The sequence below is a fragment of the Rodentibacter rarus genome, from assembly GCF_001998965.1.
Lineage (GTDB): Bacteria > Pseudomonadota > Gammaproteobacteria > Enterobacterales > Pasteurellaceae > Rodentibacter > Rodentibacter rarus.
Genome location: NZ_MLHJ01000008.1, coordinates 1 through 46,950 on the forward strand (window position 1 = coordinate 1; position 46,950 = coordinate 46,950).

Annotated in this window: 46 protein-coding genes and 2 pseudogenes; 36 read left to right on the top strand and 12 right to left on the bottom strand. The window is 41.0% G+C overall.

The genetic code is table 11. The features are described 5' to 3' along the window. Positions 1 to 318 (top strand): annotated as a pseudogene (locus BKK50_RS00820) (GTPase family protein); the annotation flags it as partial. 331 nt (positions 319 to 649) lie between these two features. Here the strand turns inward: BKK50_RS00820 and BKK50_RS00825 are convergent. Continuing rightward, positions 650 to 1,078, bottom strand: a complete 429-nt coding sequence (locus tag BKK50_RS00825) for an Lrp/AsnC family transcriptional regulator (RefSeq protein WP_179108362.1) — start codon at positions 1,076 to 1,078, stop codon at positions 650 to 652. A gap of 141 nt (positions 1,079 to 1,219) precedes the next feature. Here BKK50_RS00825 and BKK50_RS00830 point away from each other — a divergent pair, with 141 nt between their 5' ends. Both BKK50_RS00830 and nhaC read left to right on the top strand, forming a co-directional pair. Then, complete coding sequence (locus BKK50_RS00830; protein WP_077414409.1) at positions 1,220 to 2,278, top strand: ornithine cyclodeaminase; 1,059 nt, start codon at positions 1,220 to 1,222, stop codon at positions 2,276 to 2,278. 122 nt (positions 2,279 to 2,400) lie between these two features. Next, positions 2,401 to 3,801, top strand: coding sequence for a Na+/H+ antiporter NhaC (nhaC, locus tag BKK50_RS00835; protein WP_077414411.1), 1,401 nt, complete (start codon positions 2,401 to 2,403; stop codon positions 3,799 to 3,801). 201 nt (positions 3,802 to 4,002) lie between these two features. Here nhaC and BKK50_RS00840 read toward each other — a convergent pair whose 3' ends face one another. Next, positions 4,003 to 5,067, bottom strand: coding sequence for a TrmH family RNA methyltransferase (locus BKK50_RS00840; RefSeq protein WP_077414413.1), 1,065 nt, complete (start codon positions 5,065 to 5,067; stop codon positions 4,003 to 4,005). Positions 5,068 to 5,214: 147 nt separating this feature from the next. On the opposite strand from BKK50_RS00840, the gene pssA reads away from it, so the two are divergent. The 5 genes from pssA (at position 5,215) to BKK50_RS13165 (ending at position 9,920) form a co-directional block, all read left to right on the top strand. Then, positions 5,215 to 6,582: a CDP-diacylglycerol--serine O-phosphatidyltransferase gene (pssA, locus tag BKK50_RS00845; RefSeq protein ID WP_077414415.1), complete on the top strand. Its 1,368-nt coding sequence runs from the start codon at positions 5,215 to 5,217 to the stop codon at positions 6,580 to 6,582. Positions 6,583 to 6,673: 91 nt separating this feature from the next. Further along, the gene (gene queA, locus BKK50_RS00850; RefSeq protein ID WP_077414417.1) at positions 6,674 to 7,765 is read left to right on the top strand and encodes a tRNA preQ1(34) S-adenosylmethionine ribosyltransferase-isomerase QueA; all 1,092 of its coding nucleotides are present in this window, start codon (positions 6,674 to 6,676) and stop codon (positions 7,763 to 7,765) included. Between the two features lie 343 nt (positions 7,766 to 8,108). Further along, positions 8,109 to 9,269 (top strand): tRNA guanosine(34) transglycosylase Tgt, encoded by a 1,161-nt coding sequence (gene tgt, locus BKK50_RS00855; protein ID WP_077414419.1) that lies wholly within the window; start codon positions 8,109 to 8,111, stop codon positions 9,267 to 9,269. A gap of 282 nt (positions 9,270 to 9,551) precedes the next feature. Further along, entirely contained in the window at positions 9,552 to 9,806 is a 255-nt protein-coding gene (locus tag BKK50_RS12205; RefSeq protein ID WP_143529717.1) for a hypothetical protein, read from the top strand. Positions 9,807 to 9,824: 18 nt separating this feature from the next. Continuing rightward, positions 9,825 to 9,920, top strand: a complete 96-nt coding sequence (locus tag BKK50_RS13165; RefSeq protein ID WP_143529719.1) for an IS3 family transposase — start codon at positions 9,825 to 9,827, stop codon at positions 9,918 to 9,920. Positions 9,921 to 9,988: 68 nt separating this feature from the next. On the opposite strand, the gene smpB is transcribed toward BKK50_RS13165, so the two are convergent. Together smpB and BKK50_RS00870 are read right to left on the bottom strand one after the other, a co-directional pair. Continuing rightward, on the bottom strand, positions 9,989 to 10,471 hold the full coding sequence (gene smpB / locus BKK50_RS00865) for an SsrA-binding protein SmpB (protein WP_077414421.1): 483 nt from the start codon (positions 10,469 to 10,471) through the stop codon (positions 9,989 to 9,991). 141 nt (positions 10,472 to 10,612) lie between these two features. After that, positions 10,613 to 10,954 carry a helix-turn-helix domain-containing protein gene (locus tag BKK50_RS00870; RefSeq protein WP_077414423.1) on the bottom strand — a complete coding sequence of 114 codons (342 nt, stop codon included), beginning with the start codon at positions 10,952 to 10,954 and terminating at the stop codon, positions 10,613 to 10,615. A 152-nt stretch (positions 10,955 to 11,106) separates the two neighbouring features. On the opposite strand from BKK50_RS00870, the gene BKK50_RS00875 reads away from it, so the two are divergent. After that, positions 11,107 to 11,709, top strand: coding sequence for a factor H binding protein domain-containing protein (locus BKK50_RS00875; RefSeq protein ID WP_077414425.1), 603 nt, complete (start codon positions 11,107 to 11,109; stop codon positions 11,707 to 11,709). A 49-nt stretch (positions 11,710 to 11,758) separates the two neighbouring features. Continuing rightward, positions 11,759 to 13,048: a surface lipoprotein assembly modifier gene (locus BKK50_RS00880; protein WP_077414427.1), complete on the top strand. Its 1,290-nt coding sequence runs from the start codon at positions 11,759 to 11,761 to the stop codon at positions 13,046 to 13,048. Positions 13,049 to 13,121: 73 nt separating this feature from the next. Here BKK50_RS00880 and arcA read toward each other — a convergent pair whose 3' ends face one another. Continuing rightward, positions 13,122 to 13,835, bottom strand: a complete 714-nt coding sequence (gene arcA / locus BKK50_RS00885; protein ID WP_077414429.1) for a two-component system response regulator ArcA — start codon at positions 13,833 to 13,835, stop codon at positions 13,122 to 13,124. Between the two features lie 181 nt (positions 13,836 to 14,016). Here arcA and BKK50_RS00890 point away from each other — a divergent pair, with 181 nt between their 5' ends. The 10 genes from BKK50_RS00890 to BKK50_RS00945 all read left to right on the top strand — a co-directional run bounded on the left by BKK50_RS00890 (position 14,017) and on the right by BKK50_RS00945 (position 27,599). Then, positions 14,017 to 15,744: a protein-disulfide reductase DsbD gene (locus BKK50_RS00890; protein WP_077414493.1), complete on the top strand. Its 1,728-nt coding sequence runs from the start codon at positions 14,017 to 14,019 to the stop codon at positions 15,742 to 15,744. A gap of 112 nt (positions 15,745 to 15,856) precedes the next feature. Beyond that, on the top strand, positions 15,857 to 16,258 hold the full coding sequence (locus BKK50_RS00895; RefSeq protein WP_077414431.1) for a DoxX family protein: 402 nt from the start codon (positions 15,857 to 15,859) through the stop codon (positions 16,256 to 16,258). Between the two features lie 182 nt (positions 16,259 to 16,440). After that, positions 16,441 to 18,039 carry a bifunctional phosphoribosylaminoimidazolecarboxamide formyltransferase/IMP cyclohydrolase gene (purH, locus tag BKK50_RS00900; RefSeq protein ID WP_077414433.1) on the top strand — a complete coding sequence of 533 codons (1,599 nt, stop codon included), beginning with the start codon at positions 16,441 to 16,443 and terminating at the stop codon, positions 18,037 to 18,039. A gap of 114 nt (positions 18,040 to 18,153) precedes the next feature. After that, the gene (purD, locus tag BKK50_RS00905; RefSeq protein WP_077414435.1) at positions 18,154 to 19,446 is read left to right on the top strand and encodes a phosphoribosylamine--glycine ligase; all 1,293 of its coding nucleotides are present in this window, start codon (positions 18,154 to 18,156) and stop codon (positions 19,444 to 19,446) included. A 92-nt stretch (positions 19,447 to 19,538) separates the two neighbouring features. Beyond that, entirely contained in the window at positions 19,539 to 21,113 is a 1,575-nt protein-coding gene (locus BKK50_RS00910; RefSeq protein ID WP_077414437.1) for a phosphoethanolamine transferase, read from the top strand. Between the two features lie 119 nt (positions 21,114 to 21,232). Continuing rightward, on the top strand, positions 21,233 to 22,498 hold the full coding sequence (gene glyA / locus BKK50_RS00915) for a serine hydroxymethyltransferase (RefSeq protein WP_077414439.1): 1,266 nt from the start codon (positions 21,233 to 21,235) through the stop codon (positions 22,496 to 22,498). A 192-nt stretch (positions 22,499 to 22,690) separates the two neighbouring features. Further along, positions 22,691 to 23,707 (top strand): Fe(3+) ABC transporter substrate-binding protein, encoded by a 1,017-nt coding sequence (locus BKK50_RS00920; protein WP_077414441.1) that lies wholly within the window; start codon positions 22,691 to 22,693, stop codon positions 23,705 to 23,707. A 180-nt stretch (positions 23,708 to 23,887) separates the two neighbouring features. Next, positions 23,888 to 25,537, top strand: a complete 1,650-nt coding sequence (locus BKK50_RS00925; RefSeq protein ID WP_077414443.1) for an ABC transporter permease — start codon at positions 23,888 to 23,890, stop codon at positions 25,535 to 25,537. After that, positions 25,538 to 26,566, top strand: a complete 1,029-nt coding sequence (locus BKK50_RS00930) for an ABC transporter ATP-binding protein (protein WP_077414445.1) — start codon at positions 25,538 to 25,540, stop codon at positions 26,564 to 26,566. A gap of 481 nt (positions 26,567 to 27,047) precedes the next feature. Next, complete coding sequence (locus BKK50_RS00945) at positions 27,048 to 27,599, top strand: hypothetical protein (RefSeq protein WP_077414451.1); 552 nt, start codon at positions 27,048 to 27,050, stop codon at positions 27,597 to 27,599. A 1-nt stretch (position 27,600) separates the two neighbouring features. On the opposite strand, the gene BKK50_RS12405 is transcribed toward BKK50_RS00945, so the two are convergent. After that, positions 27,601 to 27,801 (bottom strand): hypothetical protein, encoded by a 201-nt coding sequence (locus BKK50_RS12405; RefSeq protein WP_158074646.1) that lies wholly within the window; start codon positions 27,799 to 27,801, stop codon positions 27,601 to 27,603. A gap of 26 nt (positions 27,802 to 27,827) precedes the next feature. Here BKK50_RS12405 and BKK50_RS00950 point away from each other — a divergent pair, with 26 nt between their 5' ends. The 3 genes from BKK50_RS00950 to BKK50_RS00960 are packed head-to-tail and all read left to right on the top strand — an operon-like array spanning position 27,828 to position 30,434. Next, positions 27,828 to 28,547, top strand: coding sequence for a hypothetical protein (locus tag BKK50_RS00950; protein WP_158074647.1), 720 nt, complete (start codon positions 27,828 to 27,830; stop codon positions 28,545 to 28,547). Positions 28,548 to 28,605: 58 nt separating this feature from the next. Continuing rightward, positions 28,606 to 28,959 carry a hypothetical protein gene (locus BKK50_RS00955; protein ID WP_077414455.1) on the top strand — a complete coding sequence of 118 codons (354 nt, stop codon included), beginning with the start codon at positions 28,606 to 28,608 and terminating at the stop codon, positions 28,957 to 28,959. A 41-nt stretch (positions 28,960 to 29,000) separates the two neighbouring features. Further along, a complete protein-coding gene (locus BKK50_RS00960; RefSeq protein WP_077414457.1) occupies positions 29,001 to 30,434 on the top strand; it encodes a surface lipoprotein assembly modifier in 1,434 nt (477 codons plus the stop codon). Positions 30,435 to 30,483: 49 nt separating this feature from the next. On the opposite strand, the gene BKK50_RS00965 is transcribed toward BKK50_RS00960, so the two are convergent. Further along, positions 30,484 to 30,636, bottom strand: a complete 153-nt coding sequence (locus BKK50_RS00965; protein ID WP_077414495.1) for a DUF1232 domain-containing protein — start codon at positions 30,634 to 30,636, stop codon at positions 30,484 to 30,486. 15 nt (positions 30,637 to 30,651) lie between these two features. Continuing rightward, positions 30,652 to 30,918 carry a YfhL family 4Fe-4S dicluster ferredoxin gene (locus BKK50_RS00970; RefSeq protein ID WP_077414459.1) on the bottom strand — a complete coding sequence of 89 codons (267 nt, stop codon included), beginning with the start codon at positions 30,916 to 30,918 and terminating at the stop codon, positions 30,652 to 30,654. A gap of 80 nt (positions 30,919 to 30,998) precedes the next feature. On the opposite strand from BKK50_RS00970, the gene BKK50_RS00975 reads away from it, so the two are divergent. The 5 genes from BKK50_RS00975 to BKK50_RS00995 all read left to right on the top strand — a co-directional run bounded on the left by BKK50_RS00975 (position 30,999) and on the right by BKK50_RS00995 (position 36,510). After that, positions 30,999 to 31,721 (top strand): ribonuclease T2 family protein, encoded by a 723-nt coding sequence (locus BKK50_RS00975; protein ID WP_077414461.1) that lies wholly within the window; start codon positions 30,999 to 31,001, stop codon positions 31,719 to 31,721. A gap of 96 nt (positions 31,722 to 31,817) precedes the next feature. Further along, positions 31,818 to 32,981: a phosphoglycerate kinase gene (gene pgk / locus BKK50_RS00980; protein ID WP_077414463.1), complete on the top strand. Its 1,164-nt coding sequence runs from the start codon at positions 31,818 to 31,820 to the stop codon at positions 32,979 to 32,981. A gap of 81 nt (positions 32,982 to 33,062) precedes the next feature. Beyond that, positions 33,063 to 34,139, top strand: coding sequence for a class II fructose-bisphosphate aldolase (gene fbaA / locus BKK50_RS00985; RefSeq protein ID WP_077414465.1), 1,077 nt, complete (start codon positions 33,063 to 33,065; stop codon positions 34,137 to 34,139). Positions 34,140 to 34,333: 194 nt separating this feature from the next. Beyond that, positions 34,334 to 35,476, top strand: a complete 1,143-nt coding sequence (locus BKK50_RS00990) for an O-antigen ligase family protein (RefSeq protein WP_244149399.1) — start codon at positions 34,334 to 34,336, stop codon at positions 35,474 to 35,476. Further along, positions 35,476 to 36,510, top strand: a complete 1,035-nt coding sequence (locus tag BKK50_RS00995) for a glycosyltransferase family 9 protein (RefSeq protein ID WP_077414468.1) — start codon at positions 35,476 to 35,478, stop codon at positions 36,508 to 36,510. The genes BKK50_RS00990 and BKK50_RS00995 overlap by 1 nt, the downstream gene beginning before the upstream one ends. Here BKK50_RS00995 and yczE read toward each other — a convergent pair. Next, a complete protein-coding gene (gene yczE, locus BKK50_RS01000) occupies positions 36,460 to 37,125 on the bottom strand; it encodes a membrane protein YczE (protein ID WP_077414470.1) in 666 nt (221 codons plus the stop codon). The genes BKK50_RS00995 and yczE overlap by 51 nt on opposite strands. A gap of 193 nt (positions 37,126 to 37,318) precedes the next feature. Here yczE and BKK50_RS01005 point away from each other — a divergent pair, with 193 nt between their 5' ends. Then, entirely contained in the window at positions 37,319 to 38,857 is a 1,539-nt protein-coding gene (locus BKK50_RS01005; RefSeq protein ID WP_077414472.1) for a YjjI family glycine radical enzyme, read from the top strand. A gap of 33 nt (positions 38,858 to 38,890) precedes the next feature. On the opposite strand, the gene BKK50_RS01010 is transcribed toward BKK50_RS01005, so the two are convergent. The 3 genes from BKK50_RS01010 to BKK50_RS01020 all read right to left on the bottom strand — a co-directional run bounded on the left by BKK50_RS01010 (position 38,891) and on the right by BKK50_RS01020 (position 41,695). Beyond that, a complete protein-coding gene (locus BKK50_RS01010) occupies positions 38,891 to 39,220 on the bottom strand; it encodes a DMT family transporter (protein WP_077414474.1) in 330 nt (109 codons plus the stop codon). Positions 39,221 to 39,289: 69 nt separating this feature from the next. Then, entirely contained in the window at positions 39,290 to 40,948 is a 1,659-nt protein-coding gene (locus BKK50_RS01015; RefSeq protein ID WP_077414476.1) for a phospho-sugar mutase, read from the bottom strand. Between the two features lie 180 nt (positions 40,949 to 41,128). Then, positions 41,129 to 41,695 (bottom strand): DUF5358 domain-containing protein, encoded by a 567-nt coding sequence (locus BKK50_RS01020; protein ID WP_077414478.1) that lies wholly within the window; start codon positions 41,693 to 41,695, stop codon positions 41,129 to 41,131. Between the two features lie 145 nt (positions 41,696 to 41,840). Here BKK50_RS01020 and menB point away from each other — a divergent pair, with 145 nt between their 5' ends. From menB to BKK50_RS13105, 7 genes and pseudogenes are all read left to right on the top strand, one after another. Beyond that, entirely contained in the window at positions 41,841 to 42,698 is an 858-nt protein-coding gene (menB, locus tag BKK50_RS01025) for a 1,4-dihydroxy-2-naphthoyl-CoA synthase (RefSeq protein ID WP_077414480.1), read from the top strand. A 54-nt stretch (positions 42,699 to 42,752) separates the two neighbouring features. After that, positions 42,753 to 43,745: an o-succinylbenzoate synthase gene (gene menC, locus BKK50_RS01030; RefSeq protein ID WP_077414482.1), complete on the top strand. Its 993-nt coding sequence runs from the start codon at positions 42,753 to 42,755 to the stop codon at positions 43,743 to 43,745. 57 nt (positions 43,746 to 43,802) lie between these two features. After that, positions 43,803 to 44,255, top strand: coding sequence for a type II 3-dehydroquinate dehydratase (gene aroQ / locus BKK50_RS01035; RefSeq protein WP_077414485.1), 453 nt, complete (start codon positions 43,803 to 43,805; stop codon positions 44,253 to 44,255). A gap of 177 nt (positions 44,256 to 44,432) precedes the next feature. After that, entirely contained in the window at positions 44,433 to 44,912 is a 480-nt protein-coding gene (gene accB, locus BKK50_RS01040) for an acetyl-CoA carboxylase biotin carboxyl carrier protein (protein ID WP_077414487.1), read from the top strand. Between the two features lie 59 nt (positions 44,913 to 44,971). Next, positions 44,972 to 46,318, top strand: coding sequence for an acetyl-CoA carboxylase biotin carboxylase subunit (accC, locus tag BKK50_RS01045; protein ID WP_077414489.1), 1,347 nt, complete (start codon positions 44,972 to 44,974; stop codon positions 46,316 to 46,318). Between the two features lie 124 nt (positions 46,319 to 46,442). Further along, positions 46,443 to 46,805, top strand: a pseudogene (locus tag BKK50_RS01050) (transposase); the annotation flags it as partial. 63 nt (positions 46,806 to 46,868) lie between these two features. Beyond that, on the top strand, positions 46,869 to 46,950 hold an 82-nt coding region (locus BKK50_RS13105), incomplete at its 3' end, for a hypothetical protein (RefSeq protein WP_425272384.1).

Consider the following 46,950-nt stretch of genomic DNA (forward strand, 5'->3'; position numbering starts at 1 on the left):
TATCTAGTACAGCCCCAAACTTTAGAACAAGTTGTTTTACGATGTATTGAACCTCATCGGGTGATTGTTGCGATTAACCAAGCAGATATGGCGATGAAAGGCAGAAATTGGGATGATGTAAATCATTGCCCTAGACCTGAATTACTTCACTTTCTAAATGATAAAGCAAATTCTATCCGTCATCGCATCAAAGAAACGACAGGGTTAACAATGACGACTCCAATTTATTATAGTGCCGAAAAACAATGGAACTTAGATAAATTAATGGATCACATTATTGAACATATACCTTATGAACGCCGCAAGATAGATGCATAAAGCCCATATCTGCACTGGCGGAACAAAATAGTGAAATAGCGGTATTTGAATGTGTTATCTCAGAGGCATTATACAAAATGATGGTATAGGCGCAAAATAAACAAAATTCTCGATATTATGTAGTAATGCACAATTTTCATTCTTCACTTCCTACGATTCGTAGGGTGTTAGTTTATCTGAGCCACTTTATGCGCTATAGGTCGGATAGGGGTAGGATTAATTAATTTTGCACACCTTGTAAAGGTGAAAATTTATTTGTGCAACGGCTATATAATATCGAAAATTTTGACCGCACTTTATAAATTATCGGCACCGTTGGTGCCGATTTTTTTTAAACATAGCGTTTTAAATGAATATAGGTTTCTGAAGAAGTAATCGCTTTAATTGAGCGGATTCGTTCCAATGCTTGTCCGAGTTCTTCCAATGAGGGAGCGATAAGTTCAATAAGGATATCCCAACGTCCGTTGGTATCGTAAATCGCATTGATACAGGGTTCGCCTCGCAGGATTTGGATGACCTCTGCGGTTGCGCCACCATCGACAATAATGGTTGTCCAAGCCTTAATGCCGTTAGATTCTTCCGTAGAGTGAAGTTCCACCCGATAGCCTAAAATAATGCCTTCCTTTTCAAGCCGGGCAATGCGGTTTGCGACTGTCGCTCGAGATACTTTTAATTTTTTGGCTAAAAATGCAATGGAGTATCTCGCATTTTCTCGTAATAGACTCAATAATTTTTGGTTGGTTTCGTCCAAAATTGACATAATGCAAGTTCTCCCTAACACAATGATTAAATTTTGCTAAAACATTAGCATATTTCACGCTTTTAATTAATAGAAAAATCTTGCACACTAGCATTGCTATAACAATTCATTAATATTTTATTAACTAACGGGAGAAAAGCTATGCCATATCCATCCACGATAACAGGAAGTTTGCCAACCATTATCATTAGCCCGCAAGATGTTGCCAATATTATCCAACGCCAAGGTATCAAAGAAACTTTAGAGGGAATGAAGAGCTATATCTTAGAGGATTATCTTCATTGGGATTCTTTTGATAAAACTCCCCGAATTTCCAATCACGTTTCTGATGGGGTATTAGAATTAATGCCTATCGCCAACCAACGGCAATACAGTTTTAAATATGTAAATTGTCATCCTAAAAATCCCAATAAAGGACTTTCTACTATTTTAGCCTTTGGTGCGTTGATAAGTAACGATACGGGGCAGCCCGATGTTATTAGCGAATTTACCCTGACTACAGCGTTACGTACTGCCGCAACTTCAGTACTTGCCGCTCAATATCTTGCCCGTCCAAATAGTAAACGAATGGCAATAATTGGAAACGGTTGTCAAAGTGAGTTTCAAGCGCTAGCGTTTTATCATTTACTGGGGATTGAGGAATTGGCTCTGTTTGATATTGATCGAAAAGCGAGTGAAAAATTGGCGAGAAATTTATCAAATACCTCATTAAAAATTGAGATTTTTGATACCGTGGCGCAAGCTGTCAAAAATGCAGATATTGTGACAACGGTAACTGCCGAATATTCAAAAGCGAATATTATTACGCCGGAAATGATTGAAGCAGGAATGCATATTAATGCGGTAGGAGGCGACAATATCAATAAAACGGAATTGCACGCAGATGTTGTAAAAAATGCGCGTGTATTTGTCGAATTTGAACCCCAAACACGGATTGAGGGAGAATTGCAAAATATGCCTGACGATTTCCCCGTTACACCATTATTTGACATTTTCCAAAAGGGAGAATCTGCCCGTTATTCTGAGGAAGAAATCACCTTATTTGATTCTGTAGGGTTTGCAATTGAAGATTTTTCAGCCATTCGATATATGAATGATACCGCCGTAACATTGGGTTTGGCACGTCCGTTGTCGCTTACTCCGGATTTGAAAGATCCGAAAGATTTATTTGGTTACCTCACAGATTATGCAAATCTTTAATCATTCTAAAAATGTCAGTGAGATAATGAGGATAGTGCAATGATGTATTAAGCACAGTTACATTTTTCATCAAAAAAGTACAATTTTCCCACTTGAATTGTACCTCTCAGGAGGAGATACGTATGTCAAATACAAAATTTCAAATATCAAACCAACAAATTGATATTCCTTTCCTGTATGCATTATTGCCGGTTCTTGTGATGGTTGCTGCAATGGCTGTTTCCATTATTAAATTTGAGGCATCCCCCCATATTCCTTTAATTATTGGTGCAATTACGGCAACATTGGTTGCAATGAAATTTGGGTATCGCTGGGAGAGCATTGAACAAGGCATTTACCGAGGCATTAAAATGGCACTCCCCGCTATTGTTATCATCATAATGATTGGATTGACAATCGGTGCTTGGTTAGGCGGTGGGATTGTCGCAACAATGATTTATTATGGGCTAAAATTGATTTCACCGTCATTATTTTTGTTCACTATTTGTATTATTTGTGGGATCGTCACACTTTCTATAGGAAGCTCTTGGTCAACAATGGGAACAATCGGTGTCGCTGCGATTGGCATTGGTTTAAGTATTGGGATCCCAACCCCAATGGTTGCCGGAGCGGTTATTTCAGGGGCGTATTTTGGCGACAAGATATCACCACTTTCTGATACCACGAACCTTGCCTCAGGGATTACCGGTACCGATTTATTTGAGCATATTAAACATATGCTAACGGCAACATTACCGGCTTATCTTATTGCGTTAGGCTTTTATTGGTATATGGGGATGCAATTTGATACCTCGCACACAAATCTTTCTCATATACAAAATGTGATGGAAAACATTAACCAACATTTTGTTGTTAGCCCTTGGTTACTACTTGTACCGGTGATGGTGGTATTGCTAGTGATGAAAAAAGTTCCAGCAATCCCGGCATTAACGATTGGAATATTACTTGGTACGCTCTGCCACATTATTGTACAGGGGGCTGATGTGGGGACTGCAATCAAAACGTTACACGATGGATTTAAAATTCAAAGCGGACAAGAGATAATAGACACCTTGTTCAATCGTGGTGGGATTGAGTCAATGATGTACACCATCTCACTCACCATTGTCGCCATGAGCTTTGGCGGAATCGCTGAACAGACCGGAATGCTGAAATCGGTGGTTTCAACGATTTTACATTTTGCCCGCAATGCCAGTATGCTAATTATTGCCACCATTTTTTCTTCGGTCGTCACAAATTGTACGACTTCTGAACAATATATTTCCATTTTATTACCCGGCAGAATGTATGTTACTGCCTATAAAGAACGGAAATTACACACCAAAAACCTCTCGCGTGCCTTAGAAGACGGCGGTACAGTCACATCTGTACTTGTCCCTTGGAATACTTGTGGCGTTTATGCTTATTCAATGCTTCAAGTCAATGCATTTGAATATGCACCTTATGCCATTTTTAATTACACCGTTCCTTTACTGGCAATTATGTTCGCCCTATTTAATATTAAAATTGAACGGATTGAATAAAGCACACAAGCCCCAAAGCATATTTCATTTTTTGGGGCTTGCGCTGAAGAATCGCCATTTCACTTGCTTTCGCTGTTTTCCCTTCAAATTTATATCACAATATTTCTCATCCTTTATTAGAAATATTGACTTCATTATCCAAAATAAAAGCCGACAATTTGTCGGCGTTGAAAAACATCGGGAAAAACAACCGCACTTTCCCTATCTTGTGAAATACCACTTCGCAAGCAAAATGCCGCTATTTACCGCAATATTCAGCCCATTTTTGAGTGGGTTACTTAAGGATAAGCGAACGCTGAGATCTTGTTTTTCGTATAAATCATCAGTGTGACTTTCGCTCAGTAAAAAGACGATTTTCTGATGAAATTGCACCTTATCTAGCGGGATGCCTTCTTTGCCTTGTGCGATGTGTACCACTTGATAACCGGCTTGACGAAGTTGTTGCAACGCAGATTCACTATCCAAACATTCCAATAAACGGAGATGTTCTGCCCCGCCTTCTGCAACACGCATTGCAGCCGAAGAATAGATTGTTTCGGGATGGGCAGTAATCAGATTTTTTACCCCATAAAAGGCACAGGTACGCAATACCCCCCCGATATTTTGAGCATTATTGACCTTATCCAACAACACTAAAACATCTTCCTGATGGGGAATCGCCAAATAGCCCGCTAAGGTGAAAGGACGTGGTTTTTTCACCAACATACAAATGCTGCCGTGATGTTCTGTGCCGCTTACCAGCGATAATTCTTCATTATCTACAATATGATAAACCTTTTTATTTGTGGCTAAATAACGCAATATTTCGCCGATCTTATGGGACATTTGCACCGTCGCCCAAACTCGCACAATGCTTTCCGGACGCTGTGCAAACAATTCCAAACAGGTATTTTCGCCACAGACTTTCATTTCTTCCGCACGATTTTTCTTAATTTTTTCCGGTGCGCGTGGCGAAAGGGCACCGATTTTCTTTTCTTTAGGTTTATAGGCTAAGCCTGTGCTTTTCACGACTACTTTTACACTGCCTTGCGCCCCACCACTTTTATTTAAACAAAGCTCAGCAATCTGCGCTTCACGAACTTCTCTTTGAAAATGAGGTTCGCTTTTTTGATGATCACATTTTTTATCAAAGTGCGGTCGATTTTGAGGGCGTTTTTCATCGTTTCGGTGATCTTCTGCACGGTGAGATTGCGCTCGTTTAGGATTCCCTTCTTGAAGAAATTTGCCGGAATGGAGTTGAAAAGTGGGTTTGCGAGAATGGTTCATATTGCGTTACTCAAGAAAAATTGGATAATAATTCGCCAAAAAAGGCAAAAATTTGTGAGCATTATAACGAAAAAAAACCTTTTTTCTATTAATCCCTAAAGGAAATATTGTAAACTAGCCCAACCCTAGAAATTGCAGAGACAGATTATGTTAATCAATAAAGTAAAACGTGCAGAGCAAACGCTTCAAAATTTGCCTTTTTTACCCTTAGAAAAAGCACAAGTTGAGTTTTTGTTTAGCCCGATTGAATTTAAAGCACAAATAATTGAATTAATTAGAAATTCTAAAAAACGCATTTATGTCACCGCACTTTACTGGCAAAAAGATGAAGCCGGACAAGAAATTCTTGATGAAATTTATCGCATAAAACAAGAGCACCCTGAATTGGATGTGAAAATTCTTGTGGATTGGCATCGTGGTCAGCGCAATTTATTGGGGGCGGAAAAATCGGCAACCAATGCCGATTGGTATGTGGAACAGCGTCAGACTTACCAACTTTCAGAGGATCCGAATATGTTTTTTGGGGTACCGATTAATACCCGTGAAGTGTTCGGCGTTTTACATATCAAAGGATTTATTTTTGATGATACAGTGCTTTATAGCGGTGCGAGTATCAACAACGTTTATTTACAACAAGGTGATAAATACCGCTACGATCGCTACCAAAAAATCACCAATCAGGCTTTAGCCGATGCCATGGTGAATTTTATTAATGATTATTTATTGGACTTGAATGCGGTTCATCCCCTTGATGTGGCAAATCGTCCTCGCACAAAAGAAATTCGCACTGCGATTCGTGCTTATCGCAAAAATTTAGCGAATCACGCAGAATACAGCTTAGAAAGTGCAGTGGGTTTTTCCGATGTTTTAAGCGTTTCGCCTTTATTTGGTTTGGGCGCATCAGGAAATGAGTTAAACCAAATTATCGAAGAGCTATTTTTACAGGCGCAAGAAAATCTCGTCATTTGCACCCCTTATTTTAATTTTCCCCGACCCCTGCAAAATAAAATTGCGACACTCTTGGAAACTGGGAAAAAGATCGAAATTATCGTTGGCGACAAAGTAGCAAACGATTTTTATATTCCACCGGAACAACCTTTCAAAATGGCGGGCGCTCTGCCTTATTTATATGAAAGCAATCTCCGCCATTTTTGTGAAAAATTCCAACAAGACATTGAACAGGGGCGATTAACAATTCGCTTGTGGAAAGACGGTGATAACACTTATCACTTAAAAGGTGTATGGGTGGATAACCGTTATATTTTATTGACCGGTAATAATTTAAACCCACGGGCTTGGCGTTTAGATGCGGAAAATGGTCTATTAATTCACGATCCGAAGCAAGAATTGCGGGATCAGGTTGAAAAAGAGTTAAATTATATTCGTCAGCGCACCACTGTATTGAGCCATTATTCCGAATTGGAAGAATTGTCTCAATATCCCGAACCGGTTCAAAAACTGTTGAAAAAATTTGCCCGAATTAAAGCAGATAAATTAGTCAAAATGATTCTTTAATCGAAAAAGGGGAAATAACAAACATTTCCCCTTGAGCTTCCCACTCATTCCAACTAGACTACCCCATCTTTTTATCAACCCAAATATGATTATGCGAGTTTCCGATTTCCATTTTGATTTACCCGATGAGCTTATCGCCCGTTATCCCAAAGAAGAGCGTTCCTCTTGTCGTCTTCTCACATTAAACGGTGAAAACGGTGCTATTTCACACCGCACTTTCACGGAGGTGTTAGACCTCATTGAGGAAGGGGATTTATTAATTTTTAACAATACCCGTGTGATTCCCGCCCGAATGTTCGGACGCAAAGCCAGTGGCGGTAAAATTGAAGTGTTGGTTGAACGGATGTTGGACGAGTACCGTTTCCTCGCTCATATTCGTTCTTCAAAATCACCAAAGGAAGGTGCTGAGTTAATTTTAGGGGAAGATAAACTGGGCGAAAATCACGGCATTTCAGCGGTGATGACGGCACGCCACGGCAGTCTTTTCGAAGTGGAATTAAAGGATAAATCCACCACACTTTTAGCAGTGTTACAACAAATCGGACATATGCCATTGCCGCCTTATATTGATCGCCCTGATGAAGATGCGGATCAAGAATGTTACCAAACCGTTTACAGCAAAGTGCCGGGAGCAGTAGCCGCCCCCACTGCGGGCTTGCATTTTGATGATGAACTGTTGGCAAAACTTCGAGCTAAAGGCGTCAATTTTGAATTTGTGACACTCCATGTGGGGGCGGGGACATTTCAGCCGGTTCGTGTAGAAAATATTGAAGATCATATTATGCACGCCGAATATGTGGAGCTTTCACAAGAAGTGTGCAATGCCATTATTGCGACCAAAAAAGCGGGAAAACGTGTAATTGCAGTGGGGACGACTTCCGTTCGCTCGATTGAAACCGCAGCCTTGTCTGCAGAAGAAAACGGTAATTCGGATTTGATTGAACCGTATTTTTCTGACACCTCAATTTTCATTTATCCGGGGAAATCATTCCGAGTGGTGGATGCCTTAATCACTAATTTCCATTTACCGGAAAGCACGCTCATCATGTTGGTTTCTGCCTTTGCCGGTTTTCGCCACACAATGAATGCTTATAAAAGTGCGGTCGAAAATCGCTACCGTTTTTTCAGCTATGGTGATGCCATGTTTATTACAAAAAATCCAAAAGTGAAGGGATTGGAATAAGTCGTTTGACTTAAATAAAGGCAACGCCTACAATAAAAAAACAAGGGACGAGGTAATCGTCCCTTGCGGCATCAACTACTAATAGCCAGTGCTACCTTTCAATAACAGGCAAAGTAGAGTAATGATGACCAATTTAATTGTGAAGTTAGTCATATTTTTATCCTTGATATGATTAACAATCAGGATCTACGATATAGCCCGACAGCGGCAACTGGCGGACTATCTTAGTAGATCCGCCTCTGCTCAAAGAGCATTGAAAAAAGTATAACATAAAGCCTGTAAATTTAAACAGGCTTTTTTATTGACACAATCTTCGAACTGTTTATTCGTTGAGGAAATAAAAATGAAATATGAATTAGACAAAACCAGCGGTAATGCACGCCGTGGTCGGTTAGTGTTTGAACGTCCGCAAGGCACATTTAGCGTGGAAACGCCGGCTTTTATGCCGGTGGGCACTTATGGTACGGTAAAAGGGATGACACCGGAAGAAGTGCGGGCTACGGGGGCTGATATTTTACTGGGGAATACCTTCCATTTGTGGTTGCGCCCTGGACAAGAAGTGATGCGTAAACACGGTGATTTGCATGATTTTATGCAGTGGCATCGCCCAATTTTAACGGATAGTGGTGGTTTCCAAGTATTTAGCCTCGGTAAATTACGCAAAATTACTGAAGAGGGCGTCAAATTTCAAAATCCGATTAATGGCGAACGCATCTTTCTTTCCCCGGAAAAATCCATGGAAATCCAATATGATCTTGGCTCTGATATTGTGATGATTTTCGATGAGTGTACCCCTTATCCTGCCACCTTTGACTATGCCAAAAAGTCTATGGAAATGTCTCTTCGTTGGGCAAAACGCAGTCGTGATCGCTTCGATGAGCTTGGCAATAAAAACGCCCTTTTCGGTATTATTCAAGGGGGGGTATTTGAGGAATTGCGTAAAATCTCTTTGGAGGGCTTAGTCAACATCGGTTTTGACGGTTATGCCGTAGGCGGATTGGCCGTGGGCGAGCCAAAAGAAGATATGCACCGTATTTTGGAATATATTTGCCCACAAATCCCGGCGGATAAACCACGCTATTTAATGGGGGTAGGGAAACCGGAAGATTTAGTTGAGGGCGTTCGCCGTGGGATCGATATGTTCGACTGTGTGATGCCAACCCGCAATGCCCGTAATGGTCACTTATTTGTCACAGAGGGTATTGTAAAAATCCGTAATGCGAAATACCGTGATGACACCAGCCCACTCGATCCTCATTGCGATTGCTACACCTGTAAAAATTACACGAAAGCCTATTTATATCATTTAGATAAATGCGGTGAAATTTTAGGCGCTCGTTTAAATACCATCCATAATTTGCGTTATTATCAACGCCTTATGGCTGAAATTCGCCAAGCAATCGAAGAAGATCGTTTTGATGATTTTGTGGTGGAGTTCTATGCGAGAATGGGGAGGGCTGGGTTACCCTTGCGACTTGATACTACATCACCATTATCTGAATAAGGAACAAAAGTATGGTCAATTTCGAGTAATGCCAGTCATTTCCCCGATCTTGACGATTGACAATGATCGTTAAATCCGGCATCAACTTTGATACCGGATTTTTTTTATAAAGCTCTCAAAAGACTTCAAGACAACTTTTCACCGCTCTTCACGTTATGCCCTCAAAAAACTCAATACCTTTCTTAATAATGAACTATTCTTCAAGCTTTACAAGAAAGTGGTATTGAGATAGTTAGAAAGCGTAGACTTCCCCTTGAATCTATTATTTGGTTGGGCATTGGAATGAGCTTTACCTATAGTTTTGCTACAGGTCCGAAGTTCTCACCCGTAAAAAGAATGCTAGAACAAGGGCTTAGCCGACTTAAAGCGACAGAATACCCGATTATTCACAGAGACCAAGATGTATTGTATGGTACGCAGGAATGGGTGAAAATGTTAGAGGGTAAAGCGGTGCAAAGCATGAGTCGCCGAGGAAATGGCTACGATAATGCGGTGATTGAAAGTTTTTTTGCGATATTAAAATCTGAATGCTTTTAGTCACGTACTTATACTTCAATCGCTGAATTGCAGGCAGAAATTGAAGAATATTTGGTGTATTACAACGAAAAACGAATTAAACTCGATTTAAAAGGATTGAGTCCGGTGCAATAGCGAACTCAATATTTAAGTTAATAACCTGTACAATTTTGGGGGCAAATCACTTAGTTCTAGAGAGAACACTATCCACGATTAGCATTTTTCATAATCCGTTCTTTTGCTAACTTCCATTCACGCTCTTTAATATCATCACGCTTATCGTGTTGTTTTTTACCTTTCGCTAACCCAATTTTAATTTTTGCCCAAGCGCCTTTCCAATAGAGAGAAAGGGCGACAATGGTGAAACCATCACGGCTGGATTTGCCAAAGAGGGATTCTAATTCTCGTTTATTGAGCAGTAATTTTCGGGTGCGGGTGGGATCACACACAATATGGGTTGAAGCCAAACTGAGTGGTTGAATAGTCGCCCCAAATAAATAGGCTTCTCCTTGTTTGAAAATAATGTAGCTGTCACTAATATTGGCTTTACCCGCGCGCATAGATTTGACTTCCCAGCCTTGTAATTCAAGCCCCGCTTCGATTTCATCTTCAATGAAATAATCATGACGGGCTCGTTTATTTAAAGCGATGGTATTTGAACCCGGTTTTACTTTTTTCTTTGTCATAATTTTCTGTGTTTTGAAATTTTTGCTGATTTTACCGAATATGTCTTTTGATCGCAAAGTCGAATAAAAATTAAAAGATGGAGAGAAGGTTAGTGGCTAGGAGAGGCATGGGCAAACTATCTAAGAAATAGATTTTCACTGTTATTTTAATGTATCCAAAAATGCCACAAAGGCTTGTTTCTGTACAGTGGATAAGTTGCTCCATTTTTGATTGATTTCCACCTCTTTTAATTCTTCTTTCATTAATGTCTCAGGCATACAATCTTGAAAAAACCAACTGATGGGGGTATTAAAAAAGATGGCAATGTCAATCAAATGATTGACATTAATTTTACTTACGCCACGTTCATAACGTGAAAGCTGCTGCTGAGATAAATTGATTGATTCCGATAACCTTTCTGCAGAATAGCCAAATTCTTTTCTTTTTTGTTGAATGCGTTGCCCGATTGATTTATCTGCCGCTGCTGCCAATAACTGTGCCATCACTAATTTTCTAGAATACTCATTTATTCACATTTTGTCGTTTTTTAGTCTTGAAAACAGAGTAATAGATAAGTAAAATTCAACTTGTTTACTTACTTATAGATTAGTAAACCGTAAAAATTTCTATATTTCACTCATTTAAGAGGTTTCCTATGAAAAAATATTTACTTTCTGCTATTTTCGCCGGATTTTTGACCGCTTGCGGTAGCGGTAGCGGTGGTGGAGCGGGTTCTGCAACGACACCGGATGGCACTAAAATTGATTTGACAAATAGTCCAAAGGGGCACGTTTCAGCGAAAACCGTTGATGGAGAATTTTATGGCAAAAATAATAATGACTCTTTCTACGGTATTTGGATCAATGATGCCAAAACAGTAAAAGAAACCCGCTTTCAAGGTACGAAAGCAACCAATTTACCTTCAGGTTCGGCAACTTATGTGGGTGATGCTTATTGGGTCAGTGGGATGACAGGTAATCCAAGTCGAGGCGGAAAAACAACCTTAAATGTAGATTTTGATCAAAAATCTGTCGATGGAAAAATCGAATTTAGTTTGTTAAAGGATGGGCGTAGCCAGGATATTACTCTCCATAAAACCCAACTCAATGGGACAGAATTTAAGGGAGATGCTTCAACCTTGTTAGAAAAAGGAACTTATCAAGGTGGCTTATTTGGTAATGGGGCAAAAGAAGCCGCTGGCATAGTAGATTTTAAAAATGATAGTTATGACACCTCTTTTGGTGGTATCCGCTATTAACCTATTTGGCTGCCTATGGTTTTAAATGAATCAATAGGCAGTTTTTATTATGAGACGTTTCATTCTTTTTTTCTGTTTAGTGAGTCCCGCTGTTTATTCAAATGAGCTTGAAGAATCGCTTAAGCAAGCTATCTACCAAGAAAATGCAGATCGTATTCAAAATCTGCTCATGCAGTATCAAGCCCAATCATACACCAATAAAACCTTACTTGATTATAGTCACGCTAAATTGGCGTTTTTACGCCAAGATTATGGGCAGGCTATTAAAATTTACCGGCAAATCATCAGCGAGCATCCCGAGCTTCATTCTATCCGGATGGAATTAGCTATCGCCCTATTTACTGATCGTCAAGACAGTGCGGCAAGATTGCAATTAAATAAATTGAAAAGTGTTCAACGTTTACCTGCTTCCGCCTATGAACGGATTAACCGTTATATTAATGCGATTAATGAACGTAACGCATGGCAAATTGAAGGCAGTATTGCCTATCTTAAAACGAATAATGTTGACAATGTTTCCTCTTCACAAGTCATTGAAAATACAGGGTTTGTCAAAAATTCAAAGATGTTGCCCCAAAAAGCGACAGGCGTGGCTTATTCTCTTGGTATAAACCGCGATTTTAACCTAATCCATTCCCATTATTTTACGGTGGGTAACGATATTCTCGGTAAAACCTATTGGGATAATCATCAATTTGACGATATTTCTAACCGCACTTTACTTGGCTATGCTTACAAAAAGAATGATTTTATCTTCCGAATCCAGCCCTTTTTTGAAAAGCGTTGGTATGGTGGTGAGGTATTTCATTGGTCAAATGGTATTGAACTAAGCTATAGTTTATGGTTATCACAAAATTGGCAAAATCAAACATCATTTTCGAGTGAAAAAAGACGTTTTTTTAAAACTAATCCCCAAGAGGGGCGAATTAACACGCTTTCTACAACTTTTATTTGGTATCGCAATCCCAAACAAATTCTGTATATCGGTGCGGCTTTAGCGGAAGAAAAACTACAAGAACGCCAATACAGTTCAAAAATTAAGAATATTAGAATAGGCTGGCTGCAAGAATATCAATGGGGAATTTCGACAAAACTCAATATTGGATTCACCCATCGCCAATTTAAATCTGATGCTGTACTTGGCGGCATTCTTCCTTTAGGCAAGATTAGACAGGATAAAATTTATACATTTTTTGCCCAAATATGGAAACGAGATTGGCATTTCTATGGTATTACGCCCAAATTAACCTTTGAGTGGCGAAAACAGCAGAGCAATTTAAAGACGCTTTATCATTATAAAACGCAGAATCTTACCATTGTTTTTGAAAAGACTTTTTAATCTTTGGATGTGTTGAGGGCGAACTTAGTTCGCCCGTTGTATACTGATGATAAAAGAAAGGAAATCATCGTTTTTACGATTCGATTTCACCACAGAAACGATAACCCTCACCGTGAACGGTTGCAATAATTTCAGGTGTGTTTGGATGATCTTCAAAATGTTTACGGATACGGCGAATGGTGACATCCACGGTCCGATCTTGAGGTTTCAGTTCACGTCCTGTCATTTTTCTTAACAATTCTTCACGAGTTTGTAATTTTCCAGGGTTCTCGCAGAAATGTAACATTGCGCGAAACTCACTACGTGGGAGTTTGAATTCTGCTCCTTCAGGTGTGATCAAATTATGGCTGTTTAAGTCAAGTGTCCAGCCATTGAATCGATAAAACTCACGCTCGGTGTTGTTCTCTTTGTCATTTTGCTGCATAACACGACTCAACAAATTGCGTGCACGAATAGTCAATTCTCGAGGATTAAAAGGTTTGGTGAGATAATCATCTGCACCAATTTCTAACCCTAAAATTTTATCGACTTCATTGTCACGTCCGGTTAAAAATATCAAGGGTAAATTAGCATATTCACGCAATTCCCGAGCTAATAGAAGCCCATTCTTGCCGGGCAAATTAATGTCCATCACAACCAAATTTACCGTGTTACGTTTTAAAATTTCATGCATTTCACCGCCATTTTGAGCTTCAAGAACGGTGTAGCCTTCTGCTTCAAAAATGCTTTTTAAGGTATTTCGAGTAACGGCTTCATCTTCAACGAGGAGAATCTGGGGCGTTGCCATATTTTAATCCTTTTAGTTAATTTGAGAGGTGCTCTATTTTATCTTTGTTACATTGTTGTAACAATGGGAAAGTGCGGTTATTTTTGTGATCTTTTCATTTTTATGATTTACATCATACTTTTTAGGCTTTCAAATTTCTTTATGTTAGAATTTTTCCCCCTCACAACTTATGCTTTCACCTATGAAAAAATACTTTCTTTTGTTTGCTTTGATTTTGACTGTGTTTGCAAGCCAAGCTGGATTATTTGATAATAAACCTTCTTTTTTAACTGTTGACAATGCTTTTCCTTTTTCCGCTCAAATTTCCTCTGATAAAAAACAACTACAGGTTCAGTGGGAAATTGCGGATGGCTATTATCTCTACCAAGATAAAATAACGGCAAAAATTGATGGTTCAGCACAGATGCTTTCCGTCAATTTTAACCAAAAGGCGAAAATACACAACGATCCTTATTTTGGCAGCGTAGCAGTTTTCACCCAACCTTTTGTGGCTTATTTTTCCGGTGAAACTTTTGAGGATCACCAAAATATTGCGCTTTCCTATCAAGGATGTACCGAAGGATTTTGCTATCCGCCGGAAGTGAGAACTTTAAAAGTGGGCGATTTATCCATTGCGACTGTGGAAGAAAAAATGCCGGAAAATTCTACCGCACTTTTGGCAGAACAAGATCGCTTAGCGGCGGGCTTATTCCAAAGTAAATATGCGGTGTTCGGCTTTTTCTTACTTGGTCTGGGATTGGCCTTTACACCTTGCGTGTTACCGATGTTGCCTTTGCTTTCCTCTATTGTTATCGGTCAGCAACAACGCCCTAATATGTTGCGTGCATTTTCTCTTAGTTTTCTTTATGTGCAGGGGATGGCGCTCACCTATACTTTGCTTGGGCTTGCTGTGGCGGCAATCGGATTACCGTTCCAAATTGCTTTGCAACATCCTTATGTCATGATAGGCCTTTCTGTGCTCTTTATTTTGCTTGCCCTATCCATGTTTGGGCTTTTCACCTTGCAACTTCCAAGCGCTTTGCAAACTAAGCTCAATGCACTGAGCCAAAAACAAACTTCCGGTGCATTTGGTGGGGTGTTTTTAATGGGAATGATCGCAGGTCTGGTGGCTTCACCTTGCACTTCTGCGCCGCTTTCAGGGGCTTTGCTTTATGTGGCACAAAGCGGCGATCTTGTTACCGGTGCGATCACGCTTTATTTATTGGCGCTGGGGATGGGCATTCCACTTATGCTCATCACATTATTTGGTAATAAAATTTTGCCGAAATCAGGGGAGTGGATGAATACGGTCAAACAATCCTTTGGTTTTGTGATGCTTGCTCTACCGATATTTTTGCTTTCTCGTATTTTGCCTGAAAGGTGGGAGAGTGGTTTGTGGGCATTACTGGCAACGACATTCTTCCTTTGGTTTGCGTTGCAAATGCCTAAAGGTGGTTTGGGGTATGGTGTCAAAGTGCTTTCATTGGTTTGTGCTATGGTGGCGGTGCAGCCTTTGCAACAGCTTGTCTGGCAAGATCAGCAAAGTGCGGTCAAAAATACGGTGATTTCTTATACCCCATTTCAACGTATTCAAAATTTACAAGAATTAGATGAGCTGTTAGCGAAAAACCCTCACCGTATTGCGTTGTTAGATTTATATGCGGATTGGTGCGTGGCTTGTAAAGAATTTGAACGTTATACTTTCAGTGATAAAAATGTACAGAGTGCCTTTGAAAATATGCTGGTGTTGCAAGTGGATATGACAAAAAACAGCGCAGAAAATAAAGCCATCATGGAACGTTATCAGGTGTTAGGGTTACCGACTATCTTATTTTTAGCTCGTTCAGGTAATGAAATTTCAGGGAGCCGCATTACCGGTTTTATGGACGCCGATCGCTTTTTAGATTGGTTAAATAAAATCGAAAATTAACGTATTTTTAACTGAAAGGAAAAAGTCTTTTTCAAACTGGCTACTTGTTTGATAAAACGCTAATCGTTATGATCTGCGCGCCTTTTCATTCATCTTTAAATAAGGAAACTTTATGAATAATCTCGAAAAATTTCGTCCCTATGCTTTAGCGTTATTACGCATTGTGGCGGCTTATATGTTTATCTTACATGGCACGGCTAAATTTTGGGAATTTCCCATCTCGATGACCGGTGGCAATGGTGCGGTTGGCGATCCATTAATGATTGTTGGTGGCATCATTGAAATTGTGGGGGGCGTTTTAGTATTGTTAGGCTTATTTACCCGCCCTGCTGCTTTTATCTTATCCGGTCAAATGGCATACGCCTATTTCTTTATGCATGTGGCACAAGGCGGATTATTTTTCCCACTCGCAAACGGTGGTGAACTCGCATTACTTTACTCTGTTGTTTTCTTCTACTTTGTTTTTGCCGGCAGTGGTGCATTGGCATTAGACAATAAGTTTAAGAAAAACTAATATAGATTTTATTCTTTATACCTCCAATTTGCCCACAATACGTGGGCTTTTCTTTAAAACACCCTCTGTTTTGACCGCACTTCTTTCCACGGATTTTCTTTAATCTTTTCTATATTTACGCAACCGTTTGCGTTATAATCTGCGCGCTTATTTTTTTAACCTCTTTATGAAAGGAAAATGTAATGACAGCTCGTCCTATTCGTCAGGCTTTATTAAGTGTTTCAGATAAAACCGGTATTGTAGAATTTGCCCAAGGGCTTGTACAACGTGGTGTAAAATTACTCTCAACCGGTGGCACCGCAAAACTTTTAGCACAACAGGGGTTACCTGTTATAGAAGTTTCCGATTATACAGGCTTTCCTGAAATGATGGACGGACGAGTGAAAACTTTACACCCTAAGGTTCATGGGGGGATCTTGGGTCGCCGTGGAACAGATGATGCGATTATGCAGCAACATGGCATAGAAGCCATTGATATGGTGGTGGTTAATTTATATCCCTTTGCACAAACCGTTGCAAAAACAGATTGCACCTTGGAAGAGGCGGTAGAAAATATTGACATTGGCGGCCCAACAATGGTGCGTTCTGCGGCGAAAAATCACAAAGATGTTGCTATTGTCGTCAATAATCAAGATTTCAATGCCATTCTCGCTGAAATGGATCAACATCAAAATAGCTTGAGCTTGGACACCCGTTTTGATCTTGCCATCAAAGCCTTTGAACATACCGCACAGTACGATTCAATGATCGCCAATTATTTCGGTCAGCTTGTGAAGCCTTATTATGTGGCTGCAGAAGAGGATATTGATGCGAAGTGCGGTCAATTTCCACGGACTTTAAACCTAAATTTTGTACGTAAACAAACCATGCGATATGGTGAAAATGCCCACCAAAACGCCGCTTTCTATGTGGATCTCAATGTCAAAGAAGCCAGTGTGGCAACCGCAACACAATTACAAGGCAAAGCCCTTTCTTACAATAATATTGCAGATACCGATGCCGCCCTTGAATGTGTGAAAGAATTTGACGAACCGGCATGTGTAATCGTCAAGCATGCCAACCCTTGCGGCGTGGCATTAGGTAAAGATATTTTAGAAGCCTATAATCGAGCCTATCAAACCGACCCTACCTCCGCTTTTGGCGGAATTATCGCCTTTAACCGTGAATTAGACGAAAAAACTGCCACAGAAATTGTGGAACGCCAGTTTGTGGAAGTGATTATTGTGCCGAAAGTTTCGGCAGAAGCCGTTGAAGTGGTGAAGCGTAAGAAAAATGTTCGTTTGCTGGAATGTGGTGAATGGCAACATCGCACTCAACGTTTAGATTTTAAACGGGTAAACGGCGGTTTATTGGTACAAGATGCGGATTTAGGTATGGTCGGCTTGGACGATTTAAAAGTAGTGAGCAAACGTCAGCCTACCGAACAAGAACTCAAAGACTTATTATTCTGCTGGAAAGTGGCGAAATTTGTGAAATCCAATGCCATTGTTTATGCCAAAAATAACCAAACCATTGGCATTGGCGCAGGGCAAATGAGCCGAGTTTATTCCGCTAAAATTGCCGGTATCAAGGCGCAAGATGAAGGGCTGGAAGTCGCCGGTTGTGTGATGGCATCTGATGCCTTCTTCCCATTCCGTGACGGTATTGATGCCGCCGCAAAAGTGGGTATTCAGTGTGTCATTCACCCGGGCGGTTCCATGCGTGATCAGGAAGTGATTGATGCGGCTGATGAACATGGCATGGTGATGGTATTAACCGGAATGCGGCATTTTAGACACTAATTCATATCGGGATTTGCCCCAGCAGGTAACTGACTATCTCCCCCTCTTTTGTAAAGAGGGGCGGGGGAATTTAAACCAGGGGGAATTCAAAATTTCAATACACAAGGACACATTATGAATATTTTAATTATCGGAAACGGTGGTCGTGAACATGCGCTAGCTTGGAAAGTTGCACAATCTCCATTGGCTAAGAAAGTGTTTGTCGCACCGGGTAATGCAGGAACAGCGTTGGAACAGAATATTGAAAATGTGAATATTGCGGTTACCGATATTTCAGCACTGGTTCAATTTGCCCAAGATAATCAAATCGACTTGACCATTGTAGGGCCTGAAGCGCCGCTTGTTATCGGAGTGGTGGATGCGTTCCGTGCAGCAGGATTAAAAATTTTTGGACCAACCCAAGCGGCTGCACAATTAGAGGGCTCGAAAGCTTTTACTAAAGATTTTTTAGCCCGTCACAATATTCCTACAGCGGAATATCAAAATTTTACTGAAGTCGAACCGGCATTGGCGTATTTGCGTGAAAAAGGCGCCCCCATTGTGGTGAAAGCCGATGGTTTGGCAGCAGGAAAAGGGGTTATCGTGGCGATGACTTTGCAGGAAGCAGAAGAGGCGGTGCGTGATATGTTATCAGGCAATGCTTTTGGGCAAGCGGGTAGCCGTGTGGTGATTGAAGAGTTTTTGGACGGTGAAGAGGCCAGTTTTATCGTGATGGTGGATGGCAAAAATGTTGAGCCGATGGCAACTAGTCAAGATCATAAACGGGTGGGAGAAAATGATACAGGGTTGAACACCGGAGGAATGGGGGCTTATTCACCAGCACCTGTTGTCACCCCGGAAATTCACGATCGTATTATGAAAGAGGTAATCTATCCAACAGTTAACGGTATGGCAGCTGAAGGCAATGTGTACACCGGGTTTTTATATGCCGGGTTAATGATTATGCCAAACGGTCAGCCGAAAGTGATTGAGTTTAACTGCCGTTTTGGTGATCCGGAAACCCAACCGATTATGTTGCGTTTAGAATCCGATTTAGTGGAACTTTGTCTTAAGGCCTGTGAAGGCAAGTTAGATGAAATGCAATCCCAATGGAACCCTAAGGCATCACTGGGTATTGTGCTTGCGGCTGAAGGTTATCCGGGGGATTACCGCAAAGGTGATGAAATCATCGGTCTGCCACAAAGTGCGGTTGAAAATGAAAAAGTTTTCTTAGCCGGAGTGGAAGCGAAAGAAGGGAAATTGCTAACCAATGGCGGCCGTGTGTTATGTGTGACGGCTTTAGGTGATAGCGTATTTGAAGCGCAACAAAAAGCACTGAAACTTGCCGAACAAATCCAATGGAATGGGCGTTTTTATCGCCGTGATATTGGTTACCGTGCGGTACAACGTGAACAGAAAAATCACTAAGCTTATCCGGTAGATAATCATTCTCTTGTGATTTATCTACCGCTAACAATAAACGAGAATATTGCCCCAATTTTTATGATTTAGACTATTTTATGAAACAATTGATCATAGCATTATGTTATTCGGCGCTACTGCTTATTCTAGAAATCCTTTATCGTAAGATCTTTCATATTCCAAGCATAGAACGCTATGCTGAAAGCTATCTTTTCGTTTGTTTATTCGTGGTCTTGTTTGTTTATTCCAAGTATCGAATAACCCGAATATTGGTGGCGACACTGTTTGCAATAAGTGTTTTAGTCAATAATGTGCATTATGCCTTATATCAGTCTTGGATTGGCCCTGTCAGTTATTCACTCGCCTTTAAAGAGGTGAAAGAAATTACGCAAGCCGGCATAACGATGGTTGATCGATTTATTTATCCATTATTATTCGGCTTGTTCGAAGTTGCCGTATTTTTGAGTTTAAATTTTATTAAAAGAAAGCGATATAAATTCTCTTGGGTATTTGACGCTGTCTTTTATATTTTAATGATGTATGTTTTTGTTCGTGCCTATACCACAAAATCTCACGAAAGATTTATTTCCCCTAATACGGTTTATTCCCGATTAAAATCGAATTATTTCTCCGTTGGTTATTTTGTTGGGCGCATTTTGCCCTATGAACTTTTCTCTTTATCCGATGTTCCGCTCTATCATCAAAACAGACCCAATAAAACTCAAGCCTTACCTAAAGTAAGAAATATTATTTTGATTATGGGAGAAAGTGCTACTGCCAGTCATTTTAGCGCTTTTGGGTATGAAAGAGAAACCTCACCGTTTTTAGCCCGTTTTAAGAATGAAACCGGTGTCGTGATGAAAGAGGCTTATTCCGGCGGGATGCTTACTGCTATTTCATTACCGATGTTTTTCAATGCAATTCCCTATCCGAATGGAATGCAACAAATTGCAAAAGGGGAGACGAATTTATTTAATTTAGCCAAAACGCAGGGGTTTAATACCTATTTTTATTCGGCACAAGCCCGTGATGATATGCATATGATGAATTTCTTAGGCGGTGCTTGGGTTGATAAAATGAGATTTCCGGATAATGAGGGCTATTCTCTCCGAGAGTCCATGCCGGATAATAAATTATTACCTGAATTTAAAAAGATTAATTTAGAGGAGGGGAATCATTTTATTGTGTTACATCATCGTGGAAGCCATATTCCTTATGGCGCTTTGCTCGATGAAAAAGAGAAAGTCTTTGGGCAAATTCAGGCAATAGATAATTATGATAATACGATTTTAAATACAGATCGTTTTATTTCTGATGTGTATCAATATCTCTCTACACAAAATACCGATGATTGGCTTATTGCCTATACTTCAGATCACGGTCAATATGTGACAAATGAGGTTTATAAACAAGGTACACTGGAGCAAGCGAGTTATATTGTACCTTTCATGGTGTACAGCCCGAATAAAGCAATACAAAAAATAACATCAGAGGCTTTTTCTTCTTGTCAGCGTACTTTCCATTACCAATTATCCAGTTTATTAATCAATCTTATGGGATATGATTATCAAATCGGTGGTTGTTTAGAAGGCGTGGTGAACGGAAATATCCTCAGTGGCGATGCAGGCTATCTTAAGATCGATGCCGAGGGCAAAGAAACTTATCATCATTGACCCAATACATGATGATAAAAATTAATCATCATAATGAAAAATATGCATGAAATTTTAATTAAATTTCAATGAATAAGCAGTTACACTATAGATCACAAATCACATAACAGGAGAACACCATGTTTACTAAAAATATGAATATCGCTGACTACGATCCGGTATTATGGCAAGCGATTTTGGACGAAAATCGCCGTCAAGAAGAGCATATTGAATTAATTGCTTCTGAAAACTATGCAAGTCCACGGGTGATGGAAGCACAGGGTTGTCAATTCACCAATAAATATGCGGAAGGCTATCCGGGCAAACGTTACTATGGTGGTTGTGAGTATGCCGATATTGTAGAACAACTTGCCATTGACCGTGCAAAAGAATTATTTGGTGCGGATTATGTGAATGTACAGCCTCACTCTGGTTCACAGGCTAATGCCGCTGTGTATGGGGCATTAATTAATGCAGGCGATACGATCCTTGGAATGGACTTGGCACATGGTGGGCATTTAACTCATGGTGCAAAAGTGAGCTTCTCCGGTAAAATTTATAATTCGGTGCTTTATGGCATTACAGCAGACGGTTTAATTGATTACGAAGATGTACGTCAAAAAGCGTTAGAAGCGAAACCAAAAATGATTGTTGCCGGTTTCTCTGCCTATTCTCAAGTGGTGGATTGGGCAAAAATGCGTGAAATTGCCGATGAGGTAGGCGCATATTTATTTGTTGATATGGCACATGTAGCAGGGTTAATTGCAGCGGGATTATATCCAAACCCATTACCACACGCCCATGTTGTCACCACAACCACCCATAAAACTTTAGGGGGACCGCGTGGTGGTTTAATTCTTTCTTCTTGTGGTGATGAAGAAATCTATAAAAAATTACAATCTTCCGTATTCCCGGCGAATCAAGGTGGCCCATTAGTCCACATTATTGCGGCAAAAGCAGTGTGTTTTAAAGAAGCACTCGAACCGGAATACAAGGCCTATCAAGCGAACGTGTTGAAAAATGCGAAAGCGATGGTCGAGGTGTTCAAACAACGTGGTTATGATGTGGTATCAAATGGCACGGAAAACCACTTGTTCCTAGTGAGCTTTATTAAACAAGGTTTAACAGGGAAAGCCGCAGATGCCGCATTAGGTAAAGCCAATATTACGGTGAATAAAAACTCTGTACCTAACGATCCGCAAAAACCTTTTGTCACTTCCGGTATTCGAGTGGGGACACCGGCAGTAACCCGCCGTGGTTTTGATGAACAAGATTGTCGTGACTTAGCGGGTTGGATGTGTGATATTTTAGATGCACTTGGTAAAGAAAACGAAGAGCAAGTGATTGAGGCGACCAAAGAGAAAGTCTTAGCCATTTGTAAACGTCTTCCTGTTTACCCAGCGTAATCTCTTGGTATGAGGACTGATAAGCGGCGAAATATCGCCGCTTATTTTTATGTGTAAATAATATTAAAAAGTAATAATGACTTATATAACTTAATTTTAAATAAGAATAATTCTTATTGACGAAAAGGGGATAACCTTTTAAAATTCAGCCATCTTTAACACAGTCAATCCCTTTCCTATGGAGGAAATCTAATGAAAAAATCCCTCACTACCCTAGCGTTATCTCTTTCTGCCCTACTTTCTACCTCGGCGTTGGCAGCAAATGAAGTAAATGTTTACTCTTATCGTCAACCTTATCTTATCGAACCAATGCTCAAAGATTTTGAGAAAGACACCGGCATTAAAGTGAATGTGATTTTTGCTGATAAAGGTTTGGTGGAACGTGTCAAACAAGAAGGCGAATTAAGTCCGGCTGATGTGTTATTGACGGTGGATATTTCCCGTGTCATGCAAATTGTTAATGAAGGTTTAGCACAGCCTTTCACCTCTAAAATCTTAGACGAAAATATTCCTGCCCAATATCGTGATTCTGACGGCAAATGGTATGGTTTAACTACACGAGCTAGAGTGATTTATTCCTCTAAAGATCGAGTTGGAAAATTACCGGCAGGTTTCGATTATTTAGATTTAGCTAAACCGGAATTTAAAGGTAAAGTTTGTGTGCGTTCAGGTAAAAATTCCTATAACGTTTCACTTTTCGCTTCAATGATTGAGCATTATGGTGAAGAAAAAACCAAAGCCTTTTTGGAAGGTTTAAAAGCAAACTTGGCACAAAAACCTCAAGGTGGCGACCGTGACCAAGTGAAAGCGATTAAAGAAGGGATTTGTGATTACTCACTCGGTAACAGCTATTACTACGGTAAAATGTTAGACGATGAAAAACAAAAAGCTTGGGCTGAAGCGGCTGTGATCAATTTCCCTGCCGGAAAATATGGTACACACGTTAATATCAGTGGTGTAGCATTGGCGAAATATGCACCAAATAAAGACAATGCGATAAAACTTGTGGAGTATTTAAGCGGTGAAAAAGCCCAAAAACTTTATGCGCAGCTTAACCACGAATATCCGGTTAAATCAGATGTGGAACCTTCCGAATTAGTAAAAGGTTGGGGTACATTCACACCGGATACTCTAAAATTGGAAACCATCGCCAAAAATTATGAGAAAGCCTTAAAATTAGTGGATGAAGTAAAATTCGATGAATTTTAATTATTAGACTTTCTTTATCAAACCCAAACGAGCTTTTAACAAAATCAGGTATTTTCTACAAATTTGTTAAGGCTCGTTTTACTGTCTAAAATGATTTATCCTTAATAACACTTATTTTTCGAGCTAATCATATTCGCTTGGATTGCTAAATCACAGAATTTGTATGAGAAAACCCTTTAAATGAGCCGTCATCTACCTTGGAAATTGTTTGCGATTTTGACCGCACTTTTTATTCTATTACCGTTGCTCGCCATTGCGTACCATGCCTTAGACGGTGAGACGGATAATCTTATCCATCTTTGGAATACGATGCTTGGTCGCTATGTGATGAATTCCGTCTTATTGGTGATAGGGACTGTCGCACTCGCATTATTTTTTGCTCTCCCTTCAGCGTGGTTGGTCGCCAATTTTCAGTTTTGGGGGCAGCGATCATTACAGTGGTTGCTTTGCTTGCCGCTTGCTATGCCGGCTTATTTAATTGCCTATCTTTATACGGATTTACTGGATTATTCAGGTGCTTTTCAGTCCTTATTACGCAATATATTTGGCTGGCAAACCCCACAGGACTACTGGTTTCCTCAAATTAGAACCCTTTATGGGGCGTGTTTTGTGCTTGCTTTGGTGCTATATCCTTATATTTTTCTTCTTGTTCGAGTGGCATTTTTAGAACAATCAGAAAATTTACAGCACAGTGCGAAAATGCTGGGTGCTACCCCGATGCAAATTTTTCGCAGAGTGACTTTTCCGCTTATTCGCCCTGCGATTGCCGTTGGGATGGCATTGGTTGCCATGGAAACCTTAGGGGATTTTGGCACTGTTGCTTATTTTGCGTTGCCTACCTTGACGACCGCCATTTATGATTCGTGGTTGAGTTTTCACGACCTTGGCACAGCAAGTCGTATCTCAATTTTTATGCTGATGATGGTTTTTCTGTTTATCAGCCTTGAACAATACAGCCGCCGCAAACAGAAAAGCTACCAACGAGGCTATGAAAAGAAAACCCATGTTAAAAGGTTAACCGGCTGGCGATGTGGCTTAGCGTTAGCATGGTGTTGGGGGCTATTGGCTATCGCCTTTTTTATTCCATTTGGGCGATTGATTTTTTGGTCGATTGATTATTTTGAACAGTCGTGGAATTTAGATTTTGTTCAATTTGCCTCAAACAGTTTAAAAGTCTCTTCGATTGCGGCGGTGACAACGGTATGTATTGCCCTGTTGTTACACTTTGCCCATCGGTTATCTCAACATACCCCATTTTTGGGCAAAATAACCCGACTTTCCCTTTCTTTATCAAGTTTTGGTTATGCTATCCCCGGAACGGTGTTGGCGATAGGCTTACTTTCTCCGCTCACCTTTGCCGATCATCAACTGCATAGTTTGCTCAAAAGCTTGGAATTAAAACCGGTTGGACTGATTTTTTCCGGTTCGATCTTTGCTTTAGTGTTAGCTTATACTATTCGTTTTCTGGCAATGGCAATCGGAAGCCTTGGTGCCTGTTTAGAAAGGGTATCCCCCACATTGGATATGGCAAGCCAAACCATGGGGAAAAGCGGCGCAAATATGTTTAGGCATATTCATATCCCGCTCATTTCTAAGGGAATGATCACTGCCGCTTTAATGGTCTTTATTGAAAGTATGAAAGAGCTTAATGCCTCATTATTACTTCGTCCTTTCAATTTTGATACGCTGGCCACTTACGTTTTCACTTTTACTTCGGACGAACAGCTAGAGCGGGCCGCTATGCCGGCGGTTATCTTGGTGTTAGTTGGGCTGATTCCTGTGATTTGGCTCACCCGCTCGCTGATTTCTCAATCACAAAAAGAGCGTTAAATGAAATTACTTGAAGTACAGCAACTCAGCTGTAAATTTGAACAAAATCAAATTTTAGAATCCCTTGATCTTGATGTTGAAGAAAACGAGATTGTTTGTTTACTCGGTGCAAGCGGTTGTGGCAAGACAACATTGCTTAAAGCGATTGCCGGCCTTATTCCAACTTCGCAAGGCGTAGTAAAACTTGCGGGGAGGGTGATGAACCCCATTCCTGTGGAGCAACGTAAAATCGGGTTGATTTTTCAAGATTACGCACTTTTTCCCCATTTAACCGTAGCGGAAAATATCCAATTTGGTTTGACTAAATTGACAAAAAGTGAACAAAAAAATCTCACTCAACAAATGCTGAATGTGGTGAAATTGGTCGGGTTTGAACAGCGTTTTCCACACGAATTATCCGGTGGGCAACAGCAACGGGTAGCCATTGCGCGATCGTTGGCCTGCAAACCTGAGTTACTTTTATTGGATGAGCCTTTTTCCAATATTGATAGCCAAACCCGTTATGCGATGATCCAAGAAATTAAACAGATCTTAAAAAATCAAAAAGTTGCCGCTATTTTTGTGACACACAGTAAGGAAGAAGCCTTTGCTTTTGCCGATAAAATTGCCGTGATGGATCAAGGAAAAATTGTACAAATTGGCTCACCCACCCAGCTTTATCACAATCCCATTAATCATTTTGTGGCAGATTTTCTCGGCAATACAAATTATCTTGAGAGTGAAATTCAACCCAACCAAACATTGAAAAGCCCGATTGGGACTTATCATCTTTTTCCTGAAATGGACTATGCCATAGGACATTACGAATGGTTACTTCGCCCCGAACAAATTTTGCTCAAATTAGATGAAACCGGAGAGGGGAAAGTGAGGGATAAACTTTTTTTAGGTCAGTACTATCGTTATCAGATTGCCATTAACGGCATTCATCTTATTGCTTATGAAAGTACGGATCTACCTTTAAACGCGACCGTGAGTGTCACCTTTCAATGCCAAGAATTTGTATTTTTTCCATCTCATAAGAATAAGTAAGCGAGACATCGGAGCAAAGCTTTGGGCAAATGAAACTTTATGCAATGTGCGGTCAGTTTTTTATTAGTTTTTCGACATTATGTAGCAATTATCCAAACTTTATTTGGTGATATTTACAAAATAAAATTTGTTGTGTCTTATGCTATTTACGGTAGGCTTCCTAAAAAAATCGCCTTTTCAACAGCTAGAAATCTGAAATTTAGCCCTATTTTTAGCCGCACTTTTCCCCTGATTTATTCCTCCATTTCTTGAAAAGCAAATGCGCTTTTTATCCCACGATTCCCACCGGTCGGTTTGCTAAAAAATCATAGGCAAATTTTAAGTCATTGCCGATTTTTTGCGCCAAATCATTGGATTGCATTGTTTTGTTTGAATTGTTCAATTTTTGCTTTACTTTTGTTTTTTTTTTGTACGATGTTTGCGTTTTTGCGTGCAAAAACAGAAACATACTCACAGAAAATTGATTTATTTGGAGGTAACAATGAACGTTACGATGAAAAAAACAGCGGTGGCAATGATTGTGGCTTTAATGCTTGCGGGTTGTAGCTCTAGTGATGGTGATTCCCCTTCCCGTCAACCGGCTGAACCTGTTCCAACGGTGAAAGCCATTGATTACAGCAAACAATCCGTACAACAGCTTGAGCAAAGTGCGACAACGGCACAAAAAGTGCTAAGCGATAGCCAAACCAAACTCACGCAAGTGGAAACCCAAATCACGGAAATTAACCGCCGTATCACTACGCTTAATGAAGAAATTCGTGTATTGGAAAAGGCAGAAAAACCCGATGCTAATGCTCTGAAAGAAAAACGTGATGCCTTGGTAGAAGCCAACCAAGCCTTAACCGTGCAAAATAAAATTTTAGTGGTGGCACAACAAGATGTGAAACAAGCACAAATCAATGTGACGAATGTGCAAAATATTTTGATTGAGAAAAAAGCCGAGCAGGAGAAACCACCGGTAGTAGTTGTGCCGGATAATCCATCTCAACCAAACCAACCTACTCAACCGGAACAGCCATCAGAGCCTGAGTAACCTAGCCAACCGACTCAGCCGGAACAGCCAAGTCAACCAGCTCAACCAAACCAACCGGCACAACCAAACCAACCGTCTCAGCCTGAAATTCCACCAATGGCGGAGGGTGACAGAGTGATAACTTTAGACGTGAACAAGTACTTCTCAAACGATCCTGAATTGAAATATGAGAACGTTGCTTATTCAGTAAACGGGAGCTCATTATCTGTTAATAATACAGACGTTGAAATGGATATAGGTAAATTATCTAACTATCAATACGGTCTTCATAGAGGGGTTTTTACTCACCCTGACTTAATTGTAAAAGATGGCACAGGTAAAAACCAACTTAATTATACTATCGTTAATCAACCTTATTCTTTTTATGGTGTATTAGCGGATAATGACCAAGGTTACCAGTTCTTAGGTTATGTTGATAAGACATTCATCAGTAAAAACTCCCCTGAACTACTCAGAGGTAGTGCAACCTATAAAGGGGAGGTAATGGCTACTTACACTGTTGATGGGAAATATGTAGATAAAACAGCTTACGATGCTTATAGTCAACATAATAGTGACTATTTCTATATATCCCCATACCCGACTGACGATGGATCACTTAGAGCTCAGTATCGTAAAGATATCGTAACTTTTAACGAAAAAGATGGCACGATTGAACTCAAGGCTGATTTTGATAAAGAACGGATTAGCGGTTACCTTAATTCCAATAGTATCGGGCGTGTTCGTCTAAGTGAAACAGACCTCTCAATGAATGGATATACTGGTGCTTTTTCCTATCAAAACGGTAAAACCCTAGAAACCGATAAACTGAAGCAGGGAAAATATGTGGGGAGAGGCTCCTCCAATAGAAAAGAGGTGGTTGGTCAAATCAAAATTGAGTTTGATGAACAGAAACTCGGTGGCGAATTCGGAACCTACCAAGCTGTTTACGGTGCAACCGCACAATAATTTAACCCTTTAATTTAATATTAACCACGCCCCGAAAGGGGCGTTTTAGGAGATGAAAATGAATAAATATGGCAAATGTATTGTCGCATTCCTCGTAATATGTTGTGGAGCGTACATATTATACAATCAAGTGATGTTCACACGACCTTTTATTCCGACATGGCAGGTTATAGTTATAGGATCAGCTTTTGTAATAGCCGGAGTCATATCCATTTTCCCAAATTTACAATGCAACAAAAGTGTGGAATATATCGTTAGATATTTTATATTTCCCGTAGTTGTAGCTGGATTCATCAACTTGGTTGATTTGATGGTATTAGAACTCAATTTGGACAAAGAATATATTCCTTATTTAACAGTTGTTCTTGCTGCTATTTGTAATTTTTTACTTGATAGAATAACAAAAGAATAGCCTAAATCAGATAATTAAACCAACTCATAAATTAAACGATAATGAAAACACCTCAAATTCTAACCGCACTTTTCCCCCTAATTTTCACCCTGCCTGCGTTGGCAAATACCAATCTTTCCGAACCGGAACAAAAAATCAAAGTAGCAACGCCGAAAAAAGCGGAGCAGGCGGTGGCTCCACTCGGGCAAAATGCTCTGCCGATGAACATCACGGAGGAAGATTTAAAAAACAACCCGACGTTAACCCAACAACTCTTAATCCAAGCCATTTACGCCCGTGATGCGCAGTTGATTGAAAAATTGTTGGCAGTTTACAAAACGTTTCCTGAAAACGACCGCTTGCTCGTCCAATTTGCGGAAGCAAAGCACGCCGCATTTAGCGGGGAATTAAGCCAAGCCATTCGGGTTTATCGTGAAATGTTGGCAGAACGGGCGGATCTTAACCCTGTGCGGATCGAACTTGCCATCGCCTTATTTCAGGATAAACAAAACACCGCTGCCACCGAACAATTTCAAAAAGCCTTGAGCGACCCTGCTACACCTGCTCCAGTACAACAGCTTATCAATGCTTATTTAGAGGCGTTGCAGGAGCGGGATGCTTGGCAGATTTCCGCCAGTGCCTATTATGTGCGTGATACTAACGTGAATAACACCGGCGACAGCCGCAATATTGAACAAACGGGCTATGTGAAAAATGACGATATGATGCCGCAAACCGCACACGGTATTGCTTACAATTTCTCGCTTGGCAAAGATTTTAACCTCGGCAACCGTTATTATCTCGCTTTTGAGAACGAATTGTTCGGCAAAAGTTATTGGGATAATCACGATTATGACGATATTTACAACCGCACTTCTCTTGGGCTGCGTTATAAAACGGCACAATCAACGTTGAGCCTAATGCCTTTTTATGAAAAGCATTGGTATGGCGGCGAAAGCTACCAATGGGCAAATGGCGCAAGATTGGAATTGAACCATTGGCTCAACCCGAACTGGCAACTTTCAACAGCGGCGGAATACAGCAAACAACGCTATTTCGACAACCAAGCGCAAAACGGCAACACCAAATTAGTGTCCGCCACCTTGGTTTGGGCAAGAACGCCACGGCAATTTTTCTACCTTGGCGGCGATTTCAACCGTGAAACCACCCGGGTGAAACAGTATGGCTCGGACACCAAATCCCTCCGCTTAGGTTGGGGGCAAGAGTGGAGCAAAGGGATTTCAAGCCGTTTAGGTTTTGGTTTTTCACAACGCCACTACAAAGACGAAGCGGTGCTAGGTGGGTTGATTGCTTTGGGCAAAGTGCGCAAAGATCGCATTTTCAACGTGAATTTAACCCTATGGAAACGGGATTGGCATGTTTTCGGCATCACCCCAAAACTGCAATTTTCTTATCGTAAGCAAAAAAGTAATATTCCAACCCTGTATTCTTACGACCGCCAAAACCTGAATTTGATTTTTGAGAAATCGTTTTAAAGGGATTGGAAATAGAAAGGGATGCTACACCGGCATCCCCATACAATCTTTATTTACTCAGTAAAATCTTTATCAACAACCCAATTGCCGCCGCATCATCCACTAATCCCATCGGACCGAGTATGGCTTCCGGTAGAATATCGACAGGGCTGAACAGATAAATTAAAATCAGCACGATTTTGACTAATTTGGTTTTATTCATTGGAGAAAACATCGCTTAACTTTCGAGTTTATCTGCGTGATGAATCATCACAAAACGCTCCCAAAGTTGTTCTTCGCTTTCTTGATGAGCGGGGTCGGGTTTAATGCAATTTGTAATCGGGCAAACTTTTTGGCAGGTAGGCGTGTCATAATGACCGACACATTCTGTGCAAAGCCTCGGATCAATGATATAAATGTCATCACCGACAGAAATCGCCTCGTTGGGGCATTCTGGTAAGCACATATCGCAATTTGTGCATTTTTGAGTGATGAGTAATGCCATTAATGATCCCTTACATGTTAAATAGCATAGAAAGTAGCGAATTATAGCTGACAAACCCAAAATTGACAAAAGATACCCTTATGAAAAAACACATTTCTACTCTTTCCATTATTGTTCTTGCGCTAGTCAGTCTATGGCAATATTTCAGTGAAGGGCAAAAAAACGTTTCCCCTTCTAAAATCTCAACACAAAGAGCCCCTCAAGAGCGTAAAAGTGTGGTCAAAAATACAGAAATTTTTGCCGATTATGATGTGGTGATGCGTGATGATCCTATCGGGCAAAATGCCAATGCACCGGTGGACTATTATATGTTAGCACTTTCTTGGTCGCCGGGATTTTGTGATTCTCAGCGTGAAAAATATGGTGATCAATTGTCGTCATCCGCTCAATATCAATGTGAAAATAACCGCACTTTTGGCTGGGTTGTGCACGGTTTATGGCCACAAAATGCCAATGCACGCTCTGTGGCGGATCATCCTCGTTTTTGCCAAGGGGATTTACCGGCGTTGCCTCAATCGGTGATTGAGCCTTATTTAACCCTATCACCCGGTGCTAAACTCTTACAAGGAGAGTGGGAAAAACACGGTAGCTGTGCGTTTAGTTCCGCAGAACAGTATTTTGCTAAGGAAGCGGCGTTATTTAGTGCGTTACGCTTGCCGAGAGAAAAATTGGAACGGCGGGAATTATTCCGTTGGATGAAACAACATAATCCTCAGTTGAAAAATGCCTATTTGGGCGCAAGCCGGAATGAATTATTTATTTGTTATGACAAGCAGTGGCAAGTGAGCGATTGCCCAAAGTAATTGGGATTTCTTTGATCTAAATCGTTACAACCTAATAAGAACTGGGTATAATGTGCGGGTTTTAATTTTAACTTTAACCAACAAAGAGGATAGATTATGTCAGTAATCAAAATGACCGATTTGGATTTAGCGGGTAAACGTGTATTTATCCGTGCCGATCTTAATGTACCGGTAAAAGACGGTAAAGTGACTTCCGATGCGCGTATCCGTGCGACCATCCCTACGTTGAAATTAGCCCTTGAAAAAGGGGCGAAAGTGATGGTGACTTCTCACTTAGGTCGTCCGACTGAAGGTGAATTTAAACCTGAAGATTCTTTACAACCGGTAGTTGATTATTTGAACGAACATCTTGATGTTCCTGTGCGTTTAGTCCGTGATTACCTTGATGGCGTAGAGGTCAAAGACGGTGAAATCGTGGTGTTAGAAAACGTGCGTGTTAACAAAGGTGAAAAGAAAAACGATCCTGAGTTAGGTAAAAAATATGCGGCACTTTGTGATGTCTTTGTGATGGACGCATTTGGTACGGCACACCGTGCGCAAGCTTCCACTTATGGCGTGGCGGAATTTGCCCCTGTTGCCTGTGCAGGCCCATTGCTTGCGGCTGAATTAGATGCTTTAGGCAAAGCATTAAAAGAACCGGCTCGTCCAATGGTGGCTATCGTGGGCGGTTCTAAAGTTTCCACAAAATTAGAAGTGTTAAACTCCCTTTCAAAAATCGCTGACCAAATTATTGTGGGTGGTGGTATCGCCAATACCTTTATTGCGGCAGCCGGTCATAATGTGGGTAAATCTTTATATGAAGAAGATTTAATCCCGGTGGCAAAAGAATTAGCGGCAAGCACGGATATTCCAGTGCCGGTTGATGTGCGTGTCGGCACAGAATTTTCTGAAACTGCACCGGCAACAGAAAAAGCAGTGACGGAAGTGAAAGACGATGAATCCATTTTTGATATTGGTGATAAATCCGCAGCGCAATTGGCAGAAATCATCAAAAATGCAAAAACCGTGTTATGGAACGGCCCGGTAGGGGTGTTTGAATTCCCTAACTTCCGTAAAGGAACAGAAGTAATTTCTCATGCCATTGCAAACAGTGATGCGTTTTCCATTGCCGGAGGTGGTGATACCTTAGCGGCAATCGATTTATTCGGTATTGCCGATAAAATTTCTTACATTTCAACCGGTGGTGGGGCGTTCCTAGAATTTGTTGAAGGTAAAGTCTTACCGGCGGTAGAAATTCTTGAAAAACGTGCGAAGGGTTAATCACGCAAATTGAGTCGTAGAGTGTGTGGGCAAATCCACACACTCACTAAAATTTTCAACACTTAAAGAGGAAACAACAAGATGGGTTTATTAGATATTGTTAAACCGGGTGTATTAACCGGTGAAGACGTACAAAAAGTATTCGCTTATGCAAAAGAGCACAATTTCGCTATTCCAGCGGTAAACTGCGTGGGTTCTGACTCGGTGAATGCGGTATTAGAAACCGCAGCACGTGTAAAAGCCCCTGTTATTGTTCAATTTTCTAACGGTGGAGCTTCTTTCTATGCAGGTAAAGGCATCAAACCGGCATCAGGTGCTCGTGCGGATGTATTAGGGGCGATTGCAGGAGCAAAACACGTTCATACTCTTGCAAAAGAATATGGTGTGCCGGTTATTCTTCATACCGACCACGCTGCGAAAAAACTCCTCCCTTGGATTGATGGTTTATTAGAAGCCGGTGAAAAACACTTTGCTGAAACCGGTCGTCCGTTATTCTCTTCTCATATGATCGATTTATCGGAAGAGCCAATGGAAGAAAATATGGCGATTTGTCGTGAATACCTTGCCCGTATGGATAAAATCGGGATGACCCTTGAAATCGAAATCGGTATCACCGGTGGAGAAGAAGACGGCGTAGATAATTCCGATGTGGAAGAATCCAAACTCTATACCCAACCTGAAGATGTGTTATACGTTTATGACCAATTAAATCCGGTTAGCCCGAACTTTACCGTTGCGGCGGCATTCGGTAACGTTCACGGTGTTTATAAACCGGGTAATGTGAAATTAAAACCCTCTATCTTAGGCGCATCACAAGAGTTTGTGGCAAAAGAACGTAATCTTCCGGCTAAACCAATCAACTTTGTATTCCACGGCGGTTCAGGCTCTTCTCGTGAAGAAATTCGTGAAGCAATTGGCTACGGTGCAATCAAAATGAACATTGATACGGATACACAATGGGCATCTTGGGACGGTATTTTAAACTTCTACAAAGCCAATGAAGCTTATTTACAAGGTCAATTAGGTAACCCTGAAGGCCCGGATGTTCCAAACAAAAAATACTATGATCCACGCGTTTGGTTACGCAAAATGGAAGAATCAATGTCTAAACGTTTAGAGCAATCTTTTGAAGATCTCAACTGCGTTGATGTTTTATAATCCGGCAAAATAACATAAAATACTACCGCACTTTTTAGTGCGGTTTTTTTATGGTTGAATGTATCGCCGAGTGACGACTTATGCAAATTTCAAAACAAAATATCCTTCCAGTCTTAGCAAATTTTAGTATTAGCTTTTTCTTTTTATCCGTGTTGACCTTTAAAGGTGGACACAATGTTGCCCCGATTTTTTTGATGTTGTTAGGTCTAGGTTATGGTATTTACGGATTGATTAAAAAGTTTAAATGGCATTTATCGCAAGAGGATAAATGGCTTATTTATAGCTATATTTTTTACTTTGCGGTTTTTGTACTTTCCTTTTTTGTGAATGATGAAAAAGGACGGGTATTGGATAATCCAAGTCGGGCGGTTTTATTAATTCCCACTTTAATCTTTCTATTGAATATGCCGTTAAAGCTCTGTGCATTGATTTATGCCATTCCATTAGGTTCGATGGTGGCAGGGCTTGTTGCGCTTTATGATAAATTTATTTTACATAGCTCTATGGCCTATTCTCCCCGCACGATGCATATTCAAGGGGGCGATATTGCGATGTCATTGGGCTTATTCAGTCTCGCAGTTGGACTCTATTTTTGGCAAAAATCACAGAAAAAAATAACCGCACTTTGTCTTTTCGCTTCTTTCTTTGGCATTGTGGGAAGTGTGCTTTCTACTGCACGTGGAGGATGGGTTGCTTTGCCGATTATGCTTATCGTGATGTTATGGATTTATCGCCATTCACTCTCAAAGAAATTCTTCCTTGGCGTTGTCAGTCTCTTTACGCTTGCCCTTGTTGGCATAAGCCAAATACCCAATAGCCGTGTAATGGAACGTTTTTCTTTAATCCAAAGTGATATTGCCAACTATGAAAACAATAAGACGAATACCTCGCTTGGCGCACGTTTTGACATGTGGAAAAGTGCTGTGTTAATGATAAAAGAAAAACCGATTTTAGGCTGGGGTGAGCGAGGTGCGACAGAAAAGCGTAAGCAAGATGTGAAAGAGAAAGTGGTTATGGGGAATATTGGACGATACGATCATGCCCATAACCAATATCTTGATGATTGTTCTAAGCGGGGGCTTGTCGGATTTCTTGCTTTTTTAGGAATTTTGATAATTCCTTTGTATCAATTTAAACGTTATTTAAACAGTCCTTCTTCAGAGGTCAAATTAATTGCCACCTTGGGGATGGTGCACATTCTTTCCATTATGATTTATTGTTTAAGCCAATGTTTCTTTAACCATAATTCCGGGAATATTTTCTATCTTTTCTTAACGGTGGTATTTTATGCGATGTTAAAACAAACAGAGAAAACACAGGATTTGGAGACAGCATAATGGAAAAACTTTTGCTTATTCGTAATGATAAATTAGGTGACTTTATGCAGGCGTGGCCGGCTTTCGCTATGCTGAAAGCGTCAAATCCAGCATTGAAATTGACCGCACTTGTCCCTGGATACACCGCACCCCTTGCGGAAATGTGCCCCTATTTGGATGAGGTGATTATTGATAGCCAAAAGGATGATAAGGCAGACTTTAACCGCCTGGTGCACGAGATTCAATCCCACCATTTTGATGGAATGATCAGCTTTTTTTCGGATGTGCATAATGCAAAATTAGCTTGGAAAAGTGGCATTAAATATCGCCTTGCTCCCGCCACGAAGCTTATTCAATTTCTTTATAACCATCGCCTGACCCAACGCCGTTCCCGTTCGGAAAAATCAGAGGCTGAATATAATCAGGATTTGGTGCGTGCCTTTTTGAAAAAACACCAAATGCCGATTGTTGAGCCAGCCCCGCCCTATTTAGTATTTGATAAAAGTGCGGTTGAAAATCAACGTGTTTTTTTACAGCAAAGCTTGGGACTTTCTGCGAAGAAAAAATGGGTTTTTGTGCATAGTGGTTCTGGAGGGTCTGCAACCAATCTTTCACTGGCGCAATATGCACAATTAATTCAAGGGTTGCTTGCCGAATTTGATTGTCAAATTGTGCTGACGGCAGGCCCGGGGGAAAGCGAACAAGCCCATGAATTAGCGCAATTAGTAGGCGATGAACGCCTTGCTATTTACGATAAAAATCAGGGTTTGGTTGATTTTGCCCATTCCTTAGCTTGTGCGGATTTATTTATTGCCGGCTCCACAGGACCTTTGCATTTAAGTGGAGCATTGAATGTGCCGACCGTAGGGTTCTATCCAAGTCGCCGTTCTGCTTTACCGATTCGTTGGAAACCGATTAATGATGCGGATAAGCATATCGCCTTTTGTCCACCGAAGGGCAAAGCAACACAGATGAATTTAGGTTTAATTTCCATTCCACAGGCATTAATTGAGATCAGGGCGTTCGTTCAACGAATGTGGCAGACGGGAAATTAAATTCAAATAGCCTTGAACGATCCAGCCGATTCCGCTGGCAAAAATGAGCGTGCTAATGCCAACGGTGCCGCCGAGAATAAAGCCTAATAGGCAAACAGACACTTCCAGTGTGGTGCGAACAACGCCTACTTTGAGGTGAAAATGTTGGCATAATCCCACCATTAACCCGTCCCTCGGTCCGGCGCCCAAATGGCAGGTGAGGTAAAACGCTGTGCCTAATCCATATAACAAGATCCCAACAATACCAAAGGCGATTTGTCCTGAAAGTGCGGTGGGTTGTGGCAGGATTTTTGTGGTGATTCCCAGAAAGAAGGCAATTACAATAATATTTAGAATCGTGCCTAACCCAAAGCGAAGTTTTAATGGCAACCACAACAGCATCACAACACCGCTAATAAAAAACGATGACCAACCAATACTGATTTCGGTTTGTCGTGCCACCCCTTGAGAAAGCACTGTCCAAGGCGTAGAACCCAACCCGGAAAGCACAATTAAACCATCGCCAATGCCTAAAACAGCCAGCGATAAAATTAAAACCGATAAGGTCGAAAAATTGGCAGACCACAATGAAGTCGCCGCCCAACAGGGATAGGGGATAACGCGTGCTTTTTTCATAAATGACTCAGAGAAACAAGATAGTGTTATGTTACGGGGAAATGGACTAAAACCAAAACACTTTAATGTCATATTATATAACGGAATCGACTATCCTCATTTTTAATAAATGTGATCAAAGTCACATTCTTAAAATTGCCTTACTAAAAGGGCTGAACTACAATAGTTCGTCTTTTCTATTCAGGTAAATATTATGCTCGCTTCCCTTCAAGATATTCTCGATACTGTTAAAGCCAATAATCTCACTTATCACCAAAAATTAATGATGTTGGGCAATATTGCCGAGCGGTTGTTTGATCCCAGAGAATTGTTGGGTTACACCGATGAAGAATGGGGCTTTTTACAGAGCCAAATGATTTGTGATTTATGCGAGGGGTATGCGATTTATCGTCCTCGTTATATTCTGCCTGATTACAATGTGTATATTCAAAAAGGCTGTGAATTTTTAGAATTACCGCCGCCAAAGGATCTTGATGAAGCGCTTGATGGTTTGCTTATTCTTTACTCTCATATCCCTTCTATTACGACCTATCCCGTTTATGTGGGGCGATTGGACAGTTTACTTGAGCCTTTCATTACGGATGAAGAAAAAGATTACATCAAAATTAAACGCTTTTTAAATCATATTGATAAAACCGTGCCGGATTCTTTTTGTCATGCCAATATTGGGCCTTATGATACCAAAGCCGGGCGTTTAATTTTACGTGCAGTCATTGAGCTTGAAGCCCCTACACCGAATATGACTATTCGCTATGACAAAACAAAAACCAGCCGTGAATTTGCCGAACTGGCGGCAAAAGCTTGTTTGTTGGTTTCTAAACCCTCCTTTGCAAACGATGCCTACTATATTGCCGATTTAGGCGAAGAATACGGCATAGCAAGTTGTTACAATGCGCTGCCGGAATGTGGCGGGGCTTACACATTAACCCGTTTACGCCTTGGAACCATTGCTCGTGCTTGTAAAAGTGCGGATGAAATGGTGAATGAATTATTACCTCGTGTGGCGAAATGCGCCCTTTCTACCATGGATAAACGACATAAATTTGTGGTGGAGGAAAGCCACTTCTTTAGCACTTCCTTTTTAGAAAAAGAAGGCTTTATTAAACGCACTAATTTTACCGGGATGTTCGCCATTGTAGGCTTAGCGGATGCGACCAATCACTTGTTGCACTGTGAGGGGCTAAACGAAACCTTTGGAAAAAGCCAACGAGGGGATGAGATCGCAACCGCCATTATGGATAAATTAAAAGTAATCACCGAGATGCATGAGGGCGTTTATGCCGAGCGTACGGGCAATCGCTATTTATTACATGCCCAAGTTGGCGCAAGTAATCATGAGGAAGATAAATATAATGCACCGGCACATCGTATTCGGGTGGGGGAAGAGCCGACATTACTTGCGCATCTCAAACAATCTGCCCCTTTCCACAAATATTTCCCGTCCGGTACCGGGGATTTATTTGCTTTTGATCAAACCTATGTGGATCACCGCGATGCGGTGGTGGATATTATTGATGGCGCTTTTGCTTTGGGCTATCGTTACATCACAACCTATTTAAAAAATACCGATCTCATTCGTGTGACGGGTTATTTGGTGAAGAAAAGCGAAGTGGAAAAATACCGTAAGGGAGAGGTGGCATTGCGAGATACCACTTGGTATGGTTCCGGTACGGATGAATGTGCCCAGGTGTTTGATCGTCAATTGCGTGATGAGCAAGATGTGAATGGCTAATGTGAAAAAGGGCGGTTAATTTTCCGCTCTTTTTTAATGAGAGAGAGCAGAGAAGAGGTTAATCACAAGCACACCGGCAATAATCAGCCCAATGCCAATCATTCCCGCTAGATCAATTTTTTGTCCGAATGCAAAATACGCCACAACAGCAGTCAGCACAATTCCTACGCCGGACCAAATGGCATAAACTAACCCTACGGGTAGAGTTCGAAAAATAATGGACACAAAATAAAAAGAAATGCCATAGAGCATAAGTGAGCCGAGAGTGGGTAGTGGTTTAGTAAAGCCATCGCTTACTTTTAATAAATTGGTGGCTGCAATTTCTAAGCAAATGGAAAGGGCAAGTAAAATCCAAGGGTTCATTGAGTATTCCTTATCAAATAAAAAAGAGACGCTAATAGGCGTCCCCTTTTATTAGGTTATAGCTGTTTATTAGCAATCTTGTTTACCGTAAGCGTCTTGACGAAGAATATGACGTACACCCTCATCAAACTCAGCCAGCACTTGTTCGGCATTTTTCGGATCTGTGCCACGAGCGTCTAGATAGAACTTGATTTTCGGTTCTGTACCGGAAGGACGGGCAATTAAACGAGAACCGTTTTCCAACACAAAGACAAGAATATCGCTTTGGCGATCAGTTTTTGTGTGATCGATAAATTGTGCCACATTCACGCCACCGATAACAGTTGGTGGTGTATGGCGAAGTGCGGTCATTAATTTACCGATTTCAGCCAAATCGCTCACACGAATAGAAATTTGTCCACTCACATAGGCACCGAATTCTTTAGTAAATTCATCGGCATAATCGCTCAAGGTTTTACCTTGCTTTTTCAAGTTGCGGACAAGATCTAAGAACATAATCGCGGCTGAAATCCCGTCTTTATCACGGACTTTGTCCGGATCTACCAAATAACCGAGTGCCTCTTCAAAGCCAAACAGTAAGCCTTGAACTTTACCGATATATTTGAAACCGGTTAAGGTTTCTTCTGATTGGAAACCGTATTTTTTAGCGATTTCGGCAAGGGCAGGGGAGGACACTAAAGAGCAGGCCAATATCCCTTGTTTACCCTGTGCGTGATATTGTTTGGCTAAATACCAACCTAAGAAACAGCCGACCACATTACCGTGTAAGGCTTTCCAGTTTCCTTGTGCATCCGGCATAGCAACGGCTAAACGGTCGGCATCAGGGTCGTTAGCAAGAATAAATTCCGCATTATTTTCTTTCGCCACTTTAATGGCTAAATCCAATGCCCCTTTTTCTTCTGGGTTTGGGAAATTCACGGTTGGGAAAGTACCGTCCGGCCAGACTTGTTCAGCCACAATATGAGGCTGTGGTAAACCCGCTTTAGCGAGGGTTTTGCTTAACACTTCATAGCCTACGCCGTGCATTGCGGTATAAACATAGTTGATGTCGCATTGCGGTTCTTTGGCAAGGGAGGCGGTTTTGGCAATGTAAGCATCGATAACTTCATCGTTTAACACCACATAATCATCGCTACGCGGTAAATCTTGAATATTCCCTGTCGCCACTTTGTCGATAAGTGCGGCAATTTCTTTGTCTGCCGGAGAGACAATTTGTCCGCCGCCATTGGCTTTGCCGAGATACACTTTATAGCCGTTATCTTCAGGCGGGTTGTGGCTTGCGGTAACCATTACACCGGCCGTGGTGTCAAAATATTGAATGGCATAGGCTAATACCGGAGTAGGAAGCTTGCGTGGTAATAAATAAGCTTTTATTCCTGCACCTGCCATAATTTCTGCGGTATCACGCGCAAAGACATCAGAATTTTTACGACCATCGTAACCAATCACAATAGAAGGTTCTTTGTCGTAGCCTTTTAAAAAATCGGCTAAACCGCCGGCAGCTTGTGCCACTAATACACGGTTCATTCCCATTGAGCCGGCCTGTAAAGGCCCCCGTAACCCTGCCGTACCAAATTGTAAACGACCATCAAAGCGAGCTTGTAATTCTGCTTCTGCTTTTGCATCGCCTGCTTTGGCTGAGGCTAAAAGTGCGGTCAATTCTGCACGAGTTTCCGCATCAGGATCTTGGTTTAACCAATTTTGTGCTGCATCAAAAAGCGTTGCCATAATTCCACCTTAATTAAGTTTAAAGAAATACACAAATAGACTAGCGGAAAATCATTAAAGTTCAAAGGCTTATTTAGTGAAAATTTGATCTGTGTAGCATTTTTTATTTCTCTCATTTTTTGTAGCCAAAAAACTATGGAATGATTTTCCTTTGTACTGTTTCAGTGAGTTTGATTGCGATTATAACAACAGTGCCGAACCCCATTTTATAATGTCAAAAAAGAATTTATTTTGATTGGTTGCCACGCCATCAGTATTTTTTATGTTGCCTTCTTCGTCCTTTGATTTATCCACCATTCCATTTTTATATTGACCTTTCATCACTTCTAAATCATCACGGGCTTGGGTGCGTAAAATTTGGCATTGTTGAGGGGATAGGGGTTCTACGTTTAGCACGGCGGTACGGAATTTTTTAAATTGATAAGTGGCATAATTCATGGATTTTTCATCTTGTTGGATGATCTTCACATAGTCTTCGCCAATGAGGTTTTCCAATGGATAGAAAAAAACATATTGGGAATGGATATAGCGATCTTCTTTTGCAAAATGCGCTTGCTGAATACGGGTAAGATGCGGGTAAATACACTGTTCTGCCTGTTTGCTGGCCATCGCCCATTGCTTGGCTTGTTTATCGGAAAGTTGATAATCTGCCCCGGCAAATTCCGCCGGAATAGGGGATTGTGATGGGGTGGAAAAATTGCACGCACTGAGGAGTAATATGGTGGTAAGTGTAACAATCAATTTCATTTTGGGTTTGGGTTAAGGGATTGATAAAGACCAAATTCTAGCAATAAGCACCGAATAGATAAAGGTTGAGATAAATTTTCATTTTCCCGATTGGAAAAACTTCCGCTATAATGACCGCACTTTTCGTTAATTAAAAGGAATATTCATGCAAAATCCAAAAGATGATGTACTTTATGCGCCCGTTGAATGGGTTGACCATAGCGAGGGTTATACGGACATTCGCTATCACAAATCCACTGATGGGATCGCTAAAATCACTATTAACCGTCCTGAAGTGCGTAATGCTTTCCGTCCACAAACCGTCAAAGAAATGATTCATGCCTTTTCTAATGCTCGTTTTGATGAAAAAATCGGGGTCATAGTCTTAACCGGTGAAGGTGAAAAAGCGTTCTGTTCCGGAGGCGATCAGAAAATTCGTGGGGATTACGGCGGCTATAAAGATGAAAGTGGCGTACATCACTTAAATGTGTTGGATTTCCAACGGGATATTCGCACTTGCCCGAAACCGGTGGTTGCCATGGTGGCAGGCTATGCCATTGGTGGCGGTCATGTATTACATATGTTATGCGATTTAACCATTGCGGCAGATAATGCTATTTTCGGTCAAACTGGGCCGAAAGTGGGGTCTTTTGATGGCGGATGGGGGGCAAGCTATATGGCCCGTTTAGTCGGTCAGAAAAAAGCCCGTGAGATTTGGTTTTTATGTCGTCAATATAATGCACAAGAAGCCTTGGATATGGGCTTAGTGAACACCGTAGTGCCTTATGCTGATCTTGAAAAAGAAACAGTACGTTGGTGTCGTGAAATGTTGCGTAACAGCCCGATTGCATTACGTTGTTTGAAAGCGGCATTAAATGCAGACTGTGACGGTCAATCCGGTCTTCAAGAATTAGCGGGTAACGCTACTATGTTGTTCTATATGACAGAAGAAGGTCAAGAAGGACGCAACGCTTTCAATGAAAAACGGGCACCGGATTTCAGTAAATTTAGACGCAATCCTTAATCATTCAAGTAAAAGTGCGGTGAATTTCAACCGCACTTTTTATAGGCAAATATGATGACAATTCGACAATATCATCTTTATCGTTATTCCATTCCTGTTGATAGCCAACTGATTTTGCGAGATCGGTTTTTAAAACGCCGTGAAGGGTTGTTGGTACAAATTCGATGCCAAAATAATGAAGGCTGGGGGGAAATTGCCCCTTTGCCGGGGTTCAGTGAAGAATCTTTAGAAATGGCGGAAGAACAAACAATACAATGGCTTGCCGATTGGAATAAGGCACGATCCCGTGGTGAGAAGTTATCATTTGAGGGGCTTTATCCTTCTGTTGCATTTGGGCTGAGTTGTGCTTTAGCAGAGTTAAAAGGCAAACTCAATGCAGAGGGAAATTATCATGCAGCGCCCTTGTGTTATGGCGATCCTGATGAACTTTATGCCGAATTAGCCAATCTCCCGGGTGAAAAAGTGGCAAAAATCAAAGTGGGGCTGTATGAAGCCAACCGGGACGGATTGATTGCAGATATGTTTTTAGAGGCTATCCCTGAATTGCAATTACGCCTTGATGCCAATCGCCGTTGGACGCTTGAGAAAGCCTTGTTGTTTGCTTCGAAAATCAAACCTGAACACCGTAGCCGAATTCAATTTTTGGAAGAACCTTGCAAAACACCGGCATTAAGTTGTGAATTTGCTGCTCAAACCGGCATTGCCATTGCTTGGGATGAATCCTTACGAGAAAGCGATTTTCAGCTTAAAAAAGAACCGTACTTGGCAGCCATTGTAATTAAACCAACATTAATCGGCTCTCTTGAGCATTGTATTGATCTCATCAAGCAAGCCCATACTTTAGGTTTAAAAGCGGTAATAAGCTCCAGTATTGAAAGTAGCTTAGGGCTAACCCAACTGGCTCGGATTGCCCAACAATATACCCCCAATATCACACCGGGGTTAGATACACTGGATTTAATGGATTATCAAGTGTTGCGTTCTTGGCAAGGATCAACCTTACCGCTCATTGATTTGGATTCACAATGGATTAAAAAAATTATCTGATACGACCAGCGATGATGGAAAAATCAGTATAATGCCCAACCTTAAAAGGAAGAGAATATGTCGCCAAAATCCCGAATTTTGCTGCTAAATGGCCCGAACTTAAATATGTTAGGGGCGCGTGAGCCAAAACACTATGGCCGTTTATCACTGGCTGATATTGAAACGAAGCTAAAAGAATTAGCCGTACAACACAATATTGAATTGGAATGTTTTCAGGCCAATAGTGAAGAAAAATTGATCGAGAAAATTCATCAAAGTTTCCAAAAAACCGATTTTATTTTAATCAATCCTGCCGCTTATACGCACACAAGCGTGGCATTGCGTGATGCCTTATTGGCGGTTTCAATCCCTTTTGTGGAAATTCATTTGTCGAACGTACACAAACGTGAGCCGTTTCGTCATCATTCTTATTTTAGTGATGTGGCAGAGGGCGTGATTTGCGGATTAGGCGCAAAAGGCTATGAATTTGCCTTTTTATTCGCTTTAGATTTCTTATCAAAAAAACAATAAAAAATAGCTATTTTGGCGAAATTTATAGAATTTTATCGCAATTTAGTTCAATTTAGGGTAATCTTTGCCCGATTAAAAATCCGTTTATCACTAACTACACTTTTGTGTATTGGCGAGATAATACTGTGCATTGTCATAAAAGTGCGGTTAAGAATTTTATTATTTTAGGAAGAACGTATGGACATTCGTAAAATCAAAAAGCTTATCGAATTAGTTGAAGAATCCGGTATCACCGAATTAGAGGTTCAAGAGGAAGAGGGCACGGTACGCATTAGTCGTGCAGCCCCTGCAGTAGCCCCTGTTGCAGCACAATATTCTGCACCGATTGCAGTTGCACCGGTATCTGCTCCGGCCGCAGTGGCAGCCCCTGTACCAAGTGCTGCACCGGCTTCAGCCCCGGCTCCGACTACCGATGAATTATCCGGACATATTGTTCGCTCACCAATGGTAGGCACTTTCTACCGTAGCCCAAGCCCGGAAGCAAAAGCCTTTGTTGAAGTCGGGCAAACCGTAAAAGTGGGTGATGCGCTTTGTATCGTTGAAGCGATGAAAATGATGAACCGTATCGAAGCGGATAAAGCGGGCGTCATCAAAGCCATTCTTGTGAATGATGGCGAACCGGTTGAATTTGACGAACCATTAATCGTTATCGAATAATCTTATCAATTATCTAAAATGGCGGGGAGACTTGCCATTTTTTAACAAATGGAATTCTTATGTTAGAAAAAGTTGTCATTGCCAACCGTGGTGAAATTGCATTACGCATTTTGCGTGCATGTAAAGAATTAGGCATCAAAACCGTTGCTGTCCATTCCACTGCCGACCGTGAATTAAAACACGTTTTATTGGCGGATGAAACCGTTTGTATTGGGCCGCCGCCTTCTGCAAAAAGCTATCTCAATATTCCGGCTATTATTGCTGCAGCAGAGGTCACCGGGGCAGATGCGATTCATCCGGGATATGGTTTTTTATCTGAAAATGCGGATTTTGCAGAACAAGTTGAACGCTCAGGCTTTACTTTTATTGGCCCTACCGCAGATGTAATTCGCTTAATGGGCGATAAGGTTTCGGCGATTAAAGCCATGAAAAAAGCCGGCGTGCCTTGTGTGCCGGGGTCTGACGGTCCGGTTGGCAACGATATTGCCAAAAATAAAGAAATCGCAAAACGTATCGGTTATCCAATTATTATTAAAGCTTCTGGTGGCGGCGGTGGTCGTGGTATGCGTGTTGTGCGTAACGAAGAGGCGCTAGAAGAGTCAATTGCGATGACCAAAGCCGAAGCGAAAGCAGCCTTTAATAATGATATGGTGTATATGGAAAAATACTTAGAAAATCCACGCCATGTGGAAATTCAAGTATTGGCGGATACGCACGGTAATGCGGTGTATTTGGCAGAACGTGATTGCTCAATGCAACGTCGCCATCAAAAAGTGGTGGAAGAAGCCCCAGCACCGGGAATTACTGAAGAACTACGCCGTGATATCGGTTCTCGTTGTGCCAATGCCTGTGTAGAAATCGGCTATCGTGGTGCAGGTACATTCGAGTTTTTATATGAAAACGGCGAGTTTTATTTCATCGAAATGAATACCCGTATCCAAGTAGAACACCCGGTGACAGAAATGATTACCGGTGTGGATTTGGTGAAAGAGCAACTCCGTATTGCGGCAGGCTTACCGCTTTCTTTCAAACAGGAAGATATTAAAGTGAAAGGTCATGCCATTGAATGCCGTATCAATGCAGAAGATCCAACATCTTTCTTGCCATCACCGGGTAAGGTCAATCACTTACATTCACCGGGCGGTTTTGGTGTGCGTTGGGACTCCCATATTTATGGCGGTTATTCCGTGCCTCCGCACTATGATTCCATGATTGCGAAATTGATTACTTACGGTGATACCCGAGATGTGGCAATCCGCCGTATGCAAAATGCCTTGGCGGAAACCATCATTGAAGGCATTAAAACCAATATTCCATTGCATGAAATGATTTTGGAAGATGAAAACTTCCAAAAAGGCGGCACCAATATTCATTACCTTGAGAAAAAATTAGGGTTACATGATTAATAAAAAGGCTCACGAAAGTGAGCTTTTTTATCGAGAGATGAAAGTATAAAAATAAGCGGAAAATCAACCGCACTTTGATCTGCAACCCAAAACCTGGACACCCAATTTGAGGTGCAGATAGATTATGTCCTGCTCTTATCAATTTCGTTTAAAAATTATCAAACTTTTCACTGAGCAGAATTTTGGCATTCTAGAGGTGGCTAAACTTCATAAAATCTCCCATTCGCTCGTCATTTCTTGGCTAAAAGTATTTAGGGAAAGAGGAGTTGATGGCGTAAAATCACCTTATACAAACCCTCAAACACCGAAAATAGTGAAGCCAAAGATGAAAAAGAAAGACATCGAAATCCCTGAAACCACAGACTTTCCCCCCAAAGCGTTTAAAAAGCAACAACGAGAACTTGCCTTAGCCCGTGTGGAGATTGCTTACCTAAAGGAGTTGGAGGCGCTCGACCATCAAAAGCAACGGCAAAAAGAAAAATCATTGTTGCTGTATAAAAAGAACAGAAAACGAGATGGCTATCGCCCAATGACGTTTAAATTAAGCCAAATGGGTTTCCATTTGAATCATAAAACGTTGTTAAAGCTGATGAATGAGTTAGGTGTTCATTCTATTTTGCGCAAGAAAAGAC

Coding starts and splice junctions, on each gene's coding strand:
- BKK50_RS00825 (WP_179108362.1), bottom strand. CDS start 1,078: ATGTCAATTTTGGACGAAACCAACCAAAAATTATTGAGTCTATTACGA.
- BKK50_RS00830 (WP_077414409.1), top strand. CDS start 1,220: ATGCCATATCCATCCACGATAACAGGAAGTTTGCCAACCATTATCATT.
- nhaC (WP_077414411.1), top strand. CDS start 2,401: ATGTCAAATACAAAATTTCAAATATCAAACCAACAAATTGATATTCCT.
- BKK50_RS00840 (WP_077414413.1), bottom strand. CDS start 5,067: ATGAACCATTCTCGCAAACCCACTTTTCAACTCCATTCCGGCAAATTT.
- pssA (WP_077414415.1), top strand. CDS start 5,215: ATGTTAATCAATAAAGTAAAACGTGCAGAGCAAACGCTTCAAAATTTG.
- queA (WP_077414417.1), top strand. CDS start 6,674: ATGCGAGTTTCCGATTTCCATTTTGATTTACCCGATGAGCTTATCGCC.
- tgt (WP_077414419.1), top strand. CDS start 8,109: ATGAAATATGAATTAGACAAAACCAGCGGTAATGCACGCCGTGGTCGG.
- BKK50_RS12205 (WP_143529717.1), top strand. CDS start 9,552: ATGAGCTTTACCTATAGTTTTGCTACAGGTCCGAAGTTCTCACCCGTA.
- smpB (WP_077414421.1), bottom strand. CDS start 10,471: ATGACAAAGAAAAAAGTAAAACCGGGTTCAAATACCATCGCTTTAAAT.
- BKK50_RS00870 (WP_077414423.1), bottom strand. CDS start 10,954: ATGGCACAGTTATTGGCAGCAGCGGCAGATAAATCAATCGGGCAACGC.
- BKK50_RS00875 (WP_077414425.1), top strand. CDS start 11,107: ATGAAAAAATATTTACTTTCTGCTATTTTCGCCGGATTTTTGACCGCT.
- BKK50_RS00880 (WP_077414427.1), top strand. CDS start 11,759: ATGAGACGTTTCATTCTTTTTTTCTGTTTAGTGAGTCCCGCTGTTTAT.
- arcA (WP_077414429.1), bottom strand. CDS start 13,835: ATGGCAACGCCCCAGATTCTCCTCGTTGAAGATGAAGCCGTTACTCGA.
- BKK50_RS00890 (WP_077414493.1), top strand. CDS start 14,017: ATGAAAAAATACTTTCTTTTGTTTGCTTTGATTTTGACTGTGTTTGCA.
- BKK50_RS00895 (WP_077414431.1), top strand. CDS start 15,857: ATGAATAATCTCGAAAAATTTCGTCCCTATGCTTTAGCGTTATTACGC.
- purH (WP_077414433.1), top strand. CDS start 16,441: ATGACAGCTCGTCCTATTCGTCAGGCTTTATTAAGTGTTTCAGATAAA.
- purD (WP_077414435.1), top strand. CDS start 18,154: ATGAATATTTTAATTATCGGAAACGGTGGTCGTGAACATGCGCTAGCT.
- BKK50_RS00910 (WP_077414437.1), top strand. CDS start 19,539: ATGAAACAATTGATCATAGCATTATGTTATTCGGCGCTACTGCTTATT.
- glyA (WP_077414439.1), top strand. CDS start 21,233: ATGTTTACTAAAAATATGAATATCGCTGACTACGATCCGGTATTATGG.
- BKK50_RS00920 (WP_077414441.1), top strand. CDS start 22,691: ATGAAAAAATCCCTCACTACCCTAGCGTTATCTCTTTCTGCCCTACTT.
- BKK50_RS00925 (WP_077414443.1), top strand. CDS start 23,888: ATGAGCCGTCATCTACCTTGGAAATTGTTTGCGATTTTGACCGCACTT.
- BKK50_RS00930 (WP_077414445.1), top strand. CDS start 25,538: ATGAAATTACTTGAAGTACAGCAACTCAGCTGTAAATTTGAACAAAAT.
- BKK50_RS00945 (WP_077414451.1), top strand. CDS start 27,048: ATGAACGTTACGATGAAAAAAACAGCGGTGGCAATGATTGTGGCTTTA.
- BKK50_RS12405 (WP_158074646.1), bottom strand. CDS start 27,801: ATGAGCTCCCGTTTACTGAATAAGCAACGTTCTCATATTTCAATTCAG.
- BKK50_RS00950 (WP_158074647.1), top strand. CDS start 27,828: ATGGATATAGGTAAATTATCTAACTATCAATACGGTCTTCATAGAGGG.
- BKK50_RS00955 (WP_077414455.1), top strand. CDS start 28,606: ATGAATAAATATGGCAAATGTATTGTCGCATTCCTCGTAATATGTTGT.
- BKK50_RS00960 (WP_077414457.1), top strand. CDS start 29,001: ATGAAAACACCTCAAATTCTAACCGCACTTTTCCCCCTAATTTTCACC.
- BKK50_RS00965 (WP_077414495.1), bottom strand. CDS start 30,636: ATGAATAAAACCAAATTAGTCAAAATCGTGCTGATTTTAATTTATCTG.
- BKK50_RS00970 (WP_077414459.1), bottom strand. CDS start 30,918: ATGGCATTACTCATCACTCAAAAATGCACAAATTGCGATATGTGCTTA.
- BKK50_RS00975 (WP_077414461.1), top strand. CDS start 30,999: ATGAAAAAACACATTTCTACTCTTTCCATTATTGTTCTTGCGCTAGTC.
- pgk (WP_077414463.1), top strand. CDS start 31,818: ATGTCAGTAATCAAAATGACCGATTTGGATTTAGCGGGTAAACGTGTA.
- fbaA (WP_077414465.1), top strand. CDS start 33,063: ATGGGTTTATTAGATATTGTTAAACCGGGTGTATTAACCGGTGAAGAC.
- BKK50_RS00990 (WP_244149399.1), top strand. CDS start 34,334: ATGTTGTTAGGTCTAGGTTATGGTATTTACGGATTGATTAAAAAGTTT.
- BKK50_RS00995 (WP_077414468.1), top strand. CDS start 35,476: ATGGAAAAACTTTTGCTTATTCGTAATGATAAATTAGGTGACTTTATG.
- yczE (WP_077414470.1), bottom strand. CDS start 37,125: ATGAAAAAAGCACGCGTTATCCCCTATCCCTGTTGGGCGGCGACTTCA.
- BKK50_RS01005 (WP_077414472.1), top strand. CDS start 37,319: ATGCTCGCTTCCCTTCAAGATATTCTCGATACTGTTAAAGCCAATAAT.
- BKK50_RS01010 (WP_077414474.1), bottom strand. CDS start 39,220: ATGAACCCTTGGATTTTACTTGCCCTTTCCATTTGCTTAGAAATTGCA.
- BKK50_RS01015 (WP_077414476.1), bottom strand. CDS start 40,948: ATGGCAACGCTTTTTGATGCAGCACAAAATTGGTTAAACCAAGATCCT.
- BKK50_RS01020 (WP_077414478.1), bottom strand. CDS start 41,695: ATGAAATTGATTGTTACACTTACCACCATATTACTCCTCAGTGCGTGC.
- menB (WP_077414480.1), top strand. CDS start 41,841: ATGCAAAATCCAAAAGATGATGTACTTTATGCGCCCGTTGAATGGGTT.
- menC (WP_077414482.1), top strand. CDS start 42,753: ATGACAATTCGACAATATCATCTTTATCGTTATTCCATTCCTGTTGAT.
- aroQ (WP_077414485.1), top strand. CDS start 43,803: ATGTCGCCAAAATCCCGAATTTTGCTGCTAAATGGCCCGAACTTAAAT.
- accB (WP_077414487.1), top strand. CDS start 44,433: ATGGACATTCGTAAAATCAAAAAGCTTATCGAATTAGTTGAAGAATCC.
- accC (WP_077414489.1), top strand. CDS start 44,972: ATGTTAGAAAAAGTTGTCATTGCCAACCGTGGTGAAATTGCATTACGC.